Raw genomic sequence first — 57671 nt, 5'->3', positions numbered from 1 at the left:
GCGTAGCTGGCGCACGCTGCGGTTAATCATCATCGAGTCATTGCGAACTACGGCCTCGATTAACTGCAGTCCTTCGGTATCCACGGGCTTTTGATCTTGTGCAGCGTCTTTCTTTTTTGCCTTATCTGCATCTTTGTGACTAGCTGGATGCTCAGCATCATTCACTTCTGGATCGCCCTCGGATTCTTCCTCCAGTTCAGCGATCGCGCTAAGCCCCACTTTGTCCTCCAGCATCTGGAGCTCATCAGGCCCTGCCTCTAACAACAGAATATCGCCCTCTTCCAAGGCGCCGTGGAAGTTATAGCCAGCCCGACGGTTGTCATCGCGCACCACCGCTAGCACAGGGATGGTTTCGTCCAGTTCGTCGCACAACTGCTGTAGCGTTAAGCCTTTGGCTTTAGACTCTTCGCCTACTTTCAACTCGACTAAATAGTTGGCGGTATCAAACATTTCATCCGTAGAGGCTTGGCCGCTACGCTTAGGCGTTAAGCGCCAGCCAATCAACACAATAAAGGCCAACCCCGCCAGTGCTACCGCAATGCCAACGGGCGAAAAGCTAAACATACTAAATGCCTCGCCCGTTACATCCCTGCGATAACTGGAAATAATGATATTGGGCGGGGTGCCAATCAACGTTGTCAGGCCGCCGAGCAAAGACCCGAATGCCAACGGCATCAACAGTAAAGAAGGCGAAGTATTGTGTTCGCGAGCAAGCCGCATAGCCACCGGTAGCAACAGCGCCAGGGCGCCCACGTTGTTCATAATGCCTGATAGCAATACGATGGTGCCGACCAGTACTAATAGTTGGAGCAACAGATTTTCACCCACTTTTAGCACCTGATTGGCGATAATATCGACCACACCCGAGCGCTCAAAACCGCGGCTAAGCACCAGCACAGCGGCAACGGTAATCACCGCTGGGTGGCCAAAACCTGTGAAAGCGCTTTCAGCCGGTACAAGCCCCAGCATGACGGAACCTAGCAACGCCGCCAGCGCCACTAAGTCATAACGAAAACGGCCCCAGATAAATGCAGCGAGCGTTAGTCCAAGTACGATAAACACCAGTGTGCTGGACGTAAGCGTTAACCATCCTAGATCCAATGCTTCAATGCTTACGTCTTCAATACCGGAGCTCTCAGCGCTTGAGCTCTCAACACTTATGTCCTCAGCCGACATCCTTTTACTACTCCCTTGCTACCGCTTGATAGGTCGCCACTCAATTGATGCACGCCACGCTTTCAACATGGCTATTTCTACTGCACATTAGACGTTTACTATACACACGTATAGCCCCGGCAAATGGAGAGTTTTATCAACGCCTATCCTATAAAAACACAGCAGCCCGGCAATGCCGAGCTGCAAAGGGAGTGCCTATAGAGAAGAGTTAGGCTTATAAATACAGCGGCTTGCAAGACTTCACTGCATCGCAACACTCTTGCAGACTGAGCCCGCTCCTCCTCCCAAAGAAATGACATCAGATAAAACAAGCTCGCTACGGCAGCAAAATAGTAGACCCTGTGGTTTTACGGCTTTGTAGGGCGTCTTGGGCTTGGCCTGCTTCAGCCAGCGGGTAGCGGTTGGCAACATCAATTTTGACTTTACCGCTTTCAATCATGGCGAAGAACTCTTCGCACATCATTTCCAAACGCTCACGGGTGTCGGCGTAACCGTTAAGGCTAGGGCGCGTCACATAGAGCGCGCCCTTCTGATTAAGAATACCAATATTAACGCCATCCACCGGGCCGGAAGCGTTGCCAAAGCTGACCATCAGCCCACGGGGCTTTAAGCAGTCCAGTGATATTTCCCAAGTGTCTTTACCCACCGAGTCGTACACCACATCGCACATATCGCCGTTGGTAAGCTCGCGTACACGCTCGGCTACGTTCTCCTCGCTATAGTTGATCGTCGCCCAGGCGCCATTAGCCATGGCTAGATCCGCTTTTTCCTGTGAGCTGACGGTGCCGATCAGCTTAACGCCTAGTGACTTCGCCCACTGGCAGGCAATCGAACCCACCCCACCCGCCGCGGCGTGAAACAGAATAGTTTCGCCACCTTTTAGTTGATAGGTTTGGCGCAGCAGATACTGCACGGTGAGACCCTTGAGCATACTCGCCGCTGCGGTTTCAAAATCCACAAAGTCGGGGAGCTTAATCACTTTAGCTGCGGGTAGTGTATGTAGCTCTGCATAGGCGCCCAAAGGGCCTTGGGCATAGGCCACGCGATCGCCAACGTTTAAGTGTGTGACCCCTTCGCCAACCGCATCGACCACACCGGCGCCTTCGGTGCCTAGCCCTGAAGGCATAGAGGGCGCTGGGTAAAGTCCGGTTCGGAAATAGATATCGATAAAATTAAGGCCGATAGCCTTATTGGCGATACGCACTTCACCCTGGCCGGGTTCAGCGGGGGAAACGTCGACCAGTTCAAGCACTTCAGAACCGCCGGTGTGGGCAAATTGAATACGCTGAGACATTAGGACTCCTTATTGTGTAATTTGCTTATTATTTGAGTTGATACGCCACCTCAGAATAATGGTAAGCATGGCATCAGGTCCTGCTATACAAGCGCGTCGCGACGTTTAAATCAAGCTAGCACGCTAGCGTATTTTTACCCATTAGGACGCGAGGCAATGCAATCCCGCTGTCATGCGCCCATGCTAGTATTAGCGATCTTTTATCGTCGAAGGCTTAGAGATTTGTCATGACGCATCCCGCTATTCAACTTCCCGCGCTTATCGCCCACCGCGGTTACTCCGCCGCTGCCCCCGAAAATACCCTAGCGGCGGTGCGCGCTGCCCACCAAGCGGGTGCCAGATGGGTAGAGCTGGATGTGCAGCTACTGGGTGACGGCACCCCGGTGATTTGGCACGACAGCGATGTCGCACGTTGCTCAAACGGCCGCGGCGGGCTTGCCTCTATGGATTGGGCCAAGGCGCAAACGCTGGACGCAGGCAGTTGGTTTGACGACCGTTTTGCGGGTGAGAAAATGCCCAGCTTGGCGCAAATGTTGGCACTGCTTAACGAGCTGGAAATGGGCGTCAATATGGAAATAAAGGTCAACAAAGGCCGCGACCCCATCGCGCTGGTTGAGCGTGCGCTGCCGGAGATGCTGGATACTCTACCCCCCGAGCGTTTGATTATTTCCTCCTTCAATGCCGCTGCTCTTGGCCACTGCCGTCAATTTGCCAACGCAGAGCGGCTGGCCCTGGGCGTGCTATTTGGTAGCGTGCCCAAAAACTGGCGTGAGCAGTGCGAGGCTGTTGAGGCGTTCAGCGTGCACCCTCACTGGCCACGTTTGAAGCGCGCCCAAGCCGACGCTATGCAGCGCGATGGCTATCAAATATTGTGCTATACCGCCAATGACCCCAGCGCTTTTCATAGCCGCTGGGAGTGGGGTATCGGCAGTGTCATCACCGATGAACCGGCCGCGTTCAAGCGCTTTTTAGATAGCCATTAAATAAGTTCTAAGCTTGCCCAGCTGGCTTAAACACTTGCTAAACATAAAAAACCCAGCCAAGCATCGAGCTGGGCTAGGCTTAAGCAGTAAAGGGTGGCGTTACATCGCTGAAAGCTTCTCTTCATCCAGTACGCCAGACATGCGCACCATTGCCAGCGCCTCATCCAAGCTACTCATCTCTTCAATCATCACCAATTCGTTCTCTAAGCTCACTGGCTGACCGGCTTTCTCAGTCAGCAGTTTCTCCAGTGAAGCTACATCCATAGCGTCGTCTAAGTGGTGAACATCTACTGAGGTACTGCTGCGGCCCGGCAAATAGATGGTGCCATTAGAGAAATCCACGGCGTAGGCAATCACTCCGGGTACGATAAAGAACAACAGACCCACCCCATTGGCGACAGCAATGACCGGATCAATATCACCGCTCATTTGCCCCTTACGCTCAGGATGAAAAAGCGTACCACAACCACTCAGTGATACAATGGAAACGCCAACCACGGCGCCAGTCAACCAGCGACGAACTGCTTGATGCATGAAGGTTCCCTCAAATAAAAAAGTATCGATAGTCGATATAGCGCATTGCGCTTTCGTTTTTTTTGCCGACTAACGCGCCATAAACTCGGTCAGTTTAGCACAGCATCCTAAAGCGTTGATGATTTGACGATAGGCACTATTTTGCCGCTTTAACCGCTAGGCCGTACAATATCCCCATTCAACGCTTTTAAGAGCTTTCTCAAGAGCTTTTTTCAAAAACCAAGGAATGCTAACGTCCATGCGCGCCAGCCAACTATTGATTGCCACTCTAAAAGAAACCCCGGCTGACGCCGAAGTCATTAGCCACCAGTTAATGCTCCGCGCTGGGATGATTCGCCGTTTAACCTCTGGGCTTTACACCTGGCTGCCACTTGGCCTGCGTACACTGCGCAAGGTGGAAGCCATTGTGCGCGAAGAGATGAACCGCGCCGGTGCTCAAGAAGTACTGATGCCCGCCGTTCAGCCCGCCGAACTATGGCAAGAGTCTGGCCGCTGGGAACAGTACGGCCCCGAGTTATTACGTCTCAAAGATCGCCACGACCGCGACTACTGCGTCGGCCCGACCCACGAAGAAGTCATTACCGACCTGGTGCGTAAAGAGATTGCCAGCTATAAACAGCTGCCGGTCAATTTCTACCAGATTCAAACCAAATTCCGCGACGAGATTCGCCCACGTTTTGGGGTGATGCGCTCGCGTGAGTTCATTATGAAGGACGCCTACTCCTTCCACTTGGATGAAACCTCGCTGAAACAGACTTACCAGGACATGTACGACGCCTACACGCGCATTTTCACACGTTTGGGGCTTAACTTTCGTCCTGTTATCGCTGACAACGGCTCGATCGGCGGCACCGGTTCTCACGAATTCCACGTGCTGGCCGATTCCGGTGAAGACGATATCGTGTTCTCCAACTCCTCCGATTATGCGGCCAACATGGAGAAAGCCGAGGCACTACCTGCTCCGCTTGGCAGCCAGGCTACCCGCGCCGAACCCGGCGAAGAACTACGCCTCGTCGATACCCCCGATGCCAAAACCATCGCCACATTGGTTGAGCAGTTCGAGCTACCGATTGAGAAAACCGTTAAAACGTTGATGGTTCACGCTGCCGAAGGCGGCTTAATCGCGCTCCTCGTTCGTGGTGATCACGAGTTGAACGAGGTAAAAGCAGAAAACCTATCTCAAGTAGCTGCACCGCTGACCATGGCCAGTGAAGAGGAGATTCGCGCTGCGGTGGGTGCTGGCCCCGGCTCGCTCGGCCCAGTGGGCTTGAAAATGCCGGTGATTATTGACCGCAGCGTCGCGCTGATGAGCGACTTCGGCGCCGGTGCCAATGTGGATGACAAGCACTACTTCGGCATTAACTGGGAGCGCGATGTAGCCCTGCCCGACGTTGCCGACCTGCGTAATGTGGTGGAAGGCGATCCCTCTCCAGACGGCCAAGGCATGCTCTCCATCAAGCGCGGTATCGAGGTTGGTCACGTCTTCCAGCTTGGCCAAAAGTACTCCCAGGCGATGAACGCCAACGTGCTGGGCGACAACGGCAAAACCAGCCACCCGTGGATGGGTTGCTACGGCATCGGCGTGACCCGCGTGGTTGCTGCGGCCATTGAGCAAAACCACGACGAATCCGGCATTATCTGGCCCAACGCCATTGCCCCCTTCCAGGTGGCGCTGGTGCCGATGAATGCGCACAAATCACAACGTGTTCGCGAGGAGTCTGAACGTCTTTACCAAGCGCTCACCGCCGCAGGCTTAGATGTCTTACTGGATGACCGCGACACCCGTCCTGGGGTTAAATTTGCTGATTTGGAGCTGATGGGCGTTCCTCATCGCCTGGTCATCGGTGACCGCAGCCTGGACAACGGCGAACTGGAATATAAAGGACGCCGGGATAGCGAAGCCACCATGGTGCCTGCGGATCAAATCATCGACTTTTTGCGTGAGAAAGCTAGCTAAGGTAGTAACGCTTAGCGGGTTATTGCTGAGCGGCGCTGGGCTAGTAGTGACAAGCCCAGCTGCGGCTCAGCTGTTACCTCAAACGCTGCGGCCTACGCTTGAGTCTGCCAATCAGCAGCATCGAACGGCTCAACAGCAGTGGGTAGCGCGTCAGTGGCGTGAACGCATGGACACGCCGCTAGCGCGCTTTATTGATGATGCCGTACAGCGCCAGACACTGCTAACGCGTATCTACCAAGAAGCCAGACTGGCAGGCTTACCGCCTGATTTGGTGTTAGCTTTGATTCAGGTGGAAAGCGCCTTCAAAGCGGATGCTATCTCCTCTGCAGGCGCCGTTGGCCTGATGCAAATTATGCCTTTCTGGGTCAGCGAACTTGGGCTACCGATTGACGACTTAACCTACCCGCCACGCAATTTGCGCTATGGCTGTACTATTTTGGCGCACTACCTCGCTATCGAGAATGGTGACTTTACCCGCGCGCTAGCACGCTATAACGGCAGCTTGGGCGAAACCTGGTACCCGGAGCGGGTCATGCACGCCTGGCGGAATACTTGGCGCCAGCCAACATTGCGTTAAACATTGCATTAAACAACGCACCTCTCATCTCAGTTCAGCGGTACAAGCTGACCTGGTCGCCAGCGCAAGAGCCAGTGCTCAATTAAGGTCAAAGTAAAAGTGTTGGCTTACCGTTAAGCCAAACGCATGACTTTCTTGCTCAATCCATCCACTATTAGACTTAACAATTTGTCAGCTTAATGCGGGATGACGATCTCAATGCCAGAGCCAACACTACAACAGCGCCCTTTTATCGGTTTTATCAGTGCATACGCCGCCACGCTATTTGTACTGACGATAATAACCCTACTTGGCTCCACCGCTAACGCCGCGCAGATAACCATCAGCAGTGCTGATGGCCAACCGCTTGAGGATGCAGTTGTTGAGGTTTACTACGATTCGGCGGCGGGCAATCTACCTCAAGAAGAGAATATCTACCAGCGTGATGCCGCCTTTCACCCCAAGGTACTAACCGTCCCTACCGACAGCTATGTGGCCTTTCCCAATCAAGATACAACCCGTCATCACGTCTACTCTTTCTCACCGGCCAAAACCTTTGATTTAAATCTCTACCTACAAGAAACGCCTCCGCCGGTTAAATTCGATCAACCAGGCATTGTCGTTTTAGGGTGCAATATTCACGACCATATGCAGGCATTTATTGTCGTCAGCGACGCCCCTTTTGCAGCATCAACAGGTGCCGAAGGCATGCTTAACCTGCCGACGCTACCGCCTGGTCAACACCGAGTGCGCGTTTGGCACCCGCTACTTGATGATAGCCAGCAAGTCTGGTGGGAAGGCATGATTACCGATACTGACCAACTGGACGTTAACTTGGAACTCAACGCGCTGCCACCGCCAGCGCCAACTCTTTCACCTCTGCAACAACGCTTTAAAGATGCCACTTAAGTTCCTACCAGTGTTCAGGAGGTGGCGGTCCGCCACTTAGTGAGGTTGCTATGCGCTTTAGAACGCGCCTGATGCTAGTGCTACTGACCGTGGTGATTGTCTCGCAACTCGCCACCGGGGTGGCGTTTCTTCGCGCGACCCAAAACGACGTCATTGCAAAAGGCTCCCAACGTTTAGAAGTGGGCGCCAAGGTATTGGAACAACTGCTGGACGCTCGCGGTGAGCAGTTAGCCAATAACGTCGCCATCCTCGCCGATGACTTCGGTTTTAAGAGCGCCGTTTCCACCCAGGATACCGAGACGCTCTACTCCGTTCTGGCCAACCATGGCGACAGAGCCAAGGCAGACATCGTGTTACTCAGTGGACTAGATGGCCATATTTTAGCCAGCAGCCATCACGCGCAAAATAGCCCGATGCCTTTCCCGCAGCTGTTCGAGCGGGCTCGCCAAGAGGGCAAAGCGGTTAGCGTCGTCATAGCCGAGGGTCAACCTTATGAGTTTGCCCTGCTGCCCGTTCGTGCCCCCAATCTAATCGGCTGGGTCGGCATGGGTTTTTTAATCAATGAGGCGGTGACGGAAGAGATTAATGCGTTAACGGGGCTGGATATTAGCGTTGTTAACTTTCTTGATAACAATGAGATCAGTTACCTTGAAAGCACTCATGATAAGCAGTTAGCTCAGCGGTTAATGAGCGGACGTGGTGGTGAGCTAATCAATGGCGAATACTCATTACACAGCCAGATGACACCGGATGCGGAGTACCTCTCCTATGCGAGTCAACTCAATTCCGACGATGCTAATCACACCTATGCGCTACTTCAAATATCCCGCAACGAGCTACTCGGCGCTTACCGCTCATTGCAGTGGCAACTGCTGGGAATCATTGCCCTGATTCTGCTGTTTACCGTGCTCATTGCCATGTGGAGTGCGCGGAGCATGAGCAAACCGTTAATGGAGCTTGCAAAGGCGGCACAGCGCATTGGACGCGGCGAGCGTTTCACCGAGTTACCTACCGGTACCGAGCGCAGTGAAACAGGACTTTTGGCGTCGACACTACTCGCCATGCAGGAGGGCATCGCTCAGCGCGAGGCCACTCTTCATCACCAGTCCCGCCACGATTTACTCACCGACCTGCCCAATCGCATAAGTGCCCAAGAGGATATTAGCCTTTTGATCCAACGCGGCGAGCCGTTTACCTTGCTGCGCCTTGCGATTAATAACTTTCGCGATATTAACGACACCTTCGGCTACGCGTTGGGGGATCATGTACTAGTCACACTGGCCAAGCGTTTGCAGCACTTGGATGACTCTGAGAGTACTGCCTACCGGCTTGATAGTGACGAGTTATTCCTTCTCGTCAAGCAGTCAAGAAGCGACTTTGCCTGGCGAACACGTCTTTTCACTACGCTGCACCATCCTATCGATCTTGATAAATCTCCCATTACTCCCTCTCTTTCTGCCGGTGAAACCAACTACCCAGACCATGGCGATAGCCCGCAACTGCTGCTGCGGCGATCTGATATAGCACTTGATATGGCGCGCCGCCACCGACACACCCACCAGCGCTACCTGGAGGGTCAGGATGAGCACCATTTGCGTCAGCTCACCTTGATTCGTGATCTACAGGACGCGGTGGGCAATGGTGAACTGTGGATGGCCTATCAGCCTAAAGTAGACACACGCAGCGGCCATGTTAATCAATGTGAAGCGTTGATGCGCTGGCGCCACCCCTCGCTAGGTTTTGTACCGCCCGATGAATTTATTGGTTTAGCTGAACGCTCGGGGAGTATCAGCATGCTTAGCCACTGGATGTTAGCCAATGTCTGCGCCCAACTGCATGCCTGGCAGCAGCTTGGTTACCACGTATCGGTAGCCGTTAACCTCTCCGCCAGTGATGTGATGGATCGCCAATTAGCTGCTTACTTGGCTAGCCTACTTCAACGCTATCGCCTTGCCCCTGCCCGCCTGAGTATCGAAGTCACTGAAAGTGCCGTTATGCAGGACGTTGATGCCGCCATGGCCACACTGACGGAACTCAACCAGCTGGGGCTGCGTATCGCCATTGACGATTACGGCACCGGCTACTCCTCCCTGGCGCAAATCAAACGCTTACCCGTGGATGAACTCAAGATCGATAAATCTTTTGTACTGGCAATTGACTCCCAAAAAGATGATTTAACCATTGTCAGCTCGACCATCGAAATGGGTCATAGCCTGGGTCTGCGCTTAGTGGCAGAGGGGGTTGAGAATCGCGCCAGCGCCGAACTACTGAGCAAGCTCGGCTGCGACTATTTACAGGGTTATTGGATTGCTAAACCGATGCCTGCTGACGAGTTACCCGCTTGGTTGGATAGTTATAAATCGCTGTCATTGCCCCACCCGATGTCTTCCATACTAAAGACGCTCCAGGGAAAGCCATGATGTTATTTCAAGCTATGTTTTCACCGCCCAGTTCACCCTTTCGACACTCCCTTTCCCGCTGCCTTGCGTTTTGCTTAGCGGTTTCTTTAGCGCTTGCCTCCGCGCCCTCCTTTGCCGGTAGCCGTATTCTAGGAACCGGTGGAGTGAGTGCTATTGAAGGGGCCGCGGGAGGCGGTTTATCGCCTTGGGCGGTGCTTGCCAGCACCGCAAGCGAACGGGAAATAGGCGTCACTGCCGCCACGACCCGTGCCTGGGTGGACGATTATCGACTAACGGTGACCGGTGCTAGCCTGAATATTTATGATCGTATTGAAGTCTCTGTAGCGCGTCAGACGCTTGATTTGGAGACTCTTGGTGGCGAGCTAGGCCAGGATATTTACGGCGCAAAGGTGCGCTTATTCGGCGATGTGCTTTATCACCCTTGGGGCATTTGGAGTGTTGGAGCACAGCATAAGCGACTGGTTGATGGGGCTATTCCCACCGCCCTTGGCGCCGATGAAACAAGCGGTACCGATGTGTATCTTAGCGCCAGCAAGCTGCTGTTTAGTGCCGTTGCTGGGCGCAATGTGCTGCTCAACGCCACCCTGCGCAATACCGATGCCAACCAAGGTGGCCTGATCGGCTTTGGGGGTGATCAGGGTAGCCGCTCGTGGGTAGCCGAGGGCAGCGTGGGCATCTTTATTACCCCTCAATGGATTATCGGCGCCGAGTATCGTCAGAAACCCGATAACTTAAGCGTGGCCGAAGAGCATGATTGGCAAAGTCTCTACAGTGCCTACTTCTTCAATAAGCACTTATCACTCACGGGCGCGTGGTTGGATTTAGGCGATATTGCTGGCCTACCTTCCCAACGCGGCGGCTATCTTTCACTTCAGGCAGCTTTTTAAGTGGGGCGCTATGATCTATCCACTCAAACACTACCGTACACGCCGTTGTTTAATAGCGATTACTTTTGTAGCGGTCGCGTTTTCGTTCGCAGGGTGTGCTCATCAGTCAGCAACTCAATCAACATCAACATCGACAACACTATACGAGCGCCTGGGTGGGGAAGCCACGATTGATGCGATAGTTGAGAACCTCTTATACCGGATTGCGGATGATCCCGAGGTGGTGGTGTTTTTTGCTAACACCAACATCGATTTATTTGCCGAATCGCTGGCCAGCCAGCTATGCGATGTGAGCGACGGCCCCTGCCGCTATGAAGGCCCACCAATGGATCGTGCGCATCAACATATGGGCCTGACGGATGTACACTTTAATCGCTTAGTGGAACATCTCAATGCCGCTATGCAGGATGAAGATATTACCCTTGGCGCGCGTAATGAACTACTGGGCCGGCTCGCTCCCTTATACGCAGATATTATGCGCCTTCAGTAACCTGCCAGCCGTCACGGCCTGCGGTTTTTACCCGGTAGAGTGCTTTGTCAGCGGCTTCGTAGGCGTAGGGAAAAGTTGCTTCATCGGCTACAAAACAGCTGCCACCTACGCTTAAGGTAACGTCTTTCTTATCCGAATGGGCGGGGTGTGCAAAGTTAGCCTTACGAACCCCTTCAATTAACTGACGACAGTAGCTCTTCAGCGTCTCTGTGTCCGGGCAGAAGATTAACGCTGCGAACTCATCGCCTCCCAAGCGGTAGAGCTGCGCTTCATCATTAAGTGTTTTACCAATCAATGTGGCCAACTGGCGCAACAGGGTATCGCCTTGCGGGTGCCCGTAGGCATCGTTGTACTGTTTAAAATAGTCGATATCGACCAGAATCAGCCCCAGCGACTGATGCTGCTTTGCCAACACATCTTGATGCAAAGCGCTACGGTTCCCGACCCCGGTTAGCGGATCGCGCATGGCGCGCTGCATCCACTCAAAGGTATCTTGGGTGGCGCGATCAGTTCGTCGTAGCTGGCGCTCGTGGAGCCACCAAAACACCAATCCCATCACAAAGATCAATAAACTGGAGTAAGTCAGCACTTGATTATGCTGACGCGTGCTTTCTGAAAAATTATTAATCGCCGCGCCGCGCTGGTCTAATTGGTGCATCTCAATATGGGTAAGGCACTGTATGGGCGCAAACAACTCGTCCACCACAGCGACACGGTCAAACTCACGCAGCGCCAACCCTGCCAATACGCGATTTAAGCTCACTAGGCCGGGCTCAGTGCACTCGTATTGGCGCCGATAAACGTGCACATCGAAAAGGCCGTAAGCTAGCTCAATGTTGATGATGGCTGCATCTAAGGCCGCTTGTGCAGGCTGATCGATCAGTAGTTCGGATTGGGCATCTTGCAGATAGGCACGCGACCGGGTCGCCAACTGTTGGCCTGTCAAATTCCCCGTTTGGCTGAAGTAGGCCTGTATTTCGGGGTATACCCAGCGCGACTCATAAACAATCAGCACCATTAGCGCCAAAAAGCTCATCAAGCTCAACGATAACCACGTAATGTAGCGATGCTGGCGAGCTAAAGGCCGCGGTCGCATTGATGATTGCTCAACGGGTTTGGCTTTGGATGTCACCACTTCGCCTCTATGCTTCGGATCATCCAGATCCAGTCGTTGAATTCACGCAGGTTTTCAACGTCGCGGTCACCATTGCCCTGATTATTATAATCGCGCTCTACCAGCCGCACGGGGCCCCTCGAACGAATGGTGAGCGGATCGCCGTCTTCAGAGCTAATCAGATGCCAGCTGGGGTCGTCCCACCCCTCTAGGGTAACTTCGTAGTCATCCCAGGCGGTAAAGTGAAGCGCCGGGGGCACTTCGCCAAACTGTTCAATCAGAAAGGTTTGAAAAGCTACGCCACGCATCTCCACATCGCGCCCTTGAAAGGGATCGTAGAGCGTAAACGTCGTATCGGACATGGCGCGCAAATCACTTAGGGCGACCTTTTGAGTGACATCGCCGTTGATGATACTTAACGCCTGGGCGAAGACAGTCGTGGGGAAAGTTAAGCCCACGACAATTAACGCGCACGCGAATCGACCGCGTGCACGCGCCCACGGGCTGCGGTGTAAGGCAACTGCGTTCATGGCATCGCTTCCTGGTGTGTTCGTTATTGCAAAGAGCTTATGCAAAGAACTTATGCAGAGAACTTTACCAGAGTACACCTTGTATTGCTCCACATCGTACGCTAGGAAATTTCAACTCAACCGATTTTTACCCAAAAAAAAGCCAGCCCAAATTGGGCTGGCAACAGGAGGTTTACTACGCTAGTAAAACTAAGCTAGTGCTAGTAGAACTAAGCTAGCAAACCCCCTCCCCTGACAAGGTTTACGAGGTGGGTCGGCTATTTTTTACGTTCATCCTTACGTAGATGATCGCGTACCACAAAGCCTACCCAGCCCACCATAAAGACGACCATTAACGCGACGGTGGCTAAGCCGAAAATAACTGTGCCATCCCAATACATGGTAATTCCTCCCGCCGTGATGTATGCGTTCATACTAGTTACTCAACGGCGAAAGAATGCTGACCTAGGTCAAGTTACGGAAGGCGGGGGAAAGTGGGTGAACAGGAAATTGATACCGATCAATTTTTGAGTGTTATTGACGCTACAGTACCTTACGGTCTTCGACTTTGCTGTGTTCGGTACCCGGCGGTAACGGGTGACCTTTGGCCAATTCTGCACGGGTAGCTTCGCGCACGTCTAAAATGGTCACTTTATAGTTCAGAGTGCGTCCCGCCAGGGGATGGTTAGTATCTACGGTGACGCGGTCACCATCGACTTCCAGTACTGTGACAATTTGCGGCCCGGCTTCGCCTTCGGTTTGAAAGCGGCTTCCCGGTTCCAACTCAGCGCTACCAAAAGAGCCGCGGCTGACCTCTTGAACCAGGGCTTCGTTGCGCACACCGTAGGCATCAGCGGGCATAAGTTGCACGCTCAATTCAGCCCCGACTGTTTGGCCCGCTAACGCACTCTCTAGCCCTGGCACAATATTGTCGTGACCATGCAAGTACTCTAGCGGCTTATTGCGCGCCTGGGAGTCGTCCAATACCTGCTTGCTGCCATCGTTGAGCACGTCGCTAAGAACATAGTGCAAGGTAACGACCTGATGCGCCGTAATCGACATGGAAAACTCCTCTCCGGTAAGCTGTCGGTTTTGTGATAGAACTTTGAATTAGAACACTGTCTTAGTTTACCACTTGGCCATTGCCAGCGTCTTTCCACTAGGAGTAGCGTTTAATGTTAAGCCCCACCCCCCAGCGTAGTTGGCTTGCTGCGCTGGCTGTTTATTGTCGTGCGCCCGTTATTACCATGCTGTTTTTGGGATTTTCCGCAGGTCTGCCATTTCTACTGGTGTTTTCAACACTTTCTGCCTGGCTGCGCAGCGATGGCGTTGAGATCGCGGCGATTGGTTTTTTTGCCTGGATCGGCATGCTCTACTCGATCAAGTTTTTCTGGGCGCCAGTGGTGGATCGCTTGGCGCTACCGATTTTGACCCGCGCCTTCGGCCAACGCCGCGGCTGGATGCTGTTGGCACAAAGCATGATTGCCGCTGGGCTGGTGGGCCTTGCTGGCGTGAGCCCGGTGGGTAATCTTGGCTGGGTGGCTCTTTTTGCACTCCTAGTGGCGTTTGGCTCAGCGACGCAAGATATCGCCATTGACGCCTACCGCATTGAGTCCGCCGATGACGATGTTCAAGCCGCTATGGCCTCGACCTATATTATTGGCTATCGCGGTGGCTTACTTGCCGCGGGTGCTGGCGCTTTATATATCGCGGCGTCTGCCTCTTGGGATGTGGCGTATCTGAGCATGGCAGCGCTCATGGGTATTGGCGTCCTCACCGTGCTGTTTCGTCCTGAACCTAAGCGCGCCTCGCTCTCTATTCAACTTATCCACGAGCCTAAGGTACGGGCGTTTATTCGTGCCAGCCGGGGCAAACCCAAAATTTTACGCCGCCTGGGTGCCTGGAGTATCGGTGCGCTCGTCTGCCCGTTTACCGATTTCTTTAGGCGCTATGGGGTGAAAGCGCTGTGGATTTTGGTGTTTATTGCAGTGTTTAGAATCAGCGATTTAGCCATGGCCTCAATGGCCAACCCGCTGTATATCGACCTAGGCTTTTCACTGGCAGAGATTGCCAACGTAACCAATATATTTGGCATTGCGATGAGTATTACCGGCGGTATTCTTGGCGGGCTTTTGGTGGCGCGCTACGGCATTGGGCCGCTGCTGATCCTGGGCGCTGCCGCTGCCACACTTACCAATCTGCTGTTCGCCGTGCTGGCACTAGCCGGTCAACAACTGCCCATGCTAGTGATGGCGATTGTGGGTGATAACTTGGCTAACGGCCTTGCCAGCGCAGTATTTATTGCGTTCCTATCAAGCCTCACCTCGCGGGCATATACCGCCACCCAATATGCCCTGTTCTCATCGCTGATGACGCTACCCGGCAAGTTTTTGAGTGGCTTCGGCGGGATTGTGGTCACCGCGCAGGGTTACGCTACGTTCTTTGTAATTGCCACCCTGCTCGGCCTACCCGCCATCGCCTTAGCCATCTGGATCAGCCGAGACAAGCAGCTAGTCCCCGCCCCCAAGCCTGCCTAAACAGGCTTGATGGTTTGAGCTAGCGGTGTGCTTCCAGCCAGTCCAGCGCCCCTGGCGTCGTGCGCCACTGATCGCGCATCAGCGTGCGGTACTGCCACGCTTCCGCCCGGGAGCCGGGGTCAACTTGACCATCTGGGTGGGGCATGGAGGGCCGGGGATTTTCGGCACAAATCAGCTCAAGCGCGTAGCGGTTATGGCCAAGCACATCGCCAAGCGCGGTTTCAGCTGCCTCACGCTGCTCTAATCGATACAGCGCCAGGGTTTTGCCCATTAGCAGCCCGAGAACCAGCGAGCCGTCGTCGTCATTCTCTTCGGCTAACGCCAGCGCTTCTTCGTTGCGGTCATCACGCAGCAGTTGGTCGAGTACCAGCTCGCGCAGCCCCAAGCTATCTTCCTGATCAATCAGCAGTAGCTCTTCGGCCAACTCGCGGGAGTGCTGACGCGCGCCGCGTTCCATACCGACCACCAGCGCTAACCCTGTGCGCAGCAACATAGCGTTATTGGCATCGTCCCAGCACAGGTTGCCGTCGCCTTCAGCGCGGGCTTGTTCCAACCAGCGCGAAAGGCGCAGCGCCAGTGGCTCCAACAGGCTTGGGGCCATCCAGGGCAAGCTGCCAAAGCGGCTGGTGAGCGCCAAGGTTAAGTCTTGCACTACCTGTGGGGCGTCCAGCCACTCGGGATGCGCGCAGAGTGCCGACATCCACTCAATAGCGTTGCCCCAGGGGTCATCGCGAAAACCCAGCGCTACGTCTTCATCCACCAGCACCTGAAACTGCTCATGCCAGGCGGCAAACAGCGTCGCTTCACGAGCACTGGTGTTATAAAGCAATCGGCCGCTTTCAGGGTCGGCGCTGACATCGATTTTAGGGGCGGTGGGCAGCGCGGCGAGTAGTGCCTGAAGCGACACCAGCGGCGTGGCCAGATCCTCTTCCGCACTGAGCAGCTGGTCGGCAAGCGTCGCGCCGGGGTTATCTGCCAACGCGGCTAAAAAATCCAGCTGATCTTCATCCAGCTCGCCCTGGCGAACGAGGCGGCGATACCAGAAGTTGGCGCGTTCTTTGGCTTCCTGTTCGTGGCCTTCATGCAGTAACAGCATGGCTTCAATGTAGGCCAACGTAGGCGAATCGGGCAGCGCCTGCTGGGCTTTGACAAAGGCCCCGCGGGCACTATCCAGGTCATCGTTATCCAGGTGCATCAAACACAGGCGCTCAAGGGCCACGCCGCGTAAAAACAGCGGCCCGCGCTCCATCACATCGTCAAGCAGGTCGGCGCGTTTACGGCTAAAACCGCGCTCTTGATAGATGTCCAGCAGGATTTCAAAGGCCGGTTCGGCCTGCTCGGGCAGGCGCGACCAGTCGCTGCCATCGAACAGCGATTCAAGGATTTGCATTGAGCGACCCGTCTGGCCACTTTCCGCGGCAATCAACCCGGCTTCGAGCAGCGCTTGAGGGGGTGCCTGCTGGCTATCCAGCGCTGCCTTTAGGGTCGCGCCCTTCCATTCGCGCAGCGACAGCATCCACATCATCTGCTCGGGAATTTCAGTGGGAAACTCAATTTGGTAGCAACACTGCTTGAATTTGCGCCCAGAGTCACACCAGCAAGGTTCGTTACGCCCCGGCGTGGCAAGGGGTTCACAGGCAAAGCTAAGCCGCTCCAGCGGTGTTTGCGACCATAGCACTGGCGCCAGCGCTTGGGCCATGGCCACATCGCCTTCAAAGGAATCCGCGCCTTTGGCGCGCACCCAGGTCATAAAATCCGGATAGTGTTCTTGTTGCCTGATTGCCGAGAGTGCCCCGGAGGCGAATCCCAGCAGCTGATCGACCCATACCGCCAGCATTGCCGTCTCCATGTTGTGACAGGATGGCTTGTTAAACGATGTCGCGTTCAACGATATCGAATTAAACAATGACCTGTTTAAAAGCGGCATAGTTTAGCATGAAGGCTGGCATGGTCGCAGCGGCAATCGGTTGATCGTTAGTGGGCCCATTTTAATAACGGAAGCGTGCGCTCGTGCATATTCAGCCGCGCCCCCAAACGCACTAAATTCCAGTAGTGGCCGTTCAATGCGCGGGAAAGCAGCAGCGTATCTGCGGGGGGTTGCAGGCGATCCATCGCCGCCCACACTTTAGGGGTTAGCTCCCGCAAACGGCGGTGCACCCGTACATCGCTGAAATCCTGCTCACCGGGCTCAAACAGCGGCGCGATACATTCAGCGGATTCACGATACAGCGCCAACGGCGCGCCCTGCCCCTGACGCCCGCCCATTTGCATCAGCGCCTCATCCATTCCCATCGGGTCATGCTTCAAGGTGGCATCGAGCAGTTGCATCATGGCTTTAATACGCGCTTCTGGCACAGCGATTACTGCGCCCAAATCGTAAATCACCAGCCGTCCTTGGGTATCGGCAGCAAAATTACCCGCATGGGGGTCGGCGTGTAGTTCGCCATAGGTAAACAGCTCTTGGGTAATCCAGTTCGCTAATGTCTCGGCAATGCCCTGGCGCGTCGCGTCATCTGCATCGGCTAATTCGCGCAGCGGCGTGCCTTCCACGTAGCGCATCGCCAGCACGTGGGGGCCGGAAAGCGCTGGCAAAGGCTCGGGAATCACTAGCCGCGGGTCATCCTTATAGCGTTCACGGTAGCGGGCCAACGCATCGGCTTCAGCGTGGTAATCCAGTTCCCCACGCAGGCTTTCAGCGAGTTCTTCAAACAGTGCATCCAACCGCGCCTGGGGCACTTTAAACCAGCGGCCTAAACGCATTATGCGCCGCACCTGGATCAAATCACTCTCCAACACCTCGGCAAGGCCGGGGTACTGCACCTTGAGCACGACCGTTTCCCCCTCATGGGTGGTCGCGCGGTGCACCTGCCCCATGGAGGCGCTGGCAAAGGGGCGCTCCTCGATTTCACTGAAGTAGTGGTCGATATCGCCATATTGCAGCACCAGCGCTTCACGAATTTTTGGCCACGGCATCGGCTCGGCTTGGCGCTGCAGGCGGGCAAGCTCTTCAGCAAGATCAGGAGGCAGCAAGTCGTCCCACTGGGACATAATTTGCGCAAGCTTCATCGCCGGGCCTTTAAGCTCTGAAAGCCCCTCAAACAGCGCTTCGCCCAGGGCGCGCCAATCCGCCTGGCCGCCTAAGCGGGTTTTCAGCAACGCGCCGCCGGTGCGCGCACCCAAGCCCATCAATCGTCTTGTTCTGCCTCGCTCACGCATTGGCTATACCTCTCCGAATACCGCTAAATTAAATGCCATTGAACCAATTATTTATACAAAGTTTATACAACTTAGCAGTATTAGACATCTACCGCATCATTATCCACTCCGTTCCAGCTAATCTTTGGAGCGTCTGCTACCATAACGACCACCGATGGATACGATGAAGGCTCCGCTGCTATGCGCCTGATAATTGCCGAAAAACCCAGCCTCGCCCAAGCCATTGCCGAGGCGTTACCGGGCACTAGCAAACGCCAGGATGGTGCGATGGTGTGTGGTGACACCACGGTCACATGGTGCCTGGGGCACTTATTAGAGCAAGCGCCGCCGGAAGCCTACGACCCCGCCGACAAGCAGTGGCGTCTAGACCGACTCCCCATCGTGCCTCAGCAGTGGAAACTGATGCCGCGCCCCAAGGCCCGCGGCCAACTTGCGGTGATTCGCAAGCTGATCAAACAAGCCACCGATGTGGTTCACGCGGGTGACCCTGACCGCGAAGGTCAGCTGTTGGTGCAGGAAGTGATCGAATACATGAAATATCGTGGCCCGGTGCAGCGGCTGCTGATTAGCGATCTTAATAAACCTGCCGTGAGCCGAGCGCTTGCCAAGCTGCGCTCCAACGCCGACTACCAGCCGCTGTTTCAGGCAGCGCAGGCCCGCTCCCGCGCGGACTGGCTGTATGGCATTAATCTAACCCGCGCCTGGACACTCACCGGCCGCCAAGCGGGACACGACGGTGTGCTTTCTGTCGGCCGTGTGCAAACCCCGGTACTGGGGCTGATAGTACGCCGGGATAACGCCATCCGTGACTTTGTGCCCCATCCATTTTATCCGCTATGGGTGGATCTTAAGGTTGCCCAGGGTCAACTGCGGGCCTGGTGGGCCCCCAAAGAGCACCAACCCCTCGATGACCAAGGCCGCTTGATTGACCGCACCCCAGCCGACGCCCTCGCGGCTCAGTTACCCGGCGCTTCAGGGCAACTCACCAAGCTCGACCAACAGGAGAAACGCCAGGCACCGCCGCTGCCCTACTCGCTCTCTGCCCTTCAGGTAGACGCTGCCCGCCGCCACGGACTTTCCGCGCAGATGGTGCTGGATATTTGCCAGCGGCTTTATGAACGCCACAAACTGATTACCTATCCGCGTTCAGACTGCCGCTACCTACCCGAAGAGCATCTTCAGCTTGCCCAGCGTAGTCTCACCGGCGCCTGCCAAAACGATGAAGCGTTGCGGCAGTGGCTCAGTGGTGCGGATTTTACGCTGCGCTCCAAGGCATGGAACGATAAGCAGGTCGGTGCCCACCACGCCATCGCCCCTACCGGAAAGCCCGCTGATTTCAGCCAGCTCTCCGCTACCGAAGGCCATGTATTTCGACTGATAGTGCGCAACGTCATGGCGCAGTTTTACCGCCCGCTGCGCACCTTCGAAGTCAAAGCCGAATTTACGCTGCTCAATGAAGCTTTCCGCGCCCGTGGGCAAAGTATTCTCGACCCCGGCTGGAAACCGCTATTCACCACCCGCGATGAAGCGCCACCGCTACCGCCGCTCACCCAAGGTGAACCCTGCCAAGCGTTGGACGCAGGCGTTGAGGAGAAAGAGACCCGCCCGCCGGAGCCCTTCACCGATGCCAGCCTTATCAAGGCAATGATGAACATTGGCCGCTACGTGGACGATCCAGAGGTACGCCGCACCCTGCGCGACACCGATGGCCTGGGCACCGAAGCCACCCGCGCAGGCATTATCGAAACCCTGGTACAGCGCGGCTATTTAGTGCGCCAGCAAAAGGCCTTACGCGCCACCAAACTCGGCACTGCCCTCATCGCCGCCCTCCCCAGTGCGGTGAGCACACCCGAACGCACCGCTTTATGGGAGCAGCGCCTTCGGGCAATATCCGAACAGCAGGACGACCCCAGCGCCTTTCAGCAAGCGTTACTGGTCGACTTACGTGGCCTGCTCACCCATAGCGACGCCGCCAAACTGAGGCAGAGCCTTCAAACTGCACAAGGCGAAGCCGGTGGCCCGACGAAGCGCACGGGAAAACCGAGAAAGAGCTATACGAAAAGAAAAAGTTCTGGGGGCAAGAAGAAGACGAGTTGAGGGGAAGCTTAATAAGCGCCCCTCACTAATTATCTCCCGAATCGCCAGCCACTCAATCGTTGGAAACTGCCTGCTGAGCGATGCGGGTTCAACATTACCCTTTCTGCGGGTAAGGCCTCAAACCAAGCAAAATTTCAGACTTTTCTGTTAACGGTTGATCCAGTAGTTGCTGCTCGGTGTACTTGGCAAGGTGCTCGCGCAGCAACGTGTACACGGCTTCACGACCCTGACTCGTATCAATCTCCACGCACTTGCCCTTTCCTTTGAACAGCTCAACCGTCGGCAACGTTTCAGCTTTGAAGGTATCGAAGCGTAGCTTCATCGCGTCAACATTGTCGTCCGTGCGCCCAGAGTATTTGGCACGACCCAGAATTCGCTGTTCTTCGAGTACGTCGAATGGGCATTCAAAGTACAGCATGGTCGGCAGCTCGGTCTCCCGGCCAAAAACCTCGTACCAGGCTTCAAGATTGGACAGCGAACGAGGGAAACCATCAATCAGAAAGTTTCTTTTGCCCGTTGTGCGGGTGGGGAGCGCTTGACTGCCAAAGCGACCTCGACAATTGGGCGCTAAATAAAGCGCCCAGCGTGATTCAGATAGCCCGAGTAGCGTGGGCATAAACACGGCATCAAAATTGTATCAGAACAGCATGATACCTTCCCTTACGCTATCGCGTTGTAGTCTACCTAGGGTCACTTCGATAGCGCAGACATTCCACTCGGTACCGACATCACCCATTCCCGTATAGCTCGAATAGTCGGATCTTGCTGACGGCTTTCCGGGTAGACCAAAAAGAACGGTTTGCCTTCCAGTGACGGGCCGAAAGGTTGCATCAAACGGCCCTGAACTAATTCATCGTTAATCAACTGACGGCTCATTAACGCCACGCCCTGCTCCCCCACGGCGGCTGAAACTGCGTGGGTTTCGTCAGTAAACACCAGCCCTGCACTCACATCTAGTCCCGGCACCTTAGCCAGTTTCTGCCAAGCCACCCAATCCAGTGGCGAAGATACAGCACCTGCAATGCGGAAGTGGATCAGCGAGTGCGCCGAGAGTTGCGCTGCATCGTGCAAATCAAGGTGTGGACTGCAAGCCGGGATAAAGGTGTTCTCGAACAACTTCTCCGCTATTAGCCCCGGCCAGCGGCCATCGCCATAACGAATGGCAATGTCTGCCGTTACACCATCTAGCGCTACCGGCTCATGCGAAGCATGAATACGCAGATCAATACCTGGATGGGAGTCGCGCAGTAGGCAAACCCAGGGCAGCAACCAGCGGACCGCAACGGCTGGTGTTGTAGACAGCGTCACGGTTTGGCGAACAGGTACAGCGCTCAGTCGTTCGACGAAATGGCTGATGCTATCAAAGGCTGTTTCCAATACCTGCTGTAGCTCGCGGCCCTGAGGTGTCAGTTTCAACTGGCGGGGTTTACGTACGAAAAGGGAAACGCCCAGCGCCTCTTCGAGTCCTCGGACTTGGTGGCTAATGGCGGTTGGCGTCACCGAAAGCTCCTGCGCTGCCTGCTTGGCGCTTTCATGGCGAGCAGCCGCTTCAAAAGCGCGAAGCGACGAAAGAGAGGGTAATCGGCGATGGTTCATGAATGAGTTCTACTCATCTATAGCAGCAAGAAAAGATCGTTTGTTCGCCCTATAGGCTTAGATCTACGATGGATCTGTTGTTAATCATAGATGAGTTCAACTCAGATTAGGAGGCTATCCATGCCACATTTACTGCATATAGACGCTAGTGCCCGACCCGGTATTGCGGGAACCGATAATCACGGCTCCCATAGCCGCCATCTGACCGATCAGTTTGTCAGACAGTGGCAATCAGGCCACCCGCAAGCTACGGTCACCTATCGCGACATCGGACAAAACCCGCCATCGATTATCAACCACGACTGGATTGCGTCTGCCTTCACCCCCGAAGAGCGTCAAGAACCCTGGATGAAGGAGGCGCTAGCAGAAAGCGATCAATTGGTTGATGAGTTAATTGCCGCTGATATTGTGGTGATCGGCACGCCACTATATAACTTTGGCATGCCAGCCGCCCTTAAAGCATGGATTGATCAAGTGGTGCGGGCCGGCAGAACAGTGGAATTCGATGACTCCAACCCGATAGACCCTTACGTACCCAAGCTCATAGACCGAGAAAGGCATGTCGTTGTGCTCGTAGCTAGAGGCGGCGTAAATATGTCGCCTGGCGAAGAAATGGCCCATATGAACCATCTGGAACCCCACCTAACCACCGCACTTCAGTTTATGGGGATTACCCGTATCCACTACATTGCCATAGAAGGCCAGGAAGTAGGTGGTGAGCTACTGGCCGCATCCATTGCTGAGGCGGTCGGTAAAGTTGAAGTTCTGGTTGATGAACTGCAGATGGCGTTCCGGGACGCTCCAATACCAGAGCCAGCCTAAACGCTATGTGAACAACTAGCATATCAGGTGCGGAGATCGCTAATTAAGAATATCCGTACCTTCTACAACTATTTAGCGCTAGCCGCTAGCCGTGCACCCAATGCCACAAACAGTGCCCCTAGGCTTCTATCCATCCACAAACCAACGCGGGGCTTGCTCTTCAGAAAGGCACCCAGCTTAGCTCCAGCCAGTACCAAAGGAGGCTCTATTACCGCAGCAACCACGATAATCAAGCTGCCATGCAATAAAAGCTGAGCTTCGGCAGGGCCTGCGCCTTCCACGATAAATTGTGGCAAAAACGCCAAGAAGAATACGGCCACTTTGGGGTTTAGCGCGGACACCAGCATACCCTGCCAATAAACCGAGGATAGGCGCTTGGGGCTCTGCTTTTCTGCTGCAATAAATTGATCGCCCTGTGAGAGCAGCATTTTAACGCCCAGCCATATCAGATAGGCCGCCCCGACCCATTTAACAATTGAAAAAGCTAACGCTGATGTTGCCAGTATGGCCGAAAGCCCCACTGCCGCCATCACCACGTGCAGCGCTGCTCCGGTCCAGATACCAAACATAGCGGCGAATCCGTGGCGGCGACCACTACGAAAGGTTTGCCCCAATATGTAAGCAATATCTGGCCCCGGCGATAGATTCAGAAGTACAGCCGCAGATAGAAACGTCATCCAGTGAAACAGCGAGTATTCAAACACCGTTATTCCCCTTTATTCTTCAGCGGCCAAAATTGGCATGCTCAAATGCCTATGCCTCTTCCGATAACAGTGGCGGCATGGGGCAATCGAGAATATCTGACATAGCACGGAACAACTCGGCTTCGGCAGGCAGAATACGTCCGCTGTGCTCAATACAACGCGCCATCGCTAGCAACAGAGCAGGCTTATGCAAAGGCTTTAAGCGCCGCAAACGCTCAACCGCCAGACTGAGCGCACGCATATCACTTATATCCTCAATGGCTGTTAATGAGAACGGCAGCTCACTCTCTGCGGCGTTGAGAGCCGCGCTTATTTCATCAGGATCATCTTGCCCGGCGGCGGCAAGCACCGTTAGCAGCATCTGACACTCCCGCTGCAGGTCGTTTAACTTAAGGCTGGAGGGCCCGCTACCCTGCTCGCTCAGGTTGTTGAGCAACAGCTGATACAGCGTCCATTCAAACAGGCTAACCTGACCATCTGCTTCGATCAGCCGTTCCATGCAAATGCGAAAGTGCTGGGCCTGCGGCATTGAAAGCGAGCGTAACGCGGGCAGCGCCAACTCAATGAGCGGCAGGCGTAACGCTACATCCAGCTTCAATACGTCAGGGCCATAATCCATCAGCGCTTGGTATACATCCGGCTGTGCGGCTTGCTGCAGCACCTCCAATTGATGTTTACGAGTGGCCTTGTCTTCGCTAAGCAATAGCGCGTGCATTAACGCGCGGGCGGCATAGGGCTCATGAGCTGCGGTTCTAATCTGCTCCGGTAACGCGCCTAGCGTTGCTCTAGCCTGGGCTAAGTGACGCTGATCGGGCTGGCCCATGGAACCGATAGCTGTTTGAGCAGAGGCGGCGGTTAAAACAGCCGCCTGCGTTCCTGGTTCTGCTCCTGATCCAAATCTGTGTCCTGCTGCAGAGCGTTCATCGCTGTCTAAAGAATCTGGTGCGTCAGTCTCGTCTGGCTGCTTGGGCCAAGTGGCTTCGAAACGGCCATCCCAGTCTGGCATTACCCGCTTGATTCGCTCTTTAACCGGCGGGTGAGTAGCCATGATTTGGCTAAACCCCTGCCGCACGCCTTGACCGAAGAAAAGGTGGCTGAATTCCGCCGCCTGTGTAGCTTGCAGGTGAGAGCCCAGAGTGTGCGAGCCGATTTTAACCAGCGCGTTACCAATCCCCTCAGGATTGCGGGTAAACTGCACCGCTGAGGCATCCGCCAGATATTCACGCTGCCGACTGACCGCCGACTTGATCAAATTGCCAAAGAAAGTGCCGGCGTAGCCGATCACCATCAGTGCCGCCCCCAGCGCTAAAATAATGGCGCCTGAGTTATCGCGCTTACCACCACCACCGACCCGCCGAAAACGCATACTGCGCAGTAGCATGCCGCCCAAAAAACCAATGATTAGGATGCCGTGCAGAATGCTGATCAAGCGCATATTCAACCGCATATCGCCATGCAGAATATGGCTAAACTCATGGGCTACAACACCCTGCAGCTCATCTCGATTAAGGTTGCGGATGGTGCCACGGGTAATACCAATCACGGCATCGTTGGTTTGGTAGCCTGCGGCAAAGGCATTGATGCTCTCTTCCTCTAGTACATAGACAGAGGGTACGGGCGTTCCAGAGGCAATGGCCATCTCTTCAACCACATTGAGAATGCGCCGCTCATCAGCATCGCGGGTATTAAGATTGATTTCGCGTCCGCCAAGGGCTTCTGCCACTGCGCGACCGCCACGCCCTAGCTGGCTTCGTTTGAATAGACCGCCCAGCACTACAACGGCCAGCACCCCAATAGCAACCCCGAACACAAGCTCAATTGATAATGCGGACAGCATTCCCTGGGCGGAAAGGTCGGCTTGCGCTGTGGATTGATCTCCCATTAGATAAAACGCAACGGCTATTGCTAGCGTCGTCACTACAATCAGGGCTAGTACTGCTAGTACCAGCAAGACAACTAGACGCCCGGTTTTACGACGAGCGTTATCCTGCGCGGTAAAAAAATCCATGTCTCGCTTTCCCTGGGTTGTAACTTAGAACGATACCTTCGGCGCTACTTGAATCTGAGCGCTGTCTTCAAACTCTAACAGGGAAGCATCCTGATCATGGCCGAACATGCCAGCCACGGCTACCGGTGGGAAGCTCTGGCGGTAAGTGTTGTAGTGCATCACCGCATCGTTAAATGACTGTCGCGCAAAGGCTACTTTGTTTTCCGTGCTGGTTAGCTCTTCAGACAACTGCTGCATATTTTGTGAGGCTTTTAAATCCGGGTAGGCTTCCATGACTACATTGAGCCGCCCCATCGCCTGAGTCAGCGCACCCTCTGCACCTCCCAGGTCTGCCATGGCCTTGGCACTACCCGGGTTTGCCGCGGCCGCTTTTAGCCCAGCAGAGGCTGTATTACGCGCCTCGATGACCGATTGCAGCGTTTCCCGCTCATGACTGAGATACCCTTTGGCAGTTTCGACTAAGTTAGGAATCAAGTCATGCCGACGCTTAAGCTGCACTTCAATCTGAGCAAAGGCGTTCTCAAAGCGATTTTTCAACGAAACAAGTCGGTTGTAGATACCGATGACGTAAAACGCGATAGCGGCGATGATCGCCAAGATAATAACGATAGTTAGCACCATGATTCTTCCTTTCAGTAGACATCAGTCAGTAAAAAATACTTTGCCATTGTGTCGATAATAAAAACCCTCGAGGGGATGGGTAAGATCAACCAATACTCTCTCGGTATCTGGAAAACGGGGCATACCTTCAGCCGTCTGCTAACACCGCTCGGTTGCGTCCTTCCAGCTTGGCACGGTAAAGCGCCTTATCGGCGCGGCTTATAACTTCGTCAATGCTTTCAACCTCACGGTAAAGCGCTACCCCCAGGCTCAGTGTAATCGCCAAGCTGCCGGCAGAGGTGGCAAACGCTGGCTCAGCCACTGATCGGCGTACCTTTTCTGCGACGGCCAGAGCGCTTTCCGGGGTGGCGTTAGGGATCAGCAGCAAAAATTCCTCACCGCCCCAGCGGGCTACTCGATCTCCACCGCGAAGGGAGGTGGTGAACCGGCTAGCAAGAATGGTGAGCACCTCGTCCCCCACCTCATGGCCATGCTGGTCATTAACAGCCTTAAAGCGATCCAGATCGGCCATCAACACAGCGAAACATTGCTCGTTGCGCTTAGCGTGGCTCCACTCTGCCTGCAATTGTGTTTGCATGGAGCGCCGGTTGGGCAAGCCGGTCAGCGCGTCGGTCAAAGCATTATACTCAAGCTGCTGGCTGGCCATAAAAGTGCGCTGGTGTTCCTGGTGCAACATCGTGGCAATGACTGCGCCTATGCCCATAGCAGCGGGAATGAAGATTAAATGAATGGGATTATCAGGTAACGTGCTGCCTGTATAAGCAAGTAAAGCGACTACTGCCAGAAATGGCAACCCGTAGATAATAGCCAGATCTCTAACACCGTAAACAGTCGCCGTAGCCACGGCAATGATGGCCAAGGTGAGGCCCTGAGTGATGTAGAGAAGATGCCCGCCCTGCTCCGTATAGTGCAATGCGAACATGGCAGCCACCATACCCACCAGAGAAAGATTAAGCGCCAGCAGCAGCGGATAGGCCCAATAGCCCTGGGTTTTATTGTGGTAGAGCACCAGAAAGATGATTGCCAGAATGGCGGTGGGCAACCGGAGCACAATATGTTTCCACACTGACTCCTCGTTTGAGTAACCGACTAGCGTAGCGTCGAAAATGGTGAAAACGGGCAACAACACCAGTACTACGCAGGACAACAAGTAGCCAAGTCGACGCGAAAGCGAATATTGATTAAGAAGAAAATTGACCCGCCATTCAGCAGGTATTGGTACGCGCTTTCTCATCATCACCTTTTCCGGTACTGGGTAGTTTTGCACCACCCACACCCTAGTGGAAACACTAGTGATATAAGAGTTTTTCTGGTGGGGCTAATGGGCAATTACATATTGTAACATATGAGTTGCAGTGCTCATAATGCCCTAGTTAAACCCCCAAACGGTGTTCTTAGCGGGAGTTGTCATGTCACCTCTCCATTGAAGCCATGATTCACATAACACCGAGCGAAATGTTAATGGTGCTTACCAAGTCTCCTCGGAGCCTGGTGGCCCCATACCGATCTGAATATCAGGCGCAATATCCACCACGCCTTGGATATGCTTCAGACGTTCCACCGTGACATCATCGGCCGCCCCGGTAATGCAACCGATCTCTTTTAGCACCTCCCGGATAATCAACCCCTCGGCACTTAGCCGTGTGGCGATGTCATTGATCGATTGATCGTCGGAAATTGTAATTATCCAGAGCGCTATTTTTGCCATCGATCATTCCTTATTAAGGTGCTTGTACTAAACCCGCGCCAACGCGGGGCTCAGGCGATGGCAGCCCTTTTACCGAAGCCACCAGTTGTTGCCACAGCTTCACTCCCCGCAGTGAGGCGTCGGACTCTGCCCAGAGGGCTGCGCAGCCTGCCACATGCGGCGCTGCCATGCTGGTGCCGCTAATCGTTTTATGGCGTGTGGGCCGAGGCCATGAAGAGAAGATATCGCGCCCCGGTGCGGCAATCTCAATCTTGCCATGATTTGAGAAACTGGAAGGCTTCAGGTTTGAATCGACAGACGCCACAGACATCACCGTGGGTGAATTGGCAGGCGCGCCAGTGCTTGCAGAAGAATTGCCTGCGGCGGCAATAATCAGGCATCCATTACGAAGTGCCGCAGCGCCAGCGTGGGTGTAGGCTGCTTGCACTGGGCTTTGGCTACCCAGCGACATCGAGATCACTTCACACCGATTGGCAATGGCCCAGTTCAAGCCTGCGAGCACACCTGCCCCGGTACTACTACCTGAGTTGGTCAGCACCTTGCCAACCAACACCTGAGCATCGAACGCGATACCGTAACGTGAAGTACTTTCGGAAGGCGCTTTTGGCCCACAAGCCGTACCTATGCAGTGCGTGCCATGCCCATTGAGATCCTGAACCGGTTCCCCAACGAAGGATCGGGTAACAAACTCCCTGCCAGCGTAATCCGGGTGGCCAAGATCCATACCGGTATCCAGCACGGCGACTTTAATGCCCGAACCACTCCAACGGCTTTGCGGGACATTGCATTGATTCAGCCCCCAAGTCACCTCAGGCGCGTCCGTCTCATGCGATTCTTTGCGCTCGTTACTATCAAGTTCAACGCCAAGATCGCGCGCGATAGTACTCGCTGCGCGCAAAAAGCCCCGCAGGTAGTCAGCATTTCTAGAATCAGAGCTTTTAAAATCAGAGCCTTTAAAATCAGAGCTTTCAGAAAACGCAAAATACTCTGGCTCAATAATTTCTATCGGACTATCCGCTGAAATTTTGTCAAAAACACTCATCCCGTGCTGCTCTAAGGCGTCACCGCCAACCAGCGCGACACCCAGCTCCGGGAACACCAACGCCTCTGCGTCCCCAGTGTCTTCCAGGCTGACGGCCTGATCGGTAAAGTCACGGGCATCGGCCACCCGAAAGTTCTGAGCCTTTAGCGCCTTGATGCCCTCCTCTACTCTTCCCTCACGATAACTGATAAGAAAGCGTCCCGTTTCAAGGCAGCTGCCGCCACGCTCCAGCGCTGCCAACAGGAGTTTTTCGGTGCTGCAGGAGACCGAGTTAAGTGAGCCGCTCGGGCCAGGCGGCGTGCTACCGCTGCCGGTACCTTTAGGTGTTTTAGCCATCGTAGATCCCTTTTCGTTTGGCTGGACAGAAATATTGAAATACTGCTGCTTTCAGCTTAACGCACCTAATGATCTTCGCCAGATTGATTAAAACCCAGGTTGACCAAGCTCTTCATCCCTAAGTGTGAGCACTTCAAAACCGCTGGATGTGACCGCAACTGTATGCTCCCACTGAGCTGACAATGTCTTGTCACTAGTCACTACCGTCCAGCCATCTCGCTTGGTTTTTATCTTGGCCCTACCCTGATTAATCATCGGCTCGATGGTAAACACCATCCCTTCTTTTAAAACCAAACCTCTGCCTTTCTTTCCATAATGCAGCACCTGGGGCTCTTCATGCATTTCCCGGCCAATTCCATGGCCGCAATACTCTCGCACAACAGAGTAGCCGTGATTTTCGGCATGTTGCTGGATGGCATACCCCACATCACCCAACGTGGCACCGGGCTTGACTGCGTGTATGCCTTGCCACATGGCTTCGTAGGTTTTATCCACCAGCCGCTTTGCGTAGGGTGTAACGTCGCCGATCAGGTACATCTTGCTGGAATCAGCAATAAAGCCGCCTTTTTCCAGGGTAATATCGACATTAACAATATCGCCTGATTTAAGCGTTTGCGTTTCAGATGGAATCCCGTGACACACCACGTGATTAACTGATGCATTTAACACGAACTGGTAATCGTACTGCCCCTGGCTAGCGGGACGGGCCTGCAAATCGTCCACGATGTATCTTTCGGCCCAATTATTAATGTCCATGGTGGATATACCGGGCACTATTTGCTTATCAAGATGGCTAAAAACCAATGCGAGTAGCCGCCCGGCTTCACGCATTACGCTCAGCTCCTCTTCGCTTTTCAGAGTTACCTCACCCACCGATCACCTTCCTTACATCTACATCAGCTTGCTTCATTTGCTCACGCATAATGTCAGAGAAAGTCATACTCGGATTAGCCTCAGCCAACATACCAACCTTCATCCAGTACTCTGCCTGGGCGTTGATTGAACGCACCATGACGGTACTCGCCCTACGAATATCTTCATGCAACTGGTCATTGATCTTAACGATACCCATCACATCACCCAATATATGAAACGAATATAAAATGCATACGAATCATATATCGCAAAGAATAAAGCGACAAGCTTACCTGCCAATGCGCAAGGAGCCCCACCGATACCTAGCGCTTGGCTAGCTAAAAAAGATACCGATCTGTGAAGAAATTAACGAGAGCGCGCATTTGGACGCACGACAAACCAACTGGCCAACACCAAGCTACCGAATAGCGTGTAAACCACCACAAACACCCACTCCGGCAAAGTGAAATAGAGCAGGCTATGCAGCCAGTGCTGAATGAATGAGCCGGAATAGGTAGCAGCGCCCGCCTCTGCTCTGAGCGCCATTTCCCAGACGGTTAACGGGCAAACTACCCCCAGCCAGACTTGAATCACCACATAGCCTATGGCGCACAGATGCACGATGCGAAACACCCGATTGCGCACCCACTGCCAGTTCAGGAAATAACCTGTGTACACTGCGAATAAGCCGAGCACCACAAAGGCCACGAATAGCACGTGGAGAATTAGTAGTGTGTCGGCGAGCAAAAGGAGCAGTGATGGGGGCATAGGGAACAGCTAACTGCTGTCAGAGCGTGCATCACGGCATACCACTACCTGGTTCCTTCCTCCGCGCTTGCCAACGTAAAGCATCTGATCCGCACGCGTGATAAGAGACTCAAGGCCGACATCATCAGCACTCGTTGCAGCCACACCGATGGTGATACTTGGATTCAGTTTGCTCATTTCTTCCATTGAAGACAGCTCGGCGACCTTCATTTTCAGGCGCTCCGCAATCATTTGTGCTTCGCTTGGGCTGGTGTTCGGCAACGCCACGACAAACTCTTCACCGCCAAAACGTCCTATCACATCCGATGGGCGCAGAGACTCTGCGCAAACCCCTGCGATCTTTGTTAGCACCCAATCCCCGTGGCTATGCCCCCAGGTATCATTAATGCTCTTGAAGTGATCCACATCGATCATAAACAGGCTAAACGGCACCTTTTCGTATTGGGAACGCTTTAATAGCCCCTTAGCCAGTTTCATAAAATGGCCACGATTATTGAGATTGGTCAGCGCATCCCGCTCAGCGGCTATCCGCAATTGCTCTTCCAGTGATTGTCGGTGAGCGATCTCATTATGCAACTGTCGGTTTTGATCACGCTCCTCATAAAGCATTGCATACTGCTTACGTTGCAGTCTTTCCAGGCGTAGCAAGGCAAAGAACCCCACCACATTGCTCATACCCAGCAAAACAGCGAGCAAAAGCATTCCTATCGGGGTCAGTCCCGCGAACAGCACCGCAGACACTAGAAAGCCAATATTTAAATAGAGGCTGGCAGCTGTCACCACGGTAAGTCGATTAGGGATCAGGAGATAGAACCCCATGGTGGCGACCGCCACGGCGGTAATTTGTGTGGATAAGCTTTCAGGCCGTAGAGGTACAATCAAAATAATGCCTGTGGCAAAGACCCATAGCGGCAAGGCGTGCAACCAGACACGGTAATCGTTTCCACTCCAACGCCGCACCACGAAGGCTATCAATAGACAAAGGCTCACCACCACTATTCGCATGGTAAGCAGCAGATAGAACGACCGGGTAAGCCCCAGCAGGTAGTAGTCCGAAATCACAAACATGCCAAAGACACATGCCGCAACGCTCACGGCAAGGCTGAACTCAAGCCTCACACTTTCCTGGATAGTCCGCCGATACATCAACTCACTGCTAGCGTCGCAAAATTGCCCTGTTAACCCATGCACCTGATACTTTTTTTCCCGTAATGGCACAGCACCGCACTCCCGACGTCACATAGCAATTTTTTAATTTTATCAACAACGCGCTACCACTCATCTCAACATTCCGCAGGCGTAACCGTGCGATAAGTGGTTGTGGCCTTTTCCAACCCTTGCTGTAATGCCCGGATGCGGGACTCATGAGCGGGATGAGTAGAAAGAAACTCCGGCGGCTGGTCGCCGCCAACAGCGGCCATGTTGCGCCACAGGGCCACACTTTGCTGCGGATCAAACCCGGCACGGGCCATAATCTCAAGGCCCATCAAATCAGCCTCCTCCTCATGGGTACGGCTGAAAGGAAGGCTTATACCCAACTGGGCGCCGATACCCAAGGCCTGCATTAACTGCTGGTTGCCAAATTCCTCTTCCCCTAATAACCCCACCACCAAGAACATGGCTTTAATGCCCAGCTGCTGGGTAAGCCGCTCATTGCCATGATCCGCCAGCACATGGCCCACCTCGTGCCCAATCACCGCCGCTAGCTGGGCGGGAGTTTCAGCCACCCGCAGCAGGCCGCTATGCACCCCTATACGTCCACCGGGCAGAGCAAACGCATTGGGGGAAGCATCCTCAAAAACCACCACTTCCCAGCGTTCGGGGAAAGCGAGCCCTGGGTAGCTTGCCTCAGCGCCAGCCACCACTTTTTCGGTCACGCACTGCACCAATTGATTAGCCTGCGTATCGCGATTGAGCGGCTGGCTATTGCGTAGCTGATTAAAGGCGTCTCCCCCCATCTCAGCCATTAACGAGTTTGGCACTAACGCCAGCTGGGAGCGCCCGGTGGGCGTTTCCCCGCAGCCAGCCAGAGAGGCCAGCAGCCCCAAGAGGAAAAGAGGTAACAGAAATCGCCGATGCATCGGATAGTATCGCCTGGATTAAGAAACGTGCAGTAGAGTGTAAGGCGCTTCGCAGGCGTGGCGCTCGTCGCGCTCACCAACGCTAGCGCCGATCGTTATCGTAGGCTGCAAACAGGCGATCATAATCCAGCTCGGCACAAGCTCTAGCAAGCCCTAAGGCGTTTGCGCTTCGTCGCGCATCACTCTGAGTGAGTTGATTTCAATGGTGAGCGCATCACGCGTTGCCTCTAAATCACTTAGCTGCTCACCCACTGCGCCAAGTTGTGTATTCGCCTCTTCAACCTCGGCGTTTAGCGCTTCAAGGTCTTCTTCAGCTTGCCTGCGGGCCTCTACTGCGTCTTGACGCGACTGTTGAGCGGCATTGCGGGCGGCTTCGGCTTCTTCTTTCTCTTTTTCTACCTCGGCGTATGTCTCATTCAACTCGTCAAGGCGGCTCTGCCGTTCGTCTACCTGCTCGTTGAGGGTGGCCACTTCTTCTTTGCGGGTTTCACGATCACCCCGTAAAGCATTCAAATCTTCTTCAGCATGGGCAATGTCGGCTCGCGTCGAAGCTAGCTCGGCTTCAGCATCAGCTTGCTCAACCTCAAGAGCGTTCATTCTCTGCTGCAGTGTTGCTAAATCAAGCTCCGCAGCTTCAACCTCAGACATCTCCGCCTGAATCTGTTGATGCTCTCGCTCAGTTTCGGCCAGCCGCGCTTCGAGCGCTTCCAAATTGTCTTGTCGCGATCCTGCAATGGTGTGCGCCACAAAGGCCCAGACCACCGCAATAATCGCGATGACCAAGATCACCTTTACGCGATTATCGCGCAACAATCCCGTCGTTGATGGTTTATTAGCCCCTGTCATTGGTGCAATCCTCTCGCTTAAGCGTTATCGCTAATATAGTAGCGAACGTATATACGTCAACGGGTCATCATCTGACCCGTTGTTAATATGGAGGAAAGTTCCTGATTCGGCTAGAGGCGGACTATGCTTTACTCTTCTCGGAAGGCCCTGCTGAACTGGTCAGTGATAGGCTTAATAAAATACGTCAGTGCGGTGCGTTCTTCGGTAGTGATAAAGACTTCGACTGGCATACCAGGCAGCAGCGTGGTAACACCAAGCTTCTCAAGCTCTTCTGCAGAAACGTCGACATCGCCCAGGTAGTAGACCTCGCCAGTCGTGTCGTCGCGTGTCGTCGCTGCGGAGACATAGACGACCTCGCCTTTGAGCTCCGGTGTCGTTCTTTGGTTGAAGGCAGTGAAACGGAGCCTGACCGGCTGGCCGACCCAGACTTGATCGATGGTTATCGGAGCAAGTTTCACCTCGACCTTTAATTTGGCGTCTTCCGGAACAATGGTGACAAGCTCTTCAGCCGGCGTGATCACGCCTCCTACCGTATGGATGTTCAGCTCATTAACGGTTCCAGAAATAGGAGCGCGAATATCCGTTCGTTCCAACCGATCCTCGATGGCGATGCGCCGGTCGCGCAACTCCGAAAATTCCGCATCCACGGCGCTTAATTCCCGCTGCGCCTCAGTACGGGCCTCCTCGTCGATCGCAATAATCTGGAGTCGAATTTCACTTATGCGAGTTCTCGCTCTGGCGATGGATGCGTGGATCTCACCGCGTTCACCCGAAATTCGTGCTCTATAACGCGCCATCGGAACGAGAAGTGTTCGTGCGATCAGCCCTCTGTCAGCGAGGCCTTTATTCCCTTCGTATTCGGTCTGAACTAGACGGAATTCCTCGTCTTTCGATTGCCGCTGCGATTCCAGCCCCTTAATTTCCTCTTCGATTTGCTCGACGCTGAGCTCGAGCTGCTGCTGCTTACTTTGACGATTTGTACGATTGCCATCGAAGAGTCGTGTCTCGCCGAGGAAGACATCTGGAGAGTCATCTGCGTTCAAATCGGACGGGAACTCGATTGCCGCAAGCCCGTCCCGCTCTGCCAGAAGGCGCGCTCTCCTGATGGCCAATTCCACGAGTTTAGAACGCACGATCGAAAGCTCAGCTTTCGTCTGTGTGTCTTCGAGCCGCAGCAGCACGTCTCCAGCTCGAACGAAGTCCCCTTCCCTTATGGCAATCTCGCCGACAATGCCGCCGTCACGATGTTGTATCAACTTAAGGTTCTGGTCCACCGTCACGGATCCTTGCGCGATGACGGCCCCACTGAGTTGAGCGCTGCGTCGGGCTGCACCATGAAGATGTCGATATCCGGCTGGATCTTGCGTGCGAACTCCTCGAAGACGAGGTGCTGGTACTCCATCTCGGTGGTGAAGCGAGCTGCCTGGAATATTCGCTCGCCGTCCCAGGATAGCGCCTCGATCTCGGACGAGCTGGGCCACGAGGTGAGTTCCGGGCCGCTCAACCATTGGTTCAGGAAATCAAGGTCGCCGCTCTCCAGCGCCACCTCCTTCACTTGCTTGACGAGTCGGTTGTGCTCGGAGTGGAAGATGTGATGGATCGAGGTCAGGCCGATGTTTTCGTTCCCGCGGCCGTCACCGGTGATGTAGTGTGCGTCCAGCAGCTCGTTATCATAAGAGGTCTGCTCACCACGGGCGCCGAACTCGCCGCTGTAGCCGGGCTCTGAATCGTCGTCGGGCTGCAACTCGCCATCCACCGAGAGCACGGGCACCGCCTCACGGTTGATGTCGTCAAGGAAAGCTACGCCGGCGCGTCCTGCTCCGACCTCCGACGGGTCGACTGGGTTGGCCAGATCGCCCTCGGTTAAAATGGGGTTGCCCGCGCCGTCAAAGCCGGTGATCAGTTGGGGGAGCTCGTTCTCGCCACGCAGAAACTCGCCGTAGGGATCCACAGCCACCAGCGGTACGGCACCCACATCCTTATCCGTCAGCTCGATGCCGAGCAGCGTGCGCGCCTGAGCCTTGATGTCAGCCCAGGTGGGCAGGCCGCGCTCGCCGTCGAGCAAATTACCGGTCGCCACGGGCCGACCATCGACCATCGCGTATTCACGCAGAAAGACCTGGTGCGACGGATGCGATGTGTAGGTCTGGTTCTGATCCACCCACGGCGTGGTGACATTGCCCGCCGCATCATCAGTGGTAGCGCGCGTCAACACCATAAAGTTGGTATTGGGGCTATCAGGGTTGTACAGCGGGTCGTCCGGCGACAGCGGCATGTAGATCGTGCCGTTGCCCCCTTTCGCGACCAGATCGAGCCCGTGGTCGAAGAACTGGCCGAACAGCGTGAAAACGGAATTGTAGGACGCCGAGAGTCCCTCGTCCGGAGACACGTTCGGTAGCATGACGCTGACGCCATCCATCTCGACACCGTACGAGGCGAGCAGCGTGTCGAGCTCCTCCTTCACAGGGCTCTGCTACTTATTCTTGTTAAACGATACGTTATTTGGCGGCCCCATAAACTTCACCAGCGGGCTGCTGTTTTCTGTCTTTCAAAGCCGACATCCATGTTGCCGCAATTCGACGATCACCCCGTCTCCGGAACCTTCTAACAACCTTTACTTACAAAAGATTACATTAAGAAAAATTTATTGCCTCCTCAAAATAACCATTATTTATCTTCGGGAAATCTAGTCCATAAGGACCGAACCACTCATTCAAAGGGATGGGGTTTTTATAATGAAACGAAGTATTATTGTCTGAAAGTAGGCCACTTTCTGGTGACGGTGGGGGGGGGTCTGTCTTCCATATCTTGGAACGCACCATTACGCTTACCGTTACGCTGAAGCCACCGATGGCAGATACACTGTCCCAGCCAAATTTAGTCACCGAGTTTACCGATGCCCGTCGTTGACGATGATGCCTTAAGCCCACCCGTATTGCTGTTCGACGTAATCAAGGCGCTGGGCGGCGACGCTCCAAACAACCGCTGACATCACGTTGTTAGGGCTGTTGGGTTTCTGCCTGGGGAACCGTTTGCGCAACGCGTGACGTAACCACTACTAGACTTGCGAGTGGAATAGCGAGCTGCGCAATGTAGCGACAAAGTTCAGTATCGAGACTACCCTCCTAGGAACGCCTGACCCTGCCAGACCACCCTAAGCTGAATAAAGGTGCGACGCATGACCCAAATAACGCTTAACGCCGACGATAGCCAGTTGTTTATACAGGCGGTCGACACGGCCATTGCCGTATATCGTGAAGCGGCAACCCGGATGAATGGAGGGCTGTCCCCGTTAGGGATGGATGATCATCCGCCTATTGACGTTGACTTTACGCCGGACCCCATTGTGGTCACTGGGTTGTTGACCACGCTGCGAAGCCTAAAGGATTTGCGCGACGCTATTCGTCAGCCCATCAGCCAACAATCGGCCATCACGTTGGAGGTTGATGTGGATGAGCTTGGACGCGACCTCATCACGATACTGGTGCCAAGCCCTATCGCCACCAACGAGGCCGATAACTTACTCATGCAAGCGATCTACTATGCCAACGCCAAAACCCAGAACCATGAGGTTTTGCGCCTTATAGAACGAATGGAATAGCCACCCTGCTCATCAATTAACATCAGAGTAGCCCGCATGGGCACCCTATTAGATGGGTACATCTTGATATGACGACAAAGCCGTCGCGAAAGCCTGGTCGCAATTGAGCGTTAAGCACTCTCATTATCGGCAATTGCTTTAATAGAATTACGCGAAATGGAGTAGCTAAACCATGTACGCCAGCGCGACGGCAACCCGCTCACTTCAAGCTGACCAAGGCAAGGCGTTATCTGCTCAAGCGGTTCATGAGGGAGCGTTAGCCTCAACGAGAGACCTTTATGCCGCAGTGGTAGATACCGTGGACGACCTCCCCGTTTAATTAGCGGAGAGAAACGTATAGATCGAATCGATCATCGCAGCCGGTAACCCACCCCTATCAACGTCTCGATCCGCGCAGACTGGTGGCCAAGTTTGCGGCGCAAGGTGCGCACAATGGCATCAACCACATTGCTGCCTCCCTGATAATGTGTTCCCCAGACATGTTGCAAAAGCTCACTGCGAGACACTGCTTTGCCTTGGTGTTCAGTTAGGTACCGCATGACGCCAAACTCCAGCGGAGTAAGAGCAACGGGGCCTGCCGCCAAGATCAGCTGCCGGGCTTCTACATCCAACAAAGCAGGGGCACGCTTTATTCCTAGTTCTGCGGCGGCGAGCCCTGTCAGCCAACCATCCACAGACGTTGGACCGAAGTCGAGCACCGCACTCGGATAACTGACACCATCCAGCTCAACTTCCCGCCCGGCAAGCACTTCAAATCCCAGTCGCTGTGCCACTTGGCTGTAGGCGCCAAGGTCGGTAGCCGTAAGATAGACCCGGCGAAGATCAGGGCGCAGTTCCATATAGCTACGCTTAAGATCCAGCCAGACTGCCGCCTGTATTTCACTGGGTGAATCGCCCTCATTGAGGCTAAGCCAACGGCGACAAAATAGCGCCACCTCCCCCGACTGCATAGGGTTCTGTTCTATATGGGAACACCACTGGGCTGTCACCGGGTCATTGAACAACCACGAGGGTTCAATCTGGTCGGAACGCAGCTTGCAGTACAGACCTTCAACCTGCCCCGTTTGCCCTCGCACAATGGAAAAGGTCTGCGGCAAGCGCCGCCACCATTGTAGAAGCAGCTCACTGGCCTGACGTCCATCATGAGTTCGGACAATGCTGGTAAGTAATTCAGTGTCTTGAGGGTGTGCCACTTCTACCGTGTAAAGCGCTGTACCGGTAGGAAAAAAGGCCTCACGCACCACTGGGTTTTCAATTAAATAGAGCATGTCCGCAGTGTAGCGCCAGAGATCGTCACTGGCGGCGGATTGCGCCTCGGAAACCAGTTGTCGCCAAGCTGACCGCCGGTAGTCTAGATATCGGCTAGGGTCGCTTGCATGTAAGGTGCGAGCAAGCGAGTCACGAACAGCCTCATGGATAATCAATCCATCATGCACACCCTCCACAAATGGCAACCTGCGCAACCGCTCGTAGGCATCTTGAGGGGCAAATTCGGGAAACAGTGCCTGTAACAGTGTAACGGTGGCCCGGCGCAATACCACAGCACCCTGCAGCACATGCCGACTCACCGGATCTTCCACATCAGCAAGAAACATACGGCTTAGCTCATCAACCGCATGCTGTAGCACCGTCTCTTGCGGCCATGACCGGGCATGATTTTCCCGGCTGGCAGTAGCCGCCAGTGTCAGCGCCAGCGGATGGCCATGGGTGGCCCGAGCAAGGGAAACAGCATCCTCTTCTTTTATGCCATGCATGCTCAGGAGCGCTTTTGCTTCCGTCTGGCTCAAAGGCAGTACGGGCACGCACTGAACTAATCGCCCCCAGCCCGGCGCCGAAAACCAGTTATCCAAAGGGCGTTGGCGACTAAAAAAGAGAATCCGTACATTGTCCGGTAACAACGGAACAAATATCTGCCGCAGCCAGGTATCGAGTAGTCTGAATACTTCATAGGTGTCCAGGGCGATGAGTACCTTAGGCCCAAGCCAGCCCAACCTTTCCACGAGCGCATCCATCCCCGGATCACCACCACCAATGGTGCCTTCCAGCGCGTGAAGAAACCCCTGTTCTGTGGGCTCTATATGGCGACAATCTAGCCGGATTACGCTTGCGCCTAAGTCTCTCGCCTCGGTCGCCAACCTGGCCAGTAGTGCCGTCTTGCCGATGCCAGCAATACCATAGACATGCACCACCTGAGGCCCGGTTATCGCAAGCACGCCGCGCAGGGCAACAAGCTCACTGTTGCGACCAACGAATACCTTATCTACCCGGCTGGTCGTCACATCCGACATCCATTGCCACATGGCTGGTTACTCTTTGTGTTCAGGCCTGGCTGATACCTAAGTTCAGCATAGTCTCAAACACCCGCCGAGGCAGTAACTGTCCTCTCAGCTAGAACTTTAGAAATAATTCTCACGTAATTCTCATCAGCTCCTCACACCTGGCAGGCCATTTAGCGCTATACCGAATCTAACAGAAGACGAATACCGCAAAATTCTCCCAACGACGCAAGGAGGAGTTCGACATGAGTCATCAATGGAGCATACGAGGCGAATACCTCGAAAGCTGTAATTGCAAAGGCGCCTGCCCCTGCATTTACCTCGGCAATCCTACCGAGGGCGAATGTACCGCGCTGGTGGGCTGGCATATCACCCAGGGCCTGTTCGAAGAGGTGGATCTCAGCGATAGGAATGTCGCCATAGCCCTGCATTCCCCCGGCCACATGGCTGAAGGTAACTGGAAAGTGGTGCTTTATATCGACCAACGAGTAGACGCTCGTCAACAGGAAGCACTCAGCAGCATATTCGGCGGCCAGGTCGGGGGGCACCCGGCGCTGCTGGCATCGTTCATCAGCGAGGTTGTCGCGGTAGAGTCCCTTCCCATCCATTTTGAAGTGGAAAAGGGGCGCCGACAGCTGAAAATCGGCGAATCCGCCGAAACGGAAATCACCGCTTTGGAGGGCCAGAACGGGGCCGAGGTTACCATCCACAATCATCCGCTGGCGGTGGCTCCAGGCGAGACGCTTGTAGTCGCAAGATCGCAGTCGTTGTTGCATCGTTCTCACGGCATCGACATTGATCTCAGTGAACGCAGCGCTTTTTATTCACCCTTCGCTTACAGCGGACCCTGAGGGGGAGTAACGGCGATGGAACTTACGATGAGCACCCTTCATGCCCGAGAGCGCTTATTGACCTGGTTGGCGCTGATGACGCTGGCAATATTGGCGTGGGGTTACCTGATTATGCACGGCCTGCACATGCCAATGCCGATGAACGAGAGCATGGGCAGAGCAAGCAATCTCGACCTGAGCTTACTCGGCATGGCCACCCTAATGTGGAGCGTGATGATGGTGGCCATGATGCTGCCCAGCGCGGGCCCGATGATTCTCACCTACCTCCGGATTAACCAGCAGCACGAGCGCGTAGGTGGGGCAATTCCTGCTACCTGGATATTTGTGTCTGGTTACCTTGCGGTGTGGCTCGCGTTTGCGATTGCTGCCGCCGTCATGCAGTGGGCTTTGCATGAAAGTGCTCTGCTGAGTTCATCCATGGGGCACGTCAGCTCACTACTGGGGGGCACCTTACTGATGACTGCAGGCGTTTTCCAATTCAGCAACCTTAAACAGGCCTGCCTGAGCAAGTGCCGCTCGCCGCTGAGTTTTCTGATGACCGAATGGCGTGAAGGAAAAACGGGAGCATTGACCATGGGGATCAAACATGGCGCTTACTGTACCGGCTGCTGCTGGGCTTTGATGCTGCTGATGTTCGTAGGCGGCGTCATGAGCCTGGTTTGGATGGCTGGGCTAGCCCTTTATTTGCTGGCAGAGAAGCTACTCCCCCAAGCAGAACGGATTAGCCAGATCAGCGGGGGCCTGCTTGCCGGTGCAGGCGTCATCGTGCTGCTGTCTGCTGCCTATTAAATAATGCTTTGCGAGGCTCTTTCGCCTTACTCAGCGGGCGTCTACGTCAACTTCATGCCGACCGAGGAAAGCGCCCGCGTGCGCGCCAGACACCACGGTCTGCGCAAGCTTTCCCTTGGGCGGCGCTGCCACCACCCAGGGCGCTGCCACGTCCACCTCGAAGAACACTGCGCCGGAAAGACGGACGCTGCGCAGCATTTCGGAAAGAAAATCGTGGTCGATCACATCCTTACCTCACTGGCCCCGTAGGCCAAAGGGCAGATGACTGGACGGAAGACGATATGGCGTAATTCTAGTTATATAAACACGGCTAGCACTTCGACAACAGCGGCGTTCCGCGCGTTGGAGCAGTCCCAGAGACCTATCTCATATCCTCGCAACCACAGGCTCGGTTCTATCGCACGGAGACGGTGCGCCGTACATAAAAATATTTGCGCATTTACTTAAGGTGGAGCTAAATAAAAAAGCGCTCTGGAAGACTGGGTAAAGAGGAAGGTAAACCGTCCAACCACGCTCTTGTAAACCACGCTCTTGTAAACCAAGGGGCTTGTTGGGGCTGTTTATGCTGGCCCGGACCAGCAAGGTCGAGTGGACGAAATTCGACCAAGCCTTCCAGCTTTTCTGGCCATCATCCTGATGTCACTGACCTACTCGATCACCCTGGGTATCGCCTTCGGCTTCCTCAGCTTCGTGCTAATCAAGCTCTTCATCGGCAGCATCCAAGAGATCAAAACCGGCCATGTGGGTCTCGCTGGTCACCACGCACTAATCCCTCTTTTTTATGATGATTTTAAGGCTTTTAACGCAATACCAGGACATATTATAGATACTGAAATCATTAGCTTTTGGCACATGATATCCGACGGTTTTAACTTCTCGGTCGAGCCCTGACCCGTGGTCTGGTTGTTCTCCGAAAATAGCCTCGATGTCTAGACCGTAGCGATGATTCTCGTGGCGGCCAGAGTTTACCTGAGTGCCCTAGTCGCGATGGGCGGAGTTGGCTTGTGGGTACTGGCGGGTGTCACTTTGGCCACGCTGCTAACGGGCGGTCTCACGCCACTGCTCACCACGGCATATGGACAATTCTGGATCGGCAAGGTATTGATTGTCGCGGTGCTGCTGTTATCTGCTACCGCAAACAAGTGGCGGCTTGTACCGGCCTTTGAGAGCGGCGCCGCAACAGCCCCACGACGGTTGCAGCGCTGGAGATGGTGCTGGTCGCGGTTATCCTCCTGATCACTGCGGTGCTGACAAGGGTGACATCATCCAAAACGGATAGGACATCCACCTTGGGTAGTTAAGGGCCCAGCTTAATAGCTACAAGCAACGCTATCCGGGACGCAAGGCCGATGCCATCCGCACGCAAGAGATGCAAGCCAGCCACATGGCCATGGCGGTTGATGGCATCTTGACATGGTTCAGAAATTGTAGCCCAGACCAATCGTATAAGCCCAGATCCCGTCGTCCTGAAACGCATCGGTGGCATCATTGGTGTCGCTGAATAGGAACTGATACTCGGCGCGGGCGAGGAAATAGGTCTTGGGCAGAACATAGTATTTCATACCCGTTTCTAGTCCCGCGAAGGCGCTGTCCTTGACACCGTCTCCATAGACTCCACCGAGGCTAGCACCGACGAAGGGCCGCGCACGACCATCAAGGAACTGATAGTTTAGGTAACCACGGGTTGAGCCGTTCCAGAAATCATCTGTGACGCCTTCGCCTTCAACATCGGCGTAATTGACGCTTTGCCGGACACCGGCAACCATGTTATCCCTCAGATACCAACCAAGATCGCCAGTCACGCCGAAGTTTCCGCTATTGAAATTCCGATCGTTACTGCCGGTTCCAGAGATCGAAAATTCACGTTCGCCCTCTTGTGGACCGTACTCTGAGGTTTGGGCGGATGCTGCCATAGGCAGTGCACCGAAAAGACAAAAAGCCATTGCTGCAGTGTTGAATCTAATCATGAGAAGATCCCTCCTGACATTATTAAGATTGTATTTCAATAATGCGCCATTAGTTATCTAGCGCGGATAGTGACGCGACCAATACCATGGCGGTCAAACGACGCGAACCCGCACCTTCATGTTCAGGGCCTGACCTCCCAGGGTCTGTGCGTTAGCACACATATGAGAGCAATAAGCGGTTTAATAAGGAGTGTATTTCACAGGCAAAGCTCACAACCTCCCTGAATACTCTCAATTCTGCGCTCGATATCGGTACCCGCTAGTGCCTTTTCTTTAAATGAAATAGCGGTATTTCTATTATAGTAATTATAAATGTGCGCTATGGCTTCCGGATAACCCTTTACGACATCTCTGCAGGGTTAATTCCGTTTATATTCTGACGGTTTACGTTCATTAAGTAACAAAACTCAGCCTCCATGTTAGTAGTCAGCTAGAGTGCCTTTTACGATAAGACAAGCCGTGATAAGGGCTCCCTCTAACCACCACACCGCGTTGCCAGAAACTCGCCATTGCCGACGGGTACAGTGCACGTGGAGAAATTGGAGTCTGCCGATACCAGCGCTATAAAAGCAGCCATTTCATCCGCATGGGAAGTGGCGTTATCCACCACAAGAAGCCCACCGTGGCGTAAAACGCGCTGGATATTCGGCCACCACTGCACATAATCAGACCGTTTCGAGTCTAAAAACACCAGATCAAAACAGCCATCGTCCAGCCTCTCCAGCAAATCGCCCGCCTCCCCTCGATGTTGAGTGATGACATTCGAAAGGCCCGAGCGCTCAAAATTCCACGCGGCCATCTCAAGCTTGTATTCGGAAAATTCAACCGTAGTAACGTGCCCGCCAATTATCTGCGCCGACTGGGCCAGCCATAAGGTGGAGTACCCATTAGAGGTACCAATCTCGAGCACTCGTTGCGCGTTGGTTGCTTGAACAAGTACCGCTAGAAATTCCCCCGTCTCACGGGTGATATTCAGCATTCTTCGTGGACGTTCAGAAACGGCGGCATCGTTTTGTTGGCCAAAGTGCTCCAGTTCCGTCAGCAGCTTTTGAAGGGGTTCATTCACATTTGTCTCCAGATACGAATAGTGTTGCCATCGCCAAATTTACCGGCCTTTGCTTACGCAGGCCGCTTGACAATTAGTGCCCATATACCAGCCGAAGAGAGTAACGTGCCGCCAACGAGGTTAAAGCGCTGCTGGGCACGGCGCGATGTAAGCATCTTACGCACCGACGTTGCGAACACGGCATAAAGAGTGGCGTTCAGCGTTGCCAACGCCACGAAGGTTGCCGCAAGAATCCACAGCTGCTGCCCCGCATTTGCATTGGGGTTAACGAATTGTGGTAAGAAGGCAACGAAGAAGATAATCCCCTTCGGGTTGAGCGCAGTAACGAGATAGGTGTTAATGAAGAGCTTCCAGCGGGAACCTGAAACTGTCGGTGTTACCGGCTGCACTGATGATATACCGGCACGCAACAGCTTGATGCCCATATAGAGCAGGTATAAACCGCCGATCCATTTGATAACGGTGAACCAAAATGCTGAGGTGGCTAAAACGGCTCCCAGGCCAAGCAACGAAAAGAGCAGCGCCGTTGAATCCCCCAACGCCACCGCTGCGACCAGCGGAATATTGGCGCGCCTACCTTGGGCGATAGAGTAGCTGACTACGGTCAAGATCGTTGGCCCAGGGATAGCGAGCAAAGCCACTGATGCGAGGGCAAAGGCAAACCAGATTTCAATAGACATGGGAAGCTACCTCACAGGTGGTTAATGCTAAGTTAGCATAAGCTCAACGAAGGTTGGAGTGCTCTGTGAGGCGCACATTGGCAATATCTTCATTGCTGGCTTTTAACTGTCACCATATGCCTAGCTGAACGGCAACCCAGCGCCCCGGCGCCAAGGTACCGATAAAGGCACCGACCAGACCCAGGTAAGCTCCCCTCATCCAACTGCGATGCTGCTCTACCCTGCCCTTGAGAATCGCCAACACTGCAACAGCAAGAGCCACTAGCACCCATAACGAAAGCAAACGAATCGGCCCAAAGTGACCCAAAAGCGGCAAAACGCCGCCGCCAAACCAGAAAGAGCTCAAAGCCGAGAGGGCCATGGCCAGCACCCAGGTGCTGCCCATTATGCGATGGAGCATAGTCCCCTTGGTCGAGAGCAGCACAATAGCCCCAAGCCCCAGGGCCAGAAAGGACGCGTAAAGATGCAGGGTAAATGCCATGGAATCCTCCGAGAGCAGAGCCAATCGAATATCAAATGCAACTTGTTGCATAAGCTAGCCTCTGCCATTTCAATATGCAACTATGTGCATAATAATCCCACAACCTACGGTTTCTTATGTCCCTACGTGCCGTTTTATTAATCACTCTGCAGCGCGAGCCCGGCACCGGCTACGATATCCTGCAACGCTTCAAAGAAGGCCTTGCCCATGTTTGGCAGGCCAGCCATCAGCAGCTCTACCGCGAACTTGAACGGATGCGCAGTGATGGCCAGTTAACATGCGAGACGCTGCCGCAAACTGAACGCCCCGACCGCAAGATTTATCGAGTTACCGAAGCGGGCCTTCAAGCGCTCGACACCTGGCTCGCCGAGCCCTTGGCCGCCAGCCCTGTGCGCCAGCCGCTGTTTGCCAAATTTTTCGCTTGGGAGCGCTGGCCCGAGCAGGCCCGCCGCGAAGAGCTCACCGCTTTTCGCGAGCAGCTCAAGGAGCGTCTGACGACCTACGCCGCCATCGAGCGGGAGTGGTTTAGCGACCCACAGGCGCTGACGCCCGCCAAGCGCGCGCCCTGGCACACGTTGCGGCTTGGTCAGCGACTAACCGAAACTTGGGTGGAATGGGTTGAGGAAGTGATGGAGGAGGGATAGCTATGATGGCCTTTAGGTGAAACTAAATAAAAAAACCGCCCAACCCAGCTCTCGTAAACCAAGGGCTCGACCTCAAGCGAACAAGCAGGCATGGTGAGTATTATTATCCACCATCAGCGAACCAACAGGAGGTTACGCCAATGCCGAACTCTCTTACTCAAAACCTATGCAGAATGGGGCTATTATCGCTCTTGGCGTTGTCTCCCAATGCCTTCAGCCAACAACAACCGGGGGCAGCCTCCAGTAATGATGTCACTACCGAGTCGTTCCAGGACTGGGAAGTCCGTTGCCAGCGAAATGCCGAGGAACCAGCCCCTTGTGCGATGTCGCAATTGGTCACTCATCCTGACAGCGACCAGCCCTTGATGCAGGTAATCCTCGACTACCCGCCCCAGATCGATGACCCAGTGATGAGCTTCTTCGTGCCGCTGGGGGTACGTCTGGCCGCGGGCCTGCAATTGAGCGTGGATAACGGTGAGCCAATCCAGTTCCCCTATCAGGTCTGCCAAGAGCAAGGATGCCGTGCAGACGCGCCCATTGAAGCGTCGATGTTGCAGCAACTCCGCAGTGGCAGCACGGCAACCCTTAGCATGATTGATCCACGCGGTGAGCGCATGGACCTGGATATTTCGCTGATCGGCTTTACCGACGCCAGTACCCGCATCGCTCCCTGAACTTAGGGACTTTACCTGACGAAGCCGGCCCACAAGGGCCGGTAAGCTTACCCGCCCGCGTTAAGCCGCAGCTTGCCTGCGTTCGGTTTTGTCATAGCTACCTTAGCGAAGCAGGATAGCGCTCAGCGTTGACCTGTGTTCATCGAGAGCCTGCTGCTCGCCCAGATCTCGTGCCTTATGAGGGGGACTTTTACTCCCAGCACCACCGGCGGGAACATCGCCAGTCAAGCGCACAACCAAGACGCCCCCGGAATTCCGGAGGCGTCTTGGTTGTGCTAGGTTCTCAATTTACCGAGAGTGTCAGTCGCGCTCATTAAGAACTGCTTCCGGGAAGTGGCGACGCAACATGCGGTTCTGGAAGTCGTCGACGAAGCGGCTGTTGATAATGATGATGAACCGCTCGAAGGGTGCCTCGCTGTCGAGCTGTTCGATCCCGTCGACACTGTGGAATAGCCGGTCATCGCTCAGATGAAGGATATCACCCGGATTCAGGGTGATATCGACCAAGGGTTGCGTGCCAGCCTTGTCTGCGTAGAGGTGGTTTTCAGCGCCCGCCACGTTTTCCCGATTGATGACCAGAATGCTTAGGGCTTTGCAGCCATCGGCATGAATTCCCTGTCCTTGAAGAGGGTCGATGTTGCCTTCTCCGCGAACCCCGGTGATCTGCATCAGAATGGGTTCGTGCGCACCGATACTCCACAGCCTTGCCCAGGCGCGAACGAAGGCCTTCACATCAGGGCGTACCATGAATTCCCGCGTCAGCGGATCATAGTACCGCAGGCGATCCGCCATGCTTTCCGCGTCGTTGAAGGCCCCTCCCTGGGCCATTGGGCATTGGCCCATATCCTCGACATCCCCCTGATCATTCAGGGCGAGCCATGACATCCGCTTCCACCGCTGGTTAACATAGGGATCGCGCGGCAGGTCAGCGGTAAACCCCTGCCAGGCGGTCAGATCGATTCGCTCACGAATATCGGTTTTCGCCCAATCCTGATGCCTCAGCGCTTCGATCACTCCCGGATTCCAATAATCGGCGAGTGAGTCGGCAGGCATGGAGGTGAGGCCGAAACCGTGCTTGAGAGTATCGAGTTTCATGTTGGTATTCTCCTGTTAACTGGGCGGAATTGCCCGGGGTTGCCGGTGTAAACACGCGGTCAACAGGAGGGAAATGAAAAGATTTGTAAGAATATGTCAAAGAAATATACTAAAAAAGAGTGATTTTTTTGAAAACAGGATCAGACCGTTGATGACGTATATGTATAGGTTATCTCCTACAAATAGGTGTAGGATAATTACAACAAAGTACCTATTGTTGCCATTATGATGGCTCTTGACAGTGTTTTTTCTGTAAGTGGATCCCATGACTGCCAGCGATTCCCGACATCACAGAGATCCGGAACGCATAAAGGAGAACCGCAGGGAGTTTTCCGATGCGCTCGTGTTGCAGGTGTCAAAGACACCTTCTACTAATGGCATCGATTCGCATGATGCCGGCAGGAAAGAAGTCGAGTTAGTACGCCGTCAGTATCTGGAGAGTGAGCAGCGATTCCGCGCCCTGCTGGAGAGTCTGCCGAAGGTGGCGGTTCAGGGATATGATAGCGATCGGCGAGTGATTTACTGGAATGAGGGTAGCACTCGTCTCTATGGCTATACCGCTGAGGAAGCCCAGGGACAGTTACTGGAAGATCTGATCATTCCTGCCTTCATGCGTGACGAGATGATCCAGGCGCATGGTGCCTGGATCAAAGAAGGGGTTGCTATACCCGCCGAGGAACTCGAGCTCAAGCACAAAACAGGTGAACTGGTACCTGTCTTTTCGCAGCATCTGATGCTCAATGAGCATACCGACTCACCCTTGATGTTCTGCGTGGATGTCGATCTTTCCGACCAAAAGCGCGCCCACCGTGACCTGGAATTCGCCACCCGTTTCGACAGGCTCACCCACCTTCCTAACCGCCAGACCTTCGAGGTCGACCTGGACAGTCTGTTGGATTCCTGTCGACGCCAGGGCAATGGCCTGGCAACCATCTACCTGGACATCGATCACTTCGTCGAGATCAATGATGCACTTGGCTATGATCAGGGCGATCGCCTGCTCATTGAGCTGACTTGGCGACTGAAAGAATGCCAGCGAATCACAGACCTGGTGTCCCGTGTCTCAAGCGATGAATTCGTGCTGGCCTTTCCCGGCGTCCACTTGGACTCGGATGTCAGGCGGGTCGTTCGTCTTGTCCAGAATGTCTTTCGGAAACCTTTCGTCCTGGATGGTCGGGAGCGTCAGGTCACGGCCTGCCTGGGTGTGGCGCTCTTTCCCGAGAATGGTGAATCGTCACGCGAATTGATCCGTAATGCCGATGTTGCCAAGAATCGTGCCAAACTGGATGGTCGGGGTGCTGTAAGTTTCTTCCAACAGAAGCTCCATGATGAGCTGGTTCGCCAGCACTATCTCTCGGCGCGACTCGAGGAAGCTCTGGATAACGGTGAATTCGCCCTCCACTACCAGCCCCAGGTCTCGGCGGCCAGTGGGCGAATAGAGAATCTCGAGGCCTTGCTACGCTGGCAGCCTGCCGAGGGCCCGCCGATCTCGCCTGCCGAGTTTATCCCGCTGGCCGAGCGTTCCGGTTTAATCCATCGTCTAGGCGACTGGGTCATCGAAGAGGCTTGCCGCCAGCAGGTAAAATGGCGTGCCAAGGGATTTCATCAGCATCGCATCGACATCAATGTCTCGGGTCGTCAGCTGGTGCGTCCCGATGCTCTCAAGAGCTTCGAGGACTCGCTGCAGCGTCACGGCTTAGGCCCGCGGGATATCGGCATCGAATTGACCGAGAATGTCCTGATCGAAGCCGACGAGACCGTCCTCGAGGACCTGCGGCGCCTCTATCATCGCGGTATTCACATTGCTATCGACGACTTCGGAACCGGTTATTCCTCCCTGAGTTATCTCAAGCACTTTCCAGTCACCGCCCTGAAGATCGATCGCTCCTTCATCCTCGACGCTCCCACACAGCCGAAGGATAGGGCCATCATGGAGGGTGCCATTTTCATCGGTCATCGGTTGGGATTGGAGGTGGTGGCTGAAGGCGTCGAGAACGCCGAACAGTTGTCAATGCTTCGCGAAATGCATTGCGACCTCATCCAGGGGTTCTTCTTCTACCGTCCAATGCCTGCCAAGGAAATCGACCGCCTGCTGGGCGGTTTCGTGCCTGGTCACGAAGGCCTGTCGAACTGAGCCTCATCGTGATTTGACGTACACTGCCCGGGGTTGCCATGACCCGGAGACTTTGTGAACGACCCCGATGCTCATTGATCGTAGGGACTGACACTGTGGGCCTAGCTGGATCGCTGTTGTCGGCCAAGAACAAACTTTTAGGAGCTTCTGATATAACGTACACGTAACGAGCATCAGCTGCAGCACATTGTACGACAGCATGGTTCCTTCGGAAGCAGCCAACCCATAACAAGGCCACTTAATCGACCCAAATTCCTTCGGGATATCACTTTTGGAAAGCCGTTATAACTGGATACCAGAGCGATTCAGTTTTTCCATAAAATTCAGCTGAAGCAAATTTCAGTGTATTAAAGATTTGACTCATATGAGGATCATATATGCATTGATTTTAGAGAGTACACTTTATATTTATTTAATCGCCGTCTTGACTCTATTGGTCTCACTCCGACGTCACCCCATCCTCAGTAGCACCCGGGTTTAGAGTCTGAAGTTACTTTATCGTTTTTTAACGCCAGTTGCTCGGCATAGGCGGAAGGCGTTAATCCTCCCAGTCCCTTCTTAGGTCGTTCCTCGTTGTATTCCCGTCGCCATGCCTCGATGACAACTCTGGCGTGATGCAGGCTGGTGAACCAGTGCTCGTTCAGGCATTCATCTCGAAAGCGCCCGTTAAACGATTCGATATAGGCGTTTTGATTGGGTTTTCCAGGTTCGATTAAAAACAGGGCAATGCCACGTAGATAAGCCCACGCCACCATGGCCCGCCCACAGAATTCCTTGCCATTATCTATACGAATGGCGTTAGGGAGCCCACGGTGTACAGCTAGATGATCCAGTATCCGTGTTAACGACAGCCCACCAATGGCGCGTTCAGGTACGATAGCCACGGCTTCATGGGTGGCGTCATCGACAACGGTGAGGTTCTTGATCACGCGACCTTCCGCCGTACGGTCAAAAACAAAATCCATCGACCAGACTTGGTTGGCGGCACAAGGTCGGCCAAGGGGCTTTCGTTCAGACGTGGGAACCTTCTTACGCTTGCGTCGCTTCACCTGCAACCGAGCCGCGGCATAGAGACGCTCGACGCGCTTATGATTGACCTGTTCACCGGCTTGGCGCAGCTTCAGGTAGATCATGCCAGCGCCGTAGCGACGATGCCGATATGCCAAGGCCACAATGCGTTCATGCAATGCTTCATTGCGGTCTGGGGCCGCTTGATAGCGCAATGCACTGGCACTCATGCGGACGACACGGAGCGCCCGGCGCTCACTCAGGCCACGTGACACCATAAAGTGCACCACCTCTCGGCGTGCAGGGGCGCTCACCACTTTTTTCTCAGTGCCTCGCGAGTGACCTCCATTTCCAGTAGCGACTCCGCGAGCAGCTTTTTCAGGCGTCCATTTTCGGCTTCAAGTTCTTTGAGTCGCTTGGCATCGGGCACGCTCATACCGCCAAACTTGCTGCGCCATAGATAGTAACTGGCTTCTGAGAAGCCGTGCCGACGGCATAGCTCCTTGATGGGGAGTCCTGCTTCTGCTTCGCCCAGGAAACCAATGATCTGTTCTTCGCTGAAACGCTTCTTCATGTCCAATCTCCTTACCCATAGGATCGGACTCTAAAGTGTAGCGCTACTCAATCAGGGGGTGACGTCGACTCGGCCTTATCTAGCATCGCAACTATTTAACTAGACTTATAGTATTGCGAACATCCGGCGATGAAACGTTCGTCCTACTTGATTCCCCCAAAAAAACCATGTGGCGACCTCCTCAGCACTGGCTATTATTAGAATGATCATTATCGGGGCGAGACCGGGAGGCTACAGCCATGCCTTATATCAAGTCTGTAGACATATCAACTCCATCTGCTGTAACTTATAATACTTACTTCAATGTTGGAGTTTCCGCTGTCATTGAGTTCAGCGATCTAGAAAGGCAGCTTGGCCTTTCTTACAAGACATCCATTGCACTTTATGAAATTGATGACAGGATGGACGTATACAGCATTCAGCCTAACTGGCAACGAATTTTCCTACAGCGTGCCGCCAGAGGCGATAAAGACGACTTCTTAGGTTTTTCCCCACCGATAGATATGAAGGCAGATAGTGCAGAGGATACTATCACGCACAACTTTAACGTGAGAGCACAAGTGGAATCGGATTGGCAAATGGAGATTAGAGCATTGGTAGTTTGTGTTCCCGAAACGTCAGCAGCAATGCAGTGGAGTAGCCAAAAGAAAATCCAGTCCGTGGCTACATAACCGGCGGGCTGGATAAGCTACCGCATTGGGTAGCAGGCTTCGACCCATTGACGGTTCTTATAGTCGAACAGGAACGAGACGACAACCGGTTATTGGCGCCAATATTCAGATCAGCATTTAGATGGTTATCTGCCGTTGATAGAAACCCGCGCGGACGGCATTGGGATAGACATTGGAGCCACTGCTAACGACCCTTGCCCTGGTGAGTTCACATGCCTAGGTGGCAAAATCAAATAGCCGCCGACAGAACTTGAACATCTTCCGTTGCTGCTTGAGGACTATAGATACGAAGTATTTGGTGTTCTAGTTAACACCGATTCATACGCTTTGAAGAGCTGTTCTAAGACACCATTGACGCGGCTAATGTTTACCCAATGGAAATACTCAAAGCAGCATTATCTTGCAACGCCGTACGAAAATTTGAGAGCAGTGCAATTGCTTCTGGGTCAAACGAAGCTGGAAAGCACCGTCAGATATCTTGGGATTGAAGTAGATGATGCTCTAGAAATGGCTGAAAAAACTAAAGTTGGATTGTGGTAAACGTCAGTCCTGGCTAGGCCGTCGTTGTCGGCCAAAAGCGGATTTTTAGAGGGTTCTGATGCAACGCCATCGAAAAATCATTAAAACTCGTATATTACAAAGCATCAAAAGTATTCCGTCAAACCAACAAGAAGTTTTGGCAAATCTCATATTTAGGCTCTATAAATAGCTTTGTAAAAACAGCTTTCAGCCGACAACGGAATAGAGCATAAAGACTTTGAATAGCAATAACAAAACTCTTTTTCAGAGGTAAACCACGTTACGCTTTAGCATTTTCGCCGCACAGAGATGATACTAAAGGAAAAATTTTTATTTCCTATAATAATTAAAAAATTCATGAGGATTTGATGATGGTACTAGATAAAAAGGATAGATTTCTAGAAAACGTCAACTTTGCCTTCCTAAGTGATCGATTAGCCATTGAAGCGATGGGGTTCCTGGATAAAGGACTGGCAACTCCTTCAACACTTTTCGCGCTAAACAACCTGGTGCAAGCCGTCGTTCTTCATGACCACTTGATCGTCGGGTTGTCGTCAATGGCTGGTTCGCAAATTCCAGACTCCACAACGATTAGAGAAAAGCTGGGGAACGATATTTCCCCATGCATTGTTGCCCCTGAATTTGACCATTTAGGTGAAAATCTTAATAAAAACGTATTTTACTGGATTGCCCCAGATTATCTGCCTGCTATCCAATCGACCGCAAATGAAATACCCATGCTCTCAGTGTTAATAGATTTTTTGCACGTTGGTACTATCAACGACCTAGTTATTGATGAAGATCAATTTTGTGAACAATTCGGAGTTTCTGCTTATCGCGGCGGGCCAATCCGAAATCAGCAGGCCTTCAACAGCTTGCAAAGTAGACTCGCTATACAGCGGCGGGAGTCCGTCACTCCGGATGACCTCCTAGCATTGCGGGATCAAGCCGGAATGGTGGCCGCAGGCGTTAGTATTAGCAAGGCAACCGGTAGAGATTTCTATCACTCTCTGCATGAGCGTCCGTTGATCGCTAATGAGATGAGCAAACACGGACCTAAGAAACTCCTCCATTTAATGGAATCAGAGTTATATGAGGATTCATCCATCGGAATTGAGGATATTGATATCCCCCCTTTTCTTGGAATGTTGATGACGCGACCAGGTGACTGGGTCGAAAACTTCTGGGAGAAGGCTCTTGAACTAAGAGAGGAGCATCATAATTTTCGTAGAGTTTATGGTGACTTCCAGACTGAATGGAAAGGTGCGAATCGGGGAGAGCAACGTAAATTAAAGTTGGAATATGACCGGGCATGGAATGCACTTTTGAAAAAAGAAGAATACCTGTGTGAAAAACGCATTTCACATATGGCATTGCAGGCGCTAACTACTGGGGGTAAATCTTTGGCAGACATGATGGTTGAAGTAGACCGATTTGACCAAGCAATTTCTCGCGTCGGGGGTCTTGTGCCGCTTTGGAAAGACATGAACTCCATCACATCACAAAATGATGCAAGAAAGATAATTTCAGAGAAATGCAGCCATATCTCATCCGGCACAGAATGGCGTGGCGTTGTGCAAGGTATACATTGGGCTCAAAGTGCGATAGAGAAGGCGCGCACATAGGCCGAAACTGGGTCAATGTTACCTCAAGAACATTGCTTGACGCTCTAATAATTTAATATATAGCGCTCAAAGCCCAGCTTATCTTTAACTGCATCAATCAGCCAAAAGCAGACAATCAGAACCCTCCAACACAACATATGAATAAAGTCGAAATTTATTACGGATTTTAGATTAAATACAATAATTTAATTATATTTAAAATAGATAAATAAGCATACCTCACCAATTGGCAAATAATCTTTCCCAAAAAAACGAAACATCAGTCGAACCTTGTCTATTGTAAGAACAATTTGAAGAGATAGTAGCGATGCTATCGTGGAGGCATACGTGGACAATACAGAAGAAGATCCCAGGAAACAGGTACGCAAAAAGCTAGATGATCAAGTCACACAATTTTTCTCGCGGGCGAGCGATGAACAAGGCAACCCGGGCATATACGGCAACAAGCGTCAGTTCAAGAAGTTACAGAACAACGTGACTCGTTCGATGCGCTTCGCATGGTTCTTCTTTATAATTATAATTTTACTAATAATCTTATCTTTCTTCTTTGACACTGTGGTGCTTGTCATGCCTTTTACGGTTATGCTGAGTGTCAGCATTGCACTTCATATCGGTCTGATGCAACTCAAAGGGCACGTCTATCGAGCACAAGTGGATCACGCCACGAAGCTCGCCGAAAGAGCACCGGACATAATTGATTTCGGCATGGGGTTCAAGGATCTGTACACCCACCTCCATGAAAATGCTGTTCACTATGCCTGCACCGACGCAAGTAACGACTACAAAAAGAGCCCTTGGCGACAATGCCTCGACGATCTCCACACACTGGCGGAAAAAAATCCGTTCTGTCTGGCGGAACTTTCGAAAAAGCTCCATACCGACTCGACGCACGGTTCAGAGCAAAAGAACGTGCGACGTGTGCTCGCTTTTTACGAAACGGCGGCAATTGCAATTAGATACGGGCATGCCGACGAGGCGGTACTCTGGGAACAATTCAACGCGCCTGCACTTGATCATTATATCCGATCCACACCTCTCATCATTGCCGCATACATTCATCACGAGCAAAGCGACTTTCACCGCGGCGCAGAGAGTCTTGGGCTGCCTTATGAACACTATGAAACGTGGCTATACTGGCGGACGAAAAAAGACAAGATGCTAAATGACATGGTGATAGACTTACGCATAATTCGGGAGCAGGTTGTATCAAGTGTCCTTGACGCCAATTTTAATAGCTAGTTGGTGGATTTCGGCCAAAAGCGGTACTTTAGATGCCACTGATATTATGCTTTAACTCTCGCATTTGCAGCTGGTTTGGAGCACAGCGGAAAACCAGTCAGATAACATGCGCTTGTTAGGCATGATCCGTTACCAAGTGCATACTCGTATTTTCAGATATACACGAGGCTATATCAGGCCTGTTTTTCTTTATGATCTCATCAAAAACCTTTTGGATGAAAGGCGCCACCCAATATTGCGAATCTTTCGGCGGCTGCATTCCGCAATCTAAATGATCCACGTAGTCGCTAGACATCATGTAGTGCTGGTGCAATGAGAAAATGTAACTCAAGTGAAGTATAAATATATCCCTTAAATCTTCGGCAAGATGATCTAATGATGAGAGTCTATTGTTTAGATAAACTTCATTGTCGTTTATCATTACGTGATAAAAGTAGTTGTAGTGAGTATGATCATTACAGCGAACTCTAATCCTTTTATATCTATCATCAGAATACAGGCACGCGTTGATTCCTCCAAGCCTATCGCTGTTCCGTAAATATTGTGACATCACTCTATACTCTGGCAATTGCTCCTTACCATGCAGCCAGTTATTGATCTGAGCTACAAAAAATTTCTCGGCACTAAAATTTTCCTTAATGTATAAGTTTGAATAGGTATTAATTATGGCTGAATCATAGTATTTCCTCAGCAAACAATATGAATCGTTTATTCTCCCCTTTTCCAGTACGAGCTTTATAGACTCCACCGTCCCCTGGATCGATGAATATAAATAGGTATCCATGTTCACCACGGCTGTTGTTCCCATCGTAGCAAAACCCATAACAGAAAAGGCGAGGCTACTATAGAAATCTATGTATGAATCCAGATCAGAGAAGATGAAGTGTTCCTTGTAGGCCTTGTCTTTCACCATCATCTGAATGCTCCCTGAGTTCTTCCTAACGCAATGTTATGTGCAAATTTTTACGCTATAAACCCAAAATTCCACTTCTTCTTCAACACCATAATTGCTGTATAGCCACTGAATCGAATGTTCACCAGCAAGATTTTTTCTTATAAGTTCGGCCTCATTGTTCCAACTTGTATCAGGATCCCAAACAAAATAGGTATCCTCGACTTCACCGGAAATCAATAATGAATGGCTTGAGTTGCCACAGATTAAATGAAGGCCTTCCTCATGTTTCTCCTCAATAAACTGAATGGCAGACACAATGTCATTTTTGACTATTGTATCTACCAAAGTGATTGTGATGTTTTCAATAACTCCCTGTTGAGCATAAAGAAGAGGAATAAATATTGAATCTCCCTTTTTATTGGGTTTATTTTTATCCCAAACTAATCCAGTTTCATCTTTTTCAAAATAATAGATTTTGGATAATTCACTAGCTAATACAGCTGCACTCACATTTAGCATCATAGCCATACAGATAAAATGACATCCTGAATTATAGATATTATTCAGCTCTTCGACATCATCATGATTATTTACTAGATATGTATTTCGATACCAGCACTGACTTTGGTAAAAATGATACCAGTTTTGCATATATTTCCTTTGCACATAACGAGGCTGTAGAAAAACCCGATTTCGAGCCGTCTCCACCGCCTTTCGCACTAATTTACTTACTCAGCCGGTCATCTGGCTGAGTAATCTTAATACCGGCATTTAGCCGCTTCAGCGCCCAGCTAAAACTTGTTGAAGTCGGTCTGT

The 57671-nt window shown here is 53.2% G+C and carries 56 protein-coding genes and 1 pseudogene (1 of these 57 running past the window's edge); 22 read left to right on the top strand and 35 right to left on the bottom strand.

Features of this window, described 5'->3' with window-relative positions; all coding sequences use genetic code 11:
* Positions 1-1176: the 5' portion of an SLC13 family permease gene (locus KUC_RS14745; RefSeq protein ID WP_007114020.1), read on the bottom strand. The gene continues 783 nt to the left of window position 1, outside the view; the window shows 1176 of its 1959 coding nt (coding positions 1-1176); it begins with the start codon at positions 1174-1176; its stop codon lies off the left edge, out of view.
* A gap of 316 nt (positions 1177-1492) precedes the next feature.
* Positions 1493-2470, bottom strand: coding sequence for an NADPH:quinone reductase (locus tag KUC_RS14740; RefSeq protein ID WP_007114019.1), 978 nt, complete (start codon positions 2468-2470; stop codon positions 1493-1495).
* A 227-nt stretch (positions 2471-2697) separates the two neighbouring features.
* Here KUC_RS14740 and KUC_RS14735 point away from each other — a divergent pair, with 227 nt between their 5' ends.
* Positions 2698-3453: a glycerophosphodiester phosphodiesterase family protein gene (locus tag KUC_RS14735; protein ID WP_007114018.1), complete on the top strand. Its 756-nt coding sequence runs from the start codon at positions 2698-2700 to the stop codon at positions 3451-3453.
* 99 nt (positions 3454-3552) lie between these two features.
* Here KUC_RS14735 and KUC_RS14730 read toward each other — a convergent pair whose 3' ends face one another.
* Positions 3553-3987: a hypothetical protein gene (locus KUC_RS14730; protein WP_007114017.1), complete on the bottom strand. Its 435-nt coding sequence runs from the start codon at positions 3985-3987 to the stop codon at positions 3553-3555.
* A gap of 238 nt (positions 3988-4225) precedes the next feature.
* Here KUC_RS14730 and KUC_RS14725 point away from each other — a divergent pair, with 238 nt between their 5' ends.
* The 6 genes from KUC_RS14725 (at position 4226) to KUC_RS14700 (ending at position 11206) form a co-directional block, all read left to right on the top strand.
* Positions 4226-5944: a proline--tRNA ligase gene (locus KUC_RS14725; RefSeq protein ID WP_007114016.1), complete on the top strand. Its 1719-nt coding sequence runs from the start codon at positions 4226-4228 to the stop codon at positions 5942-5944.
* Positions 5928-6521, top strand: a complete 594-nt coding sequence (locus KUC_RS14720; RefSeq protein ID WP_007114015.1) for a transglycosylase SLT domain-containing protein — start codon at positions 5928-5930, stop codon at positions 6519-6521. Before KUC_RS14725 ends, KUC_RS14720 begins: the two co-directional genes overlap by 17 nt.
* 198 nt (positions 6522-6719) lie before the next feature.
* A complete protein-coding gene (locus KUC_RS14715) occupies positions 6720-7409 on the top strand; it encodes a cupredoxin domain-containing protein (protein WP_007114014.1) in 690 nt (229 codons plus the stop codon).
* Between the two features lie 50 nt (positions 7410-7459).
* Positions 7460-9829 (top strand): bifunctional diguanylate cyclase/phosphodiesterase, encoded by a 2370-nt coding sequence (locus tag KUC_RS14710; protein ID WP_007114013.1) that lies wholly within the window; start codon positions 7460-7462, stop codon positions 9827-9829.
* Positions 9826-10716: a DUF3034 family protein gene (locus tag KUC_RS14705; RefSeq protein ID WP_244264817.1), complete on the top strand. Its 891-nt coding sequence runs from the start codon at positions 9826-9828 to the stop codon at positions 10714-10716. The genes KUC_RS14710 and KUC_RS14705 overlap by 4 nt, the downstream gene beginning before the upstream one ends.
* Positions 10717-10726: 10 nt before the next feature.
* Positions 10727-11206 (top strand): group I truncated hemoglobin, encoded by a 480-nt coding sequence (locus tag KUC_RS14700; RefSeq protein WP_040481176.1) that lies wholly within the window; start codon positions 10727-10729, stop codon positions 11204-11206.
* Here the strand turns inward: KUC_RS14700 and KUC_RS14695 are convergent.
* From KUC_RS14695 to KUC_RS14685, 4 genes are all read right to left on the bottom strand, one after another.
* The gene (locus KUC_RS14695) at positions 11190-12302 is read right to left on the bottom strand and encodes a GGDEF domain-containing protein (RefSeq protein ID WP_083825793.1); all 1113 of its coding nucleotides are present in this window, start codon (positions 12300-12302) and stop codon (positions 11190-11192) included. The genes KUC_RS14700 and KUC_RS14695 overlap by 17 nt on opposite strands.
* Positions 12303-12334: 32 nt before the next feature.
* Complete coding sequence (locus KUC_RS20100; RefSeq protein ID WP_083825783.1) at positions 12335-12850, bottom strand: hypothetical protein; 516 nt, start codon at positions 12848-12850, stop codon at positions 12335-12337.
* 257 nt (positions 12851-13107) lie between these two features.
* A complete protein-coding gene (ccoM, locus tag KUC_RS19615; RefSeq protein WP_154649795.1) occupies positions 13108-13263 on the bottom strand; it encodes a cytochrome c oxidase subunit CcoM in 156 nt (51 codons plus the stop codon).
* Positions 13264-13372: 109 nt separating this feature from the next.
* On the bottom strand, positions 13373-13891 hold the full coding sequence (locus KUC_RS14685; RefSeq protein WP_007114007.1) for an FKBP-type peptidyl-prolyl cis-trans isomerase: 519 nt from the start codon (positions 13889-13891) through the stop codon (positions 13373-13375).
* A 113-nt stretch (positions 13892-14004) separates the two neighbouring features.
* Here KUC_RS14685 and KUC_RS14680 point away from each other — a divergent pair, with 113 nt between their 5' ends.
* A complete protein-coding gene (locus KUC_RS14680) occupies positions 14005-15366 on the top strand; it encodes an AmpG family muropeptide MFS transporter (protein WP_007114006.1) in 1362 nt (453 codons plus the stop codon).
* 19 nt (positions 15367-15385) lie between these two features.
* Here KUC_RS14680 and KUC_RS14675 read toward each other — a convergent pair whose 3' ends face one another.
* On the bottom strand, positions 15386-17203 hold the full coding sequence (locus KUC_RS14675) for an SEC-C domain-containing protein (RefSeq protein WP_040481174.1): 1818 nt from the start codon (positions 17201-17203) through the stop codon (positions 15386-15388).
* Positions 17204-17340: 137 nt separating this feature from the next.
* Positions 17341-18582, bottom strand: a complete 1242-nt coding sequence (locus tag KUC_RS14670; protein ID WP_040481172.1) for an ABC1 kinase family protein — start codon at positions 18580-18582, stop codon at positions 17341-17343.
* Between the two features lie 180 nt (positions 18583-18762).
* Here KUC_RS14670 and KUC_RS14665 point away from each other — a divergent pair, with 180 nt between their 5' ends.
* A complete protein-coding gene (locus tag KUC_RS14665) occupies positions 18763-20679 on the top strand; it encodes a DNA topoisomerase III (protein ID WP_007114003.1) in 1917 nt (638 codons plus the stop codon).
* 94 nt (positions 20680-20773) lie between these two features.
* Here the strand turns inward: KUC_RS14665 and KUC_RS14660 are convergent, their stop codons facing one another.
* Positions 20774-21295, bottom strand: coding sequence for a nucleoside monophosphate kinase (locus KUC_RS14660; protein WP_083825792.1), 522 nt, complete (start codon positions 21293-21295; stop codon positions 20774-20776).
* Between the two features lie 74 nt (positions 21296-21369).
* Positions 21370-22275 (bottom strand): LysR substrate-binding domain-containing protein, encoded by a 906-nt coding sequence (locus tag KUC_RS14655; RefSeq protein ID WP_007114001.1) that lies wholly within the window; start codon positions 22273-22275, stop codon positions 21370-21372.
* 120 nt (positions 22276-22395) lie between these two features.
* Here KUC_RS14655 and KUC_RS14650 point away from each other — a divergent pair, with 120 nt between their 5' ends.
* Positions 22396-23097: an FMN-dependent NADH-azoreductase gene (locus KUC_RS14650; RefSeq protein ID WP_007114000.1), complete on the top strand. Its 702-nt coding sequence runs from the start codon at positions 22396-22398 to the stop codon at positions 23095-23097.
* A 68-nt stretch (positions 23098-23165) separates the two neighbouring features.
* Here KUC_RS14650 and KUC_RS14645 read toward each other — a convergent pair whose 3' ends face one another.
* The 14 genes from KUC_RS14645 to KUC_RS14580 all read right to left on the bottom strand — a co-directional run bounded on the left by KUC_RS14645 (position 23166) and on the right by KUC_RS14580 (position 36530).
* The gene (locus KUC_RS14645; protein ID WP_007113999.1) at positions 23166-23801 is read right to left on the bottom strand and encodes a LysE family translocator; all 636 of its coding nucleotides are present in this window, start codon (positions 23799-23801) and stop codon (positions 23166-23168) included.
* Between the two features lie 49 nt (positions 23802-23850).
* Positions 23851-25809 carry a M48 family metallopeptidase gene (locus KUC_RS14640; protein ID WP_007113998.1) on the bottom strand — a complete coding sequence of 653 codons (1959 nt, stop codon included), beginning with the start codon at positions 25807-25809 and terminating at the stop codon, positions 23851-23853.
* A gap of 24 nt (positions 25810-25833) precedes the next feature.
* A complete protein-coding gene (locus KUC_RS14635) occupies positions 25834-26430 on the bottom strand; it encodes a LemA family protein (protein WP_007113997.1) in 597 nt (198 codons plus the stop codon).
* 127 nt (positions 26431-26557) lie between these two features.
* A complete protein-coding gene (locus KUC_RS14630) occupies positions 26558-27697 on the bottom strand; it encodes a GGDEF domain-containing protein (RefSeq protein ID WP_141243431.1) in 1140 nt (379 codons plus the stop codon).
* A gap of 201 nt (positions 27698-27898) precedes the next feature.
* Positions 27899-28138: a hypothetical protein gene (locus KUC_RS14625; RefSeq protein ID WP_007113995.1), complete on the bottom strand. Its 240-nt coding sequence runs from the start codon at positions 28136-28138 to the stop codon at positions 27899-27901.
* A 13-nt stretch (positions 28139-28151) separates the two neighbouring features.
* Complete coding sequence (locus tag KUC_RS14620; protein ID WP_040481170.1) at positions 28152-29516, bottom strand: S8 family serine peptidase; 1365 nt, start codon at positions 29514-29516, stop codon at positions 28152-28154.
* An 87-nt stretch (positions 29517-29603) separates the two neighbouring features.
* Entirely contained in the window at positions 29604-30389 is a 786-nt protein-coding gene (map, locus tag KUC_RS14615) for a type I methionyl aminopeptidase (RefSeq protein WP_007113992.1), read from the bottom strand.
* Positions 30382-30588, bottom strand: coding sequence for a ParD-like family protein (locus KUC_RS14610; protein WP_040481168.1), 207 nt, complete (start codon positions 30586-30588; stop codon positions 30382-30384). Before KUC_RS14610 ends, map begins: the two co-directional genes overlap by 8 nt.
* A gap of 149 nt (positions 30589-30737) precedes the next feature.
* Positions 30738-31139, bottom strand: coding sequence for a DUF2784 domain-containing protein (locus KUC_RS14605; RefSeq protein WP_040481166.1), 402 nt, complete (start codon positions 31137-31139; stop codon positions 30738-30740).
* Positions 31140-31148: 9 nt separating this feature from the next.
* Positions 31149-32207, bottom strand: coding sequence for a GGDEF domain-containing protein (locus KUC_RS14600; protein ID WP_244264815.1), 1059 nt, complete (start codon positions 32205-32207; stop codon positions 31149-31151).
* Positions 32208-32422: 215 nt separating this feature from the next.
* A complete protein-coding gene (locus KUC_RS14595; RefSeq protein ID WP_040481163.1) occupies positions 32423-33220 on the bottom strand; it encodes a M48 family metallopeptidase in 798 nt (265 codons plus the stop codon).
* A gap of 153 nt (positions 33221-33373) precedes the next feature.
* Positions 33374-34066: a hypothetical protein gene (locus KUC_RS14590; RefSeq protein ID WP_040481162.1), complete on the bottom strand. Its 693-nt coding sequence runs from the start codon at positions 34064-34066 to the stop codon at positions 33374-33376.
* A gap of 128 nt (positions 34067-34194) precedes the next feature.
* Entirely contained in the window at positions 34195-35340 is a 1146-nt protein-coding gene (locus KUC_RS14585) for an HlyD family type I secretion periplasmic adaptor subunit (RefSeq protein WP_007113985.1), read from the bottom strand.
* A 2-nt stretch (positions 35341-35342) separates the two neighbouring features.
* Positions 35343-36530 carry a peroxidase family protein gene (locus KUC_RS14580; RefSeq protein ID WP_208854498.1) on the bottom strand — a complete coding sequence of 396 codons (1188 nt, stop codon included), beginning with the start codon at positions 36528-36530 and terminating at the stop codon, positions 35343-35345.
* A 714-nt stretch (positions 36531-37244) separates the two neighbouring features.
* On the opposite strand from KUC_RS14580, the gene KUC_RS14575 reads away from it, so the two are divergent.
* Entirely contained in the window at positions 37245-37667 is a 423-nt protein-coding gene (locus tag KUC_RS14575) for a hypothetical protein (protein WP_007113983.1), read from the top strand.
* A gap of 172 nt (positions 37668-37839) precedes the next feature.
* Positions 37840-37986 carry a hypothetical protein gene (locus KUC_RS19445; protein WP_007113982.1) on the top strand — a complete coding sequence of 49 codons (147 nt, stop codon included), beginning with the start codon at positions 37840-37842 and terminating at the stop codon, positions 37984-37986.
* 31 nt (positions 37987-38017) lie between these two features.
* Here KUC_RS19445 and KUC_RS14570 read toward each other — a convergent pair whose 3' ends face one another.
* A complete protein-coding gene (locus KUC_RS14570) occupies positions 38018-39967 on the bottom strand; it encodes a winged helix-turn-helix domain-containing protein (protein WP_007113981.1) in 1950 nt (649 codons plus the stop codon).
* Between the two features lie 221 nt (positions 39968-40188).
* On the opposite strand from KUC_RS14570, the gene KUC_RS19440 reads away from it, so the two are divergent.
* Both KUC_RS19440 and KUC_RS14560 read left to right on the top strand, forming a co-directional pair.
* Positions 40189-40794: a DUF1326 domain-containing protein gene (locus KUC_RS19440; protein ID WP_007113980.1), complete on the top strand. Its 606-nt coding sequence runs from the start codon at positions 40189-40191 to the stop codon at positions 40792-40794.
* A 27-nt stretch (positions 40795-40821) separates the two neighbouring features.
* Positions 40822-41583: a DUF2182 domain-containing protein gene (locus tag KUC_RS14560; protein ID WP_007113979.1), complete on the top strand. Its 762-nt coding sequence runs from the start codon at positions 40822-40824 to the stop codon at positions 41581-41583.
* A 30-nt stretch (positions 41584-41613) separates the two neighbouring features.
* Here the strand turns inward: KUC_RS14560 and KUC_RS14555 are convergent, their stop codons facing one another.
* Positions 41614-41808, bottom strand: a complete 195-nt coding sequence (locus tag KUC_RS14555) for a cupin domain-containing protein (RefSeq protein WP_007113978.1) — start codon at positions 41806-41808, stop codon at positions 41614-41616.
* 322 nt (positions 41809-42130) lie between these two features.
* Here KUC_RS14555 and KUC_RS19435 point away from each other — a divergent pair.
* Positions 42131-42352, top strand: a pseudogene (locus KUC_RS19435) (NCS2 family permease); the annotation flags it as partial.
* Between the two features lie 182 nt (positions 42353-42534).
* Positions 42535-42819, top strand: coding sequence for a CopD family protein (locus tag KUC_RS19430; protein ID WP_244264814.1), 285 nt, complete (start codon positions 42535-42537; stop codon positions 42817-42819).
* Positions 42820-43001: 182 nt separating this feature from the next.
* Here KUC_RS19430 and KUC_RS14545 read toward each other — a convergent pair whose 3' ends face one another.
* From KUC_RS14545 to KUC_RS14530, 4 genes are all read right to left on the bottom strand, one after another.
* Entirely contained in the window at positions 43002-43550 is a 549-nt protein-coding gene (locus KUC_RS14545) for an outer membrane beta-barrel protein (RefSeq protein WP_040481156.1), read from the bottom strand.
* Between the two features lie 475 nt (positions 43551-44025).
* Complete coding sequence (locus KUC_RS14540) at positions 44026-44616, bottom strand: O-methyltransferase (RefSeq protein ID WP_007113974.1); 591 nt, start codon at positions 44614-44616, stop codon at positions 44026-44028.
* A gap of 53 nt (positions 44617-44669) precedes the next feature.
* The gene (locus KUC_RS14535; protein WP_007113973.1) at positions 44670-45296 is read right to left on the bottom strand and encodes a LysE family translocator; all 627 of its coding nucleotides are present in this window, start codon (positions 45294-45296) and stop codon (positions 44670-44672) included.
* A gap of 109 nt (positions 45297-45405) precedes the next feature.
* Positions 45406-45828, bottom strand: coding sequence for a DUF2306 domain-containing protein (locus KUC_RS14530; protein WP_244264813.1), 423 nt, complete (start codon positions 45826-45828; stop codon positions 45406-45408).
* A 65-nt stretch (positions 45829-45893) separates the two neighbouring features.
* Here KUC_RS14530 and KUC_RS14525 point away from each other — a divergent pair, with 65 nt between their 5' ends.
* Together KUC_RS14525 and KUC_RS14520 are read left to right on the top strand one after the other, a co-directional pair.
* Positions 45894-46421 carry a PadR family transcriptional regulator gene (locus tag KUC_RS14525; protein WP_007113971.1) on the top strand — a complete coding sequence of 176 codons (528 nt, stop codon included), beginning with the start codon at positions 45894-45896 and terminating at the stop codon, positions 46419-46421.
* A gap of 140 nt (positions 46422-46561) precedes the next feature.
* On the top strand, positions 46562-47095 hold the full coding sequence (locus tag KUC_RS14520; protein ID WP_040481155.1) for an invasion associated locus B family protein: 534 nt from the start codon (positions 46562-46564) through the stop codon (positions 47093-47095).
* A gap of 300 nt (positions 47096-47395) precedes the next feature.
* On the opposite strand, the gene KUC_RS14515 is transcribed toward KUC_RS14520, so the two are convergent.
* Complete coding sequence (locus tag KUC_RS14515) at positions 47396-48190, bottom strand: 2OG-Fe dioxygenase family protein (protein WP_007113969.1); 795 nt, start codon at positions 48188-48190, stop codon at positions 47396-47398.
* A 265-nt stretch (positions 48191-48455) separates the two neighbouring features.
* On the opposite strand from KUC_RS14515, the gene KUC_RS14510 reads away from it, so the two are divergent.
* Positions 48456-50324, top strand: a complete 1869-nt coding sequence (locus KUC_RS14510) for a putative bifunctional diguanylate cyclase/phosphodiesterase (RefSeq protein ID WP_244264812.1) — start codon at positions 48456-48458, stop codon at positions 50322-50324.
* Between the two features lie 461 nt (positions 50325-50785).
* On the opposite strand, the gene KUC_RS14505 is transcribed toward KUC_RS14510, so the two are convergent.
* Positions 50786-51906 (bottom strand): IS3 family transposase gene (locus tag KUC_RS14505; RefSeq protein ID WP_094890196.1). Its coding sequence is split into 2 segments (ribosomal slippage): positions 50786-51648 and positions 51648-51906, totalling 1122 coding nucleotides; the frame shifts between segments, so codons are not numbered across the junction.
* A 239-nt stretch (positions 51907-52145) separates the two neighbouring features.
* Between KUC_RS14505 and KUC_RS14495 the strand changes: the two genes are divergently transcribed.
* From KUC_RS14495 to KUC_RS14480, 3 genes are all read left to right on the top strand, one after another.
* On the top strand, positions 52146-52577 hold the full coding sequence (locus KUC_RS14495; protein WP_040481153.1) for a hypothetical protein: 432 nt from the start codon (positions 52146-52148) through the stop codon (positions 52575-52577).
* Between the two features lie 887 nt (positions 52578-53464).
* On the top strand, positions 53465-54721 hold the full coding sequence (locus tag KUC_RS14485; protein WP_007113967.1) for a hypothetical protein: 1257 nt from the start codon (positions 53465-53467) through the stop codon (positions 54719-54721).
* A 327-nt stretch (positions 54722-55048) separates the two neighbouring features.
* A complete protein-coding gene (locus KUC_RS14480) occupies positions 55049-55960 on the top strand; it encodes a DUF4760 domain-containing protein (RefSeq protein ID WP_040481151.1) in 912 nt (303 codons plus the stop codon).
* 115 nt (positions 55961-56075) lie between these two features.
* Here KUC_RS14480 and KUC_RS14475 read toward each other — a convergent pair whose 3' ends face one another.
* Together KUC_RS14475 and KUC_RS14470 are read right to left on the bottom strand one after the other, a co-directional pair.
* The gene (locus tag KUC_RS14475; RefSeq protein WP_007113965.1) at positions 56076-56876 is read right to left on the bottom strand and encodes a hypothetical protein; all 801 of its coding nucleotides are present in this window, start codon (positions 56874-56876) and stop codon (positions 56076-56078) included.
* A gap of 33 nt (positions 56877-56909) precedes the next feature.
* Positions 56910-57506: a hypothetical protein gene (locus KUC_RS14470; protein ID WP_040481149.1), complete on the bottom strand. Its 597-nt coding sequence runs from the start codon at positions 57504-57506 to the stop codon at positions 56910-56912.
* Positions 57507-57671: the final 165 nt, after the last annotated feature.

The organism is Vreelandella boliviensis LC1 (assembly GCF_000236035.1).
Classification (GTDB): Bacteria; Pseudomonadota; Gammaproteobacteria; order Pseudomonadales; family Halomonadaceae; genus Vreelandella; species Vreelandella boliviensis.
The sequence above is the reverse complement of the archived record's forward strand: the minus strand, read 5'-3'. Positions and strand labels throughout refer to the sequence as shown.

What these genes read in the sequence shown, in the direction of transcription:
- KUC_RS14740 (WP_007114019.1), bottom strand. Translation starts at nt 2,470, where the DNA reads ATGTCTCAGCGTATTCAATTTGCCCACACCGGCGGTTCTGAAGTGCTT.
- KUC_RS14735 (WP_007114018.1), top strand. Translation starts at nt 2,698, where the DNA reads ATGACGCATCCCGCTATTCAACTTCCCGCGCTTATCGCCCACCGCGGT.
- KUC_RS14730 (WP_007114017.1), bottom strand. Translation starts at nt 3,987, where the DNA reads ATGCATCAAGCAGTTCGTCGCTGGTTGACTGGCGCCGTGGTTGGCGTT.
- KUC_RS14725 (WP_007114016.1), top strand. Translation starts at nt 4,226, where the DNA reads ATGCGCGCCAGCCAACTATTGATTGCCACTCTAAAAGAAACCCCGGCT.
- KUC_RS14715 (WP_007114014.1), top strand. Translation starts at nt 6,720, where the DNA reads ATGCCAGAGCCAACACTACAACAGCGCCCTTTTATCGGTTTTATCAGT.
- KUC_RS14710 (WP_007114013.1), top strand. Translation starts at nt 7,460, where the DNA reads ATGCGCTTTAGAACGCGCCTGATGCTAGTGCTACTGACCGTGGTGATT.
- KUC_RS14705 (WP_244264817.1), top strand. Translation starts at nt 9,826, where the DNA reads ATGATGTTATTTCAAGCTATGTTTTCACCGCCCAGTTCACCCTTTCGA.
- KUC_RS14700 (WP_040481176.1), top strand. Translation starts at nt 10,727, where the DNA reads ATGATCTATCCACTCAAACACTACCGTACACGCCGTTGTTTAATAGCG.
- KUC_RS14695 (WP_083825793.1), bottom strand. Translation starts at nt 12,302, where the DNA reads ATGCGACCGCGGCCTTTAGCTCGCCAGCATCGCTACATTACGTGGTTA.
- KUC_RS20100 (WP_083825783.1), bottom strand. Translation starts at nt 12,850, where the DNA reads ATGAACGCAGTTGCCTTACACCGCAGCCCGTGGGCGCGTGCACGCGGT.
- ccoM (WP_154649795.1), bottom strand. Translation starts at nt 13,263, where the DNA reads ATGAACGCATACATCACGGCGGGAGGAATTACCATGTATTGGGATGGC.
- KUC_RS14685 (WP_007114007.1), bottom strand. Translation starts at nt 13,891, where the DNA reads ATGTCGATTACGGCGCATCAGGTCGTTACCTTGCACTATGTTCTTAGC.
- KUC_RS14680 (WP_007114006.1), top strand. Translation starts at nt 14,005, where the DNA reads ATGTTAAGCCCCACCCCCCAGCGTAGTTGGCTTGCTGCGCTGGCTGTT.
- KUC_RS14675 (WP_040481174.1), bottom strand. Translation starts at nt 17,203, where the DNA reads ATGCTGGCGGTATGGGTCGATCAGCTGCTGGGATTCGCCTCCGGGGCA.
- KUC_RS14670 (WP_040481172.1), bottom strand. Translation starts at nt 18,582, where the DNA reads ATGCGTGAGCGAGGCAGAACAAGACGATTGATGGGCTTGGGTGCGCGC.
- KUC_RS14665 (WP_007114003.1), top strand. Translation starts at nt 18,763, where the DNA reads ATGCGCCTGATAATTGCCGAAAAACCCAGCCTCGCCCAAGCCATTGCC.
- KUC_RS14660 (WP_083825792.1), bottom strand. Translation starts at nt 21,295, where the DNA reads ATGCCCACGCTACTCGGGCTATCTGAATCACGCTGGGCGCTTTATTTA.
- KUC_RS14655 (WP_007114001.1), bottom strand. Translation starts at nt 22,275, where the DNA reads ATGAACCATCGCCGATTACCCTCTCTTTCGTCGCTTCGCGCTTTTGAA.
- KUC_RS14650 (WP_007114000.1), top strand. Translation starts at nt 22,396, where the DNA reads ATGCCACATTTACTGCATATAGACGCTAGTGCCCGACCCGGTATTGCG.
- KUC_RS14640 (WP_007113998.1), bottom strand. Translation starts at nt 25,809, where the DNA reads ATGGATTTTTTTACCGCGCAGGATAACGCTCGTCGTAAAACCGGGCGT.
- KUC_RS14635 (WP_007113997.1), bottom strand. Translation starts at nt 26,430, where the DNA reads ATGGTGCTAACTATCGTTATTATCTTGGCGATCATCGCCGCTATCGCG.
- KUC_RS14625 (WP_007113995.1), bottom strand. Translation starts at nt 28,138, where the DNA reads ATGGCAAAAATAGCGCTCTGGATAATTACAATTTCCGACGATCAATCG.
- KUC_RS14620 (WP_040481170.1), bottom strand. Translation starts at nt 29,516, where the DNA reads ATGGCTAAAACACCTAAAGGTACCGGCAGCGGTAGCACGCCGCCTGGC.
- KUC_RS14610 (WP_040481168.1), bottom strand. Translation starts at nt 30,588, where the DNA reads ATGGGTATCGTTAAGATCAATGACCAGTTGCATGAAGATATTCGTAGG.
- KUC_RS14605 (WP_040481166.1), bottom strand. Translation starts at nt 31,139, where the DNA reads ATGCCCCCATCACTGCTCCTTTTGCTCGCCGACACACTACTAATTCTC.
- KUC_RS14600 (WP_244264815.1), bottom strand. Translation starts at nt 32,207, where the DNA reads ATGTTTGTGATTTCGGACTACTACCTGCTGGGGCTTACCCGGTCGTTC.
- KUC_RS14595 (WP_040481163.1), bottom strand. Translation starts at nt 33,220, where the DNA reads ATGCATCGGCGATTTCTGTTACCTCTTTTCCTCTTGGGGCTGCTGGCC.
- KUC_RS14590 (WP_040481162.1), bottom strand. Translation starts at nt 34,066, where the DNA reads ATGACAGGGGCTAATAAACCATCAACGACGGGATTGTTGCGCGATAAT.
- KUC_RS14575 (WP_007113983.1), top strand. Translation starts at nt 37,245, where the DNA reads ATGACCCAAATAACGCTTAACGCCGACGATAGCCAGTTGTTTATACAG.
- KUC_RS19445 (WP_007113982.1), top strand. Translation starts at nt 37,840, where the DNA reads ATGTACGCCAGCGCGACGGCAACCCGCTCACTTCAAGCTGACCAAGGC.
- KUC_RS14570 (WP_007113981.1), bottom strand. Translation starts at nt 39,967, where the DNA reads ATGTGGCAATGGATGTCGGATGTGACGACCAGCCGGGTAGATAAGGTA.
- KUC_RS19440 (WP_007113980.1), top strand. Translation starts at nt 40,189, where the DNA reads ATGAGTCATCAATGGAGCATACGAGGCGAATACCTCGAAAGCTGTAAT.
- KUC_RS14560 (WP_007113979.1), top strand. Translation starts at nt 40,822, where the DNA reads ATGAGCACCCTTCATGCCCGAGAGCGCTTATTGACCTGGTTGGCGCTG.
- KUC_RS14545 (WP_040481156.1), bottom strand. Translation starts at nt 43,550, where the DNA reads ATGATTAGATTCAACACTGCAGCAATGGCTTTTTGTCTTTTCGGTGCA.
- KUC_RS14535 (WP_007113973.1), bottom strand. Translation starts at nt 45,296, where the DNA reads ATGTCTATTGAAATCTGGTTTGCCTTTGCCCTCGCATCAGTGGCTTTG.
- KUC_RS14530 (WP_244264813.1), bottom strand. Translation starts at nt 45,828, where the DNA reads ATGCAACAAGTTGCATTTGATATTCGATTGGCTCTGCTCTCGGAGGAT.
- KUC_RS14525 (WP_007113971.1), top strand. Translation starts at nt 45,894, where the DNA reads ATGTCCCTACGTGCCGTTTTATTAATCACTCTGCAGCGCGAGCCCGGC.
- KUC_RS14520 (WP_040481155.1), top strand. Translation starts at nt 46,562, where the DNA reads ATGCCGAACTCTCTTACTCAAAACCTATGCAGAATGGGGCTATTATCG.
- KUC_RS14515 (WP_007113969.1), bottom strand. Translation starts at nt 48,190, where the DNA reads ATGAAACTCGATACTCTCAAGCACGGTTTCGGCCTCACCTCCATGCCT.
- KUC_RS14510 (WP_244264812.1), top strand. Translation starts at nt 48,456, where the DNA reads ATGACTGCCAGCGATTCCCGACATCACAGAGATCCGGAACGCATAAAG.
- KUC_RS14495 (WP_040481153.1), top strand. Translation starts at nt 52,146, where the DNA reads ATGCCTTATATCAAGTCTGTAGACATATCAACTCCATCTGCTGTAACT.
- KUC_RS14485 (WP_007113967.1), top strand. Translation starts at nt 53,465, where the DNA reads ATGATGGTACTAGATAAAAAGGATAGATTTCTAGAAAACGTCAACTTT.
- KUC_RS14475 (WP_007113965.1), bottom strand. Translation starts at nt 56,876, where the DNA reads ATGATGGTGAAAGACAAGGCCTACAAGGAACACTTCATCTTCTCTGAT.
- KUC_RS14470 (WP_040481149.1), bottom strand. Translation starts at nt 57,506, where the DNA reads ATGCAAAACTGGTATCATTTTTACCAAAGTCAGTGCTGGTATCGAAAT.